Raw genomic sequence first — 53,747 nt, 5'->3', positions numbered from 1 at the left:
TGCGCTGGCGTTGCGGCCGAACAGGGTACCCTGCGGCCCGCGCAGCACTTCGATCCGGTCGACCTCGCCAATGTCATTGAGGCCCGATCCGGTGCGGCTGCGATAGACCCCGTCGATGAACACCGCGACCGAGCTCTCCAGGCCGGGATTGTCGCCGACCGTACCGATGCCGCGAACGCGCGCCGAAGCGTTGGCTTCGCTGCCGGTGGAGGAGACGAGCAGCGACGGCGCGAGCTGCGCCAGCGCGCGGATGTCGGTCGCGCCCGAATTCTGCAGGGCCTGCTGGCTCACCGCCGAGACGGCGATCGGCACGTCGGCCAGGCGCTCGGCACGGCGCGTCGCGGTGACGATGATGTCGGCGCTGCTCTCATCGGCGGTATCCTGCGCGGCGGCAGGCGTCTCGGACTGGGGAGTGGCCGGCACGTCCTGCGCAAAAGCGGGTACGGTGAACGCGATGGCGGCGACAGACAGCAGGTACGCGGATTTACGCATTGCGACATTCTCTCCAGATTTTGTTTTTTGAGTATTGGGTATCCTCATCCGATAGCCCGAAAGGCGTATTCGTCCAAAGCGAGATCGATACGACCTCGATTTTTGAATATCGGTGATGCAGGGACGCCACAAAGGGCCCGGGTCGGTCCTGTTGACCGACGGGCTTACGCTACGGAATGCTGGAGATGGGCAGGGTCGCCCGAAAAGTTCCGCGGCGACGCCGTCGCCGCGGGAAAAAATCGTGTTGCCGGCTCGTTACTTGGGCGCGAGGACCATCAGCATCTGGCGGCCTTCCATGCGCGGATAGGCCTCGACCTTCGCGGTCTCGACCACATCGGCCTGGACGCGCTGAAGCAGCGCCATGCCGAGCTGGCCGTGGCTGAGCTCGCGGCCGCGGAACCGCAGGGTGATCTTGACCTTGTCGCCTTCGCCGATGAACTCGATCACCTTCTTCATCTTGGTGTCATAGTCGTGATCGTCGATGTTCGGACGCATCTTGATCTCCTTGATCTCCTGCGTCTTCTGCGACTTGCGCGCGAGGTTCGCCTTTTTCTGCGCCTCGTACTTGAACTTGCCGACGTCGAGGAACTTCGCGACGGGCGGATCCGCATTGGGCGACACTTCGACGAGGTCGAGCCCGACACTCTGCGCCTGCTCCATCGCTTCGCGGGTGTACATGACACCGAGGTTCTCGCCGTCCTGATCGATCACGCGGACCTTGGGCGAGACAATGAATTCGTTGAAGCGCGGGCCGTTGAGCGGCACGGGCGCCCCTTGCGGGCGCCGGATCATGGGAGGACGGATAGGTACTGCTCCTTGGTGGTTGGACAGGGCGATATAGTGATTTTTGGCGTGTTGGGGAAGATGCCCCCGGCGCTAACCGGGGACAACGCACAGATCGGCTTAAAGATCGGGCGGTGTCGCGCCCTTTTTCAGCATGACGATCGCGTCATCGAGGCTCAATATCTGCTGCCGATCGCTGCCAAGCTGGCGCAGCGCGACCGTACCTTCCTCCGACTCGCGCTTGCCGACGACGAGAAGATTCGGGACCTTGGCCAGGCTGTGCTCGCGCACCTTGTAGTTGATCTTCTCGTTGCGCAGGTCGGTCTCGACGCGCAGGCCGGCCGCGGCGAGCTTGTCCGCCACTACCTTCGCATAGCCGTCCGCGTCCGACACGATCGTCGCGACCACCGCCTGCACCGGCGACAGCCAGAGCGGGAAGCGGCCGGCATGATGCTCGATCAGGATGCCGATGAACCGCTCGAACGTGCCGAGAATGGCGCGGTGGAGCATCACCGGGCGGTGGCGATTGCCGTCCTCGCCGACATAGCTCGCGTCGAGTCGTTCGGGCAGCACGGTGTCCGCCTGGATCGTGCCGACCTGCCAGGTCCGGCCGATCGCGTCGGTCAGGTGGAATTCCAGCTTGGGCGCGTAGAAGGCGCCCTCGCCCGGCAATTCTTCCCAGCCATATTCCTCGGTCGCCCGGCCCGTCGCTTCGACCGCGTCGCGCAGGATCTGCTCGGCCCGGTCCCACATCGCATCGTCGCCGAAGCGATTGTCCGGGCGCAACGCCAGCTTGATCGCATATTTCTCGAAGCCGAGATCGCGATAGACACTGTCGAGCAGGTCGCAGAACGCCTTGATCTCGTCGATCAACTGGTCCTCGCGAGCGAAGATATGCGCATCGTCCTGCGTGAACTGGCGCACGCGCATGATGCCGTGCAGCGCGCCGTGCGGTTCGTTGCGGTGGCAGCAGCCGAATTCCGCCATGCGGATCGGCAGGTCGCGGTACGACTTGATGCCCTGGCGGAAGATCAGGATGTGCGCCGGGCAGTTCATCGGCTTCAGCGCCATCAGGTCGGACTTGCCCGACAGGATCGGCGCGTCGTCGTCGGTCGAGGGAATTTCGTCCGGCACGACGAACATGTTCTCGCGATACTTGCCCCAATGCCCGGACTGCTCCCACTGGCGCGCGTCCATCAGCTGCGGCGTCTTCACCTCGTCATAGCCGGCAGCATCGAGCCGGCGGCGCATATAGGCCTCGAGCTGGCGCCACAGGATGAAACCCTTGGGATGCCAGAACACCGAGCCTTGCGCTTCGGGCTGGAGGTGGAACAGGTCCATCTCCTGGCCGATCTTGCGATGGTCGCGCTTGGCCGCCTCCTCCAGGCGGAACAGATGCTGGTCGAGTTGCTTCTTGTTGAGCCAGCCGGTGCCGTAGATGCGGCTGAGCATCGCGTTGTTCTGGTCGCCGCGCCAATAGGCGCCCGACACCCGCGTCAGCTTGAACGCCTGGGGATCGAGCTTGCCGGTCGAGGCGAGATGCGGGCCACGGCACATGTCGAGCCAGGTGCCGGCACGATAGACCGTCAGCTCCTCATCGCCCGGCAGTTCGGCGGCCCATTCGGCCTTGAACGTCTCGCCCTGCTTGCGCCACAGCGCGATCAGGTCATCGCGCTGCCAGACCTCGCGGACCAGCGGCTCGTTGCGGGCGATGACATCGCGCATCGCCTGCTCGATCGCGGGCAGATCCTCCTCGGTGAACGGCCGGTCCTTCGGCGCGAAGTCGTAATAGAAGCCGTCGTCGGTCGAGGGGCCGAAGGTGATCTGCGTGCCCGGAAACAGGTTCTGCACCGCTTCGGCCAGCACATGCGCATAGTCGTGGCGCGCCAGTTCGAGCGCATCCGCCTCGTCCCGGCTGGTCACCAGCGCAAGGTGCGCGTCACCCTCGAGCGGCCGCATGATGTCGCGCAGGTCGCCGTCGACCCGCGCGGCGATCGCCGCCTTGGCGAGGCCCGGACCGATCGCCGCGGCGATGTCCGCGGGGGTAGTCCCCGGCGCAACCTCACGGACGGAACCGTCGGGCAGCGTTATGCGGAACATCTCGGACATGACGAAATCGGTACTTTCTGTGTCTGCAAGGAGCGCGGGCTTATGCACGCAAGGCCAATATAGGCAAGTCAGTGAGCGATTCTAAGCATCAGCCCTGCCGCCGCGACCAGTTGTTCGCGTTCTTCGTCGGACAAGCGATCGGCCACCGCTTCGGCGAGCCAGTGGCGGCGCTGCTGAATCGCGCGGCGCAGCGACTGGCGGCCAGGCACCGTGATCGCGATGATCAGGTTGCGGCGGTCCTCCGGATCGGGCGCCCGCTCGATCATGCCGCTCGTCTCCAGCGCGGCGAGCAGTCGGGTGAGCGATTGCGGCTTGAGCCCTTCCTTCGCGGCGAGCGCCACGCCCGGCATCGCGCCTTCGCGGTGGAGCGTCGCAAGCAGACCGACCATAGCAGGCGTGAGCTCACCCGGCGACGCGTCCGTGCGCATCCGCCGGCTGAGCTTGAGCACCGCGCGAGCGATGAGGGCGATATCGGAATCCCGGTCCACGACGCTCGACATAATGATACGCATAGCGTATCGATTGCGGGGACTCAACCAGCAGGTTCCTCATGTCCCACATGCATCGTCTGACCGCGATCCTGCCGTGCAACGATCTCGATATCACCGAGGCGTTCTACAACCGGCTCGGCTTCGCCCGGCCGCCCGGGAGCGCGAGCGATTATGAGGAGTATCGCATGCTCACCGACGGCAAGGGCGGCGACATCCATCTCCAGCCCGCGGTTGAGGGGTGGCTGGTGCCGGGCCGAAATCCGTTCGGCCTGTATCTCTACACCGAGCAAGTCGATGCGCTCGCCACGGCGTTCGGCGACGAGATCACCGGGAAAGAGAAGAAACCGACTCACAAGCCCTGGGGCATGTACGAATTCGCGTTGAGCGACCCGGATGAGACGCTGGTCCGCATCGGCTGGCCGAGCAGGCTGGTACGATAGGTCATGCGCGATTTCATCCTGCTGATGCACAATGACGCCGTTGCCCCGCTGACACCGGAAATGTGGTCCAGCTACCTGTCGTCCCTGCGCGAAACCGGCATGTTCGATGGTGGCAGCGCGATCGGCTCGGGCGAGACTTTCCGGAAACAGGGTGTCCCCGCCACCTTGAGTTCCCATCTGGGTGGCTATCTGCGCGTACGAGCCCGGGATTTGACCGCAGCGCGCGCCTTGTTGACCGGCAATCCCGTGTTCGAATGTGGTGGCACGATCGAAATCCGCGAATTACCGCGCGATTGAATCAATCCCTTCCTACCGGATGGAGCCGACCATGCATGTTCCCGATGGTAACGAGATCGCCCGCCCCTTCCTCCCGGCACGGGATTTCGCGCAGAGCAAGGCGTTCTACGAGGCGCTGGGCTTCCCCAAGCTGCTCGATGGCGAGGTCGCCATCTTCGGGATCGGTGCCGGCGGGTTCGTCCTCCAGAATTACTATCAGAAGGAATGGGCGGAAAACTCCATGATGCAGTTGCTGGTCGACGATCTTGATGCGTGGTGGGCGCATCTCCAGTCGCTCGATCTGCCGGCGCGGTTCGGGGTGCAGCCGCCGCGCGCGCCGGCGTTGCAGCCCTGGGGGCTGGTGGTGGCCTATCTGTACGATCCGGCCGGCGTGCTGTGGCACGTCACGCCGCGACAGGCGGATGCGTCGATCGACTAGAAGACGCCGAACGGCACGACCTTGTTGTCGGCGTCGTGGCCGATGTCCGCCCTCCCCAGGAACGGCACGTCCATCTCGCGGCACCAGCGTTCGATCATCTGCGGCGCCTGCTCGGCAAAGGGCGGATCATTGGGGATGACGTCGCTCATCCGCCCGAGCCGCACGCCGGCGATCCCGCGCAACCGGGTTGCGTGTGCCATCTGGAACAGCATGCGGTCGATCCGGTAGAGCGGTTCCGAAATCTCCTCGATCATCAGCACGTGCCCGGTCAGGTCGGGCAGCCAGGTCGTGCCGACCAGCGCGTTCAGGATCGACAGGTTGAAGGCGACGGCCGGCTGCCCGCCCAGGCTCGGCTCGAGCACGCCACGGTCGCGTGCGGTCATCCAGGAGAGAGTCCGGGCAAAGCATGCGTCGCCCCCGACCCGGGCGATGTCGCTGACGAGCGGCGCATGGACCGCATGCCCGATCCTCGCCGCATAAAGCGCACCGAGCAGGAAACCCGCGTCCGAATAGCCGCACCACAGCTTGTTGCCCGCCGCGGCCGACAGGTTCGGCATGACCGCGTGCAGGATTCGGTTGGCGCCATAGCCGCCCCGCGCAAACCACAGGGCATCGAACGCCGCGTCATTGGCGTATTCCAGAAAGGCGGCCGCGCGTACTGAATCCGCGCCGGCGAAATGCCCGCCGTCGCTGTCGAAACATTGCGGATGGAAGACGAGATCGACGCCGGGAAACCAGATCGCCGCGGCCGCGGCGGCACGATCGGCGATCATCCGGTCGATCGGCCTTCCCGGCGCGACGATTCCGATCCGCATCATTCCCTCTCGCTTGCCCCGATGTCGAAATCCCGCGATAGCGCCCAGCCATGCACGACGGCAAATCCTACTTCTTCGTCGGGATCGGCGGCAGCGGCATGATGCCGCTGGCGATGATCCTCGCCGGCCAGGGCGCGAAGGTCGCCGGCTCCGACCGGACCCTCGACCAGGCACGGCTGCCCGCCAAGTTCGAGGACCTGCGCGCCAAGGGCGTCGCGCTGTTCCCGCAGGACGGCAGCGGCATCATCTCGGCCAACCAGACCGTGGTCGCCTCCGCGGCGGTCGAATCGACCGTCGCCGATATCGTCGCCGCGGACGCGGTGGGCGCCCAGCGGATGAGCCGCGCCGAGCTGCTCGCCGAATTGTTCAACGCCGCGCCGCTGCCGATCGGCGTCGCCGGCACCTCGGGCAAATCGACCGTGACGGGCATGATCGGCTGGATCCTGCACGCGACGGGGCGCGACCCGACGGTGATGAACGGCGCGGTGATGAAGAATTTCGCGAGTCCGGACGCGCCCTTCGCCAGCGCGCTGGTCGGCCAGGGCGACGCGTTCGTCAGCGAAGTCGACGAGAGCGACGGATCGATCGCGCTCTATTGGCCGAAGGTCGCAGTGCTCAACAATGTGAGCCTCGACCACAAGTCGCTCGACGAGCTGCGCGCGCTGTTCGGCGCGTTCATCGCACGCGCCGGGACCTCGGTGATCAACCTCGACAATGGCGACGGCGCCGCGCTGGCGATGACCCTGCCGCCGGAACGCCGCCTGACCTTCGGGATCGGGGATGTGGGCGGGCAGGAAGCGGATCTGGTCGCGACCGGGCTGATACAGCAGCCGTTCGGCGTGGATTTCAGCCTGTCCGAACGCGGCGCGGCACCGGTCGCGGTGTCGCTGAAGGTGCCCGGCCGCCACAATGTCTCGAACGCGCTCGCCGCGATCGGCGCGGCGCGGGCGGCGGGCCTGTCGCTGACCGAGGCAGCACGCGCGATCGGCGGCTTCACTGGCCTCAGACGGCGGATGGAGCTGGTCGGCGAAGCGAACGACGTGGCGGTGATCGACGATTTCGGCCACAACCCCGACAAGATCGCCGCGACGCTCGACACGCTCCACGCCTTTCCCGGGCGGCTGCTGGTCCTGTTCCAGCCGCATGGATACGGCCCGTTGAAGGTGATGCGGCGCGAGCTGGTCGCGACCCTGGCGGACAAGCTCGGCGAGGACGACCTGCTCGTCCTGCCCGACCCGGTCTATATGGGCGGCACCGTCAACCGCGAAGTGACCAGCGCCGACATCATCGCCGATGTCGCGACGACCGGGCGCAAGGCGCTGCACATCCCTTCGCGCGAGGCCGCCGCGGCGCATCTCGTCGCCGAAGCGCGGCCGGGCGACCGCGTGGTGGTGATGGGCGCGCGCGACGACACGCTCAGTCAGCTTGCCGCGGATATGCTGGCAAGTATCGCGAACAAGACTGGCAACCGGCCACAGGCATGATATCGCGACAACACGCGCAAATGATGAGGCCCGCCATGTTCCGCCGCCTGTTCCTCGATCACCCGAAATCGGTCGGCGAAAGCTATACCGAGCATTTCGGCGTGGCCTCGCGCTTCGGGATGAAGATGATGTGGGGCGGCCTGCGCTGCTGGCTGCACGCCTTCCTGCCGTTCCTGTTCAAGACCGCCGGCAGCGACACCGTCTCCGCGCTGCACGCCGAGCTGGTGACCAAGCGCAACGCCGCGCGGGCGGCGCAGACTCAGATGGCCACCGTCGAATATGTGATCTGACTGCGGGCGGCCTATTGCGCCCGCGCGATATAGACCGGGTTGCCGATCAGCAGCAGCCGCCCCCTGTCGTCGCGGACTTCGGCGCGAATCCAGTGCGGCCGTCCGTCGCTGCGCCACGAAGCGAGCGAGACGGGCTGGCCTGCCTCGAATGCCGCGCGATAGGCCGGCTCTGCGCGCCCATCGATTACCAGCTGCACCGAACCGCTCGCCACGCCTTTGAGGGCGACGGCAAACTGCACGGCCTGGTCAGCAGCTAGGCGCAGCGTCTCCCCCATCCCGGCATGGAGCTCGCCGGCGGATGCCGTCAGGTCGAGAAAGCGGTCCTTCGTCCCCTCGACATCGATGAACACCCGGCCCGAGCGGATACCGGCAAGGAAGCCATGCACTGACAGGTCTCTCATATAGACCACCGTCGTCGGGCTGCCGATGGCGCCGGGTTCGCTTGCCGGTCGATCGGCCTCGTGACTGTCGCTACCACCGATGCCGGTGACATGCCGGCCCATGTTCAGCAGCTTCGTCCAGTAAGCAAAGCCCTGAAACGGGGTGTCGGCGGCCCGCGTCTCGCGCATCGTGCCGCCATTGACGACCTCGACTGAATCCACCGCGCCGTCCGGCAGGTCGTCGACCTTCCAGCCGCAACCCATGCACAGTTCGCCCGAGGGCGCGCCGGGATGGTTGATCGACACCACCCCGCCTTCGCGATGCACGGCGTCGATCCATGTGCGCGCCTGGTCCCAGCGCGGGCCGTTCATGCGGAAATCCAGGAAATCGGTGGGGCCGAAGACATTGCTGTGGCCCCAGAAGGTGGTGACCTCGCGCGCCGGCACGAGCAGCAGCCGGTCGAACGCGCCCTGCAGCTCGCGCAGCGCGTTATAATGCGCGGTGGTGTTGTGATCGCTAAGCGCGATGAAATCGAGGCCACGCGCGGCCGCTGCCTCGACCGTGCGATAGACCGGACACGGAATGCTCGCACCCGACTGGGCCTTGCACTTCCCGTCGCTGTCGCCGCTGTGCATGTGGAGATCGCCGCGATACCAGCCGGGCCTGGCCGCGATCGGCGCGTCGGCGAACTCGGTGATAGCCGGCTGGCGCTCGATGAAAATCCGCGCCTCATAGGGTGCGTGCGCACCTTCGCGGATATTGGGCGCGCCGAGGATCAGGTTCCAGCGTCCGACGGGCAGCGGGCCGGGGAGATAGCCCGGCGTCGCATCCTCGGTGCTGAGCGTCATATGGTCGCGCGTGCCGCCGCTCCAGCCGCGGAAACGCTGTGGATCGCGCAGGCCCAGGTCGATGACCGAGCGCTGTTCCTTGCCGGCATAGGTGAAGCGGATGGTGATCCGTGTCACCCCGGCCGGCAGATCGAACGGGACGTCGGTATAATGTTCGAAACTGGCGCGGGTCAGTTCGCCCTTGAGCACGCGCCAGGGCACACCCGCGTCTGCCCGCCCGGGTGGCGGCCCCGCCTGGCCGGCCTGCGCAACGGCAGGCCCGGCCAAGGCAAGGGCAAAGAGAAAGGCGGACGCGAGTCGCAGGGTCATGATCAGAAACGATACATCACGGCCGCGCGGAAATTTCGCCCGATCAGCGGACGCGCGATGAAGGTGTTTGCCCCGGCATCGCCATTCTGCAGTTCGCCCGCGCGCGGATTGCCTTCCGTCAGGCCGAGCGAGTTGTTGAGATTGTCGACATAGCCATAAACCGACAGCCGCTGCGAGACGTCGAACCGGGCGCTCAGGTTGATCGTGCCATAGGCGGGCAGCCGCACCGAATTGGCGGTGTCGACATAGCGCGCGCCTTCATATTCCCATGATCCCTGAAGGCGGATGCGGCCGTCGAGCAGGTTGAGACCCGGCACCAGGCGCAGGCTGACGGTCGGCACGCGGATCAGGCGATTGCCGTCGAAGTCGAAGGTCTTGTTCGAGGCATCGACATAAGTGAGGCCCTTGTAGCGCGGATCCTCGAGCGTCGCGGTAGCCGACAGGTCGAACCAGCGGACCGGCCGCAATGTACCCTCCAGCTCGACGCCGAAGGTCCGGGTGTCGGCATAGCGCGTCTCGCTGATCGCCGGGCCATTCAGGTCGAAGCGATAATTGGTGAAGGAGACGTTGTTGTACTTGGTCCAGAAACCGGTCGCATAGATGTCGAGCAGCGGGCTGGTATATTTAAGACCCACCTCGCCCAGGTCCATCGTCTGGACGATCGGCGTCGCGGTCGGGCTGGTGAGGTAGTTGCCGAGGCTCGGCAGCCGATTGGCCGAGGTATAGCGAGCGAACAGGCCGGCATGCTTGCTGAACTGATAGTCGACGCCCAGGGTCCAGGTCGTGTGGCTGAAATCATTGTCGTAATTGGCATAGACGCCACTGCCGGTGATGATCGACGAGGTCGCCGGCGTGCCCAGATTGACTGTCTTCTTCAGCGCGACGGTGCCGCGTGCGCGCATCGTTTCCCAGCGCACGCCGCCATCGACGCGCAGGCTGGGCGTGATCTGCCATTCGTCGGCGAGGTAGAGCGCGTTGGTGGTCTGCTCGCCATGCGCGTCTTCCCATTCATAGCCATATTTGTAGATGCCATGGTCGGTGAAGGTCTTCAGGACGTTGCCGGCGGCGTCGACCGCGACCAGATCGAGCAGGCGGGCATTGTCGCGCACGTCGAGCAGCGCGGTCGAGGAATAGCGGCTGAAATCCTCGTCGATATGCGCGAAATAATAGCCGAAGGTGATGTCGTGGCTGGTCGACCCCATGTCGAACCGGTGCGACAGGCGCGTGTCGCTCATGAACTCCTTCACTGGCATCGTCACGCCGCGCAGGCCGCCCACGATGACCAGGCCGTTGCCGTTCTGGTTTGCGGTATCGAAGACCTGATTGGGCGCGGTAGCGTAGCGGAACTGCAGCTTGGTGGCGCCCGGCGCCTGGCTCAGCAGCCCGGCCTGCGACGTCAGCAGGCTCGCCGCGCTTTGCAGCGTGTTGGGGAATACGCCGTTCCGCTGCGTGCGGGTGTCGTTGTAGCGGGTGGTGTTGGCGATCTTCCAGTCGTCCCACGGCTCGAATTCGAACTTGCCCGTGATCTGGGTGCGTTTCACCTGGGTGCCGACGCTGTTGTCGAAATTATAGGTGCTGCCGTCACCCTGGATCATGCGGACGCGCTCGGTCTCGGGGCCGGCGACGGTGCCGTAATGGCCATCGAAGCCGGGCACCGCACGGATCTTGCCGTCCGGATAGGTGCGCATCGGGATGCCGGTGTAGAAGCCGACGATATCGTCCATGCGCTTGACATCGAGGCTGACCTTGGCCCGTTCCCATTCGCGCGACACGGTGGCGCGGACCTGGCCGCCGCGATTGGCGGTGAAGCCGGGATCACGCACGCCGCCTTCGGAGCGGTAGAAACCGCCCAGCGCGAACTTCCACTCGCCGATCGGCGCGCCGGCCCAGAAGTCGACGCGGTACATGCTGTCGGCACCGATCGACGCCTTGACCAGGCCCTCGGCGTGATCGCTCACCTGGCGCGGGATGAAGTTGACCGCGCCGGCCGGCGCGTTCGAATAGAAGAGCGAGGCGGGGCCGCCGCGCACCACTTCGATCCGGTCGATCGTCTCGTCGAGACGGAATACCTGGTCGGCGTTGAGATAACCGAGCGCGGGATCGTGCTGGACCGGGATGCCATCCTCGAGCAGCTGGATCGAGCCGAAGCCGTCGACCGGCACGCCGCGCGCGCGGACGTTGCCGCTGGCCTCACCGCCCGAAGATTCCACCCAGAAGCCGGGGACTGACTTCAGCGCCTCGGTGACGCTTGTCGGCGCCTGCAGGCGCAGCGCCTCCTCGTCGATGCGTGTGACGGAATAGCTCATCTCGGCCTTGGTGCGCTGGCCGGTGCCGGCGCGACCGGTGACGATGATGTCGTCGCCGTCGTCACCCTGCGCCTGCTGGTCCTGTGCCGCCTGCTGGTCCTGCGCCCCGGATTGCGCTTCCTGCGCCCATGCCGGCGCCGCGCCGGCGCAGAGCAGGGCGAGCAGCGACGTCGTCATCAGATACGGCTTCATGATAGTCCCCTTTGGTTTCCAATCGGGATCGCCCGGACCGCGACGGACGCGGCCGGCCGTTCCGCCGCGCGGGTGCGCGACGGCGATTGGCTTTCGGTTGTGCTTCGCCGCGCAGACGGGGCGGGGAGCGGTTTCCGCTATCGCCGGTCGAAAAAATTTTTTCGCCAAGGGCGAAGGCGGGGCTCGGCGGCTCAGGCGCCGCGCACTGTCAACCATCTGTCATATGCACACACTAGGCGCCGCTCATCCGATACTGCGATGGGGCGCGAAACATGGCCTGGCTGCGTGACATCGACATCTGGTTCGCCGACCGCGTCTTCATCCACCACCAGCAGACGCGCCGCTATGCGATGAGCCTGGTCCGCCAGCTGGAAGAAGCGGAGGAGCTGGTACAGGAAGCCTATGCGCGGCTGTTCGCGCTTGACGACTGGGCCGGCATCGCCAACCCGCACGCCTTTACTATGCGGATCGTCCGCAACCTGGCGATCGAGCGTTTCCGCCGGGCAGACGTGGTCCGGATCGACCGGGGCGCGGTGCTGCATGCACTGGAAATCCCCGACCAGGAGCCGACCCCGGACGTGGTGGCGATGGACCGGTCCGAGCTGCGCCATGTCGTCAAGGTGCTGCAGGACATGCCGCCGCGCATGCGCGAGGCAATGGTCCTCAGAAGAATTGAGGGCTTGCCGCCGGCCCAAGTAGCGGAAAGAATGAACATCTCCGTCTCAACGGTGGAGACACATCTCATCAAGGCCCTTCGCCTGTTGACGCGCACGCTGAATCGGCAAGAAGAACAGGCGAAGACGGAGCAAGCAACTGCATGGGAGATCACGGAAAGGCTGGAGCGGAGCTGAGCGAGCAAGCGATCGACTGGCTGGTGGCGCTTGATGGCGGCACCGCGGACGAACAGGCGTTCAATGCCTGGCGCGATGCAGACCCTCGGCACGCCGCGGCCTTTGCGCAGGTCGCCGCGACGTGGCGGCGAACCGCCGATCCGCGTCTGTCCGCGATGCTCGATGCGCCGGCTGAGCCCAATCCCCCGCCTGAGGCCGACCCGGAGCAGGCGATGCCGCGGACCTTCTCGCGTCGGGCGGTGACCGGCGGCCTGCTTGCCGCGCTGGGCGTTGGCGGCGCGGGCGCGTTGCTCGCCTGGCCGCGCCGGGCCTATGCCTCGACCAATGTCGGCGAGCGCAAGACGATCCGCCTGCCCGATGGCAGCCATGCGACGCTCAACACCGATACGCGCGTCGCCTGGCGCTTTGCCGACGAGCATGAGTTGTGGATCGAGCGCGGCGAGGCCGCCCTGCTCGTCCGCCAGGCAGCGAAACCGTTGCGCGTGTACAGCGACCCGATCGATGCGCGGCTGAGCGGCGGCAGGTTCAACCTCCGGGTCGCGCCGGATGGCGGCGAGCTGCTGGTGCTGGAGGGCCGGGCCGCCGCAGTCTATCGCGGCACGCTCGCCGAGACGATCCATGCCGGCACCGCGCTGACGGTCGATGGCGGCGCGGCGCGCGTCGCACCATGGTCGCCCGACGCGATCGCGGCCGCCACTGCCTGGCAGAATGGCCGGATCGTGTTCAACGGCATGGCGCTCGATCGGGCGGTCGCCGAATTCAACCGCTATCTGCCCGACAAGATCGTACTGCAGGACACAGGTCTCGCCCGGACCCGGCTTGGCGGCGAGTTCCTGATCGACGATCCCGACAGCTTCCTGACGGCGCTGCACGAGAGCTTCGCCATCGACCATCGCCGGCAGGACGGCCGGATCCTGCTGTTCCGCCGAAAGGGCTGACCCGACGCTTCGTCGCGCGGTGACACGAAGCTGTCGCGCAGGGACGCCACTGGAGACTCATGCGTCCGATCCGCGGCATAGGCTTTTTTCTCGGGCCAGTGGCTGGCCATGCCCTGCGCATGGCCGGTGCCATGCTGTGCGGCGCGGCGGTGATGCTCGCGGCACCGGTGCACGCGGCGCCGGCGGAGCGATCGGCCCGGTTCGACATTCCGGCGCAGAACCTCGCCGACGCGCTGGACCGGTTCGCGCGCCAGGCCGGAGTCCAGCTGCTCTATCCCTATGAGGCGGCCGCCACGCGGCGCGGCGCGGGGCTGCGCGGCGAGATGCCGGTGCGCGTGGCGCTCGACCGGCTGCTGCGCGACAGCGGGCTCGAAATCGCGCGCTTCAGCGACCGCGTGGTGACCTTGCGCCGGGCGCCTGCGCCGGCTCGGACGGTCCGGCGGACTCCCGTGCCGAGACCGGCACCCGCGCCGCCCCCACCGCCCGAGCAGGGCGATATCGTGGTGACCGGCCGCGCCGCCGAAGCGCCGCTCGCCGACACCGAGCTGAGCTATGCAGTCACGCAGATCGACGCCGCCACGCTCGCGCGCAAGGGTCCGCTGTCGACCGCCGACCTGTTCAAGCAGATCCCCGGCTTCTGGGTCGAATCGACCGGGGGCGAAGCCAGCAACAATGTCCGGTCGCGCGGCATTCCGACCGACGGCTATTCCTCGGTTGCGCTGCTCGAGGATGGCCTGCCGGTGCAATATGACGGCGGGCTCGGCTATCTGAACACCGACCAGATCTATCGCATCGATTCGACCGTCGAGCGGGTCGAGGCAGTGCGCGGCGGCCCTTCCGCGATCTTCACGCCCAACGCGCCGGGCGGCAGCATCAATTTCGTCACCCGCACCGGGCTGCGCGACGCCGGCTATGCCCTGTCGGCGACCGGCGGCAGCGCCGGCTATGCGCGGATCGACGGATTCGCCGGGACGCGGATCGCCCCGAACCTGGGCGTCTCGATCGGCGGCTTCTACCGCCGCGACGACGGTTTGCGCGATCCCGGCTATCCCGCCGATCGCGGCGGGCAGATCCGCGCGGGGATCGATTATGACGACGGCCATGCCCGGCTGTCGTTCAACGTGAAGCGGCTCGACGACCGCGTCATCCTCTATCTGCCCGTGCCGCTCCGGTTTGACAGCACGGGCCAGGTCCGCGGCATTCCAGGCTTCGACCCGTTGACCGACACGCTGGCCGGCCCGGACAATCTGCATGTGCCGATCCGGACCGCCGCCGGCCCGCGCGATTTCGACCTGTCGCAGGGCACGCACAGCCGGATCACCGTCTATACCATGACGAGCCGGCTCGCGCTCGGCGACCGGGGCGCGCTCGAGGTCAAGGCGCGGCTGCGCACGGGCAGCACCTTGCGCAACGGGCTGTTCCCGGTCGGCCGGCCGATGGCGGGCACGGACTATATCTCCGGCGTCCTTCCGCAACTGGTCTCGGCCTTTCCCGGCACTGCCGCCGCGCGGATCCGCTACGCCGATACCGGCGCGCCGTTCCTGCCCGGCAGCAATGGCAATGGACTGGTGGTCGGCGCCAACCTGCTGTCGGTCTGGATGCCGATGCGGGAATGGGTTGGCGACGCCCGGCTGACGCGCAGCATCGATCGCTGGGGCCATCACGACCTCGCTTTGGGTCTGACCTATGACGACGCCAGACTCGACTTCGACCGGACGATGGGCACCGTGCTGCTCGACGTGCGCGGCCAGGCGCGGCGGCTCGATATGGTGGCGGTCGACCCGAGCGGGCGGGACCTCGGCGCGCTGACGGATAACGGATTCACGCGCTACGGATCGCTGTTCGACGCCGTCACGCTGCGCACCTCCAACGTCGCGCTTTATCTCGCCGACGAGTGGAAAGTGGCGCCGCACTGGCGGATCGACCTGGGCGGACGGTGGGAGCAGGTCCGGATCGGCGGCAGGGTCGAGGATTCGACGCCGGTCGATCTGGGCGATCCGACCACGCTGGCGGACGATGCGGTGCTGACCGGCACTGGTGTGTTCGAGCCGATCCGCCGCCGTTTCTCCGGCCTCAGCTGGACGGCGGGCGTCAATTTCAACCCGGTGCCGAGCACGGGCATGTTCCTGCGCGTGACGCGCATCGCCCGGCTGCCCAGCGCAAGCGAGTTCAACGCAGCGCCGAACCGCACCGACGAAGCCGTCGTGCCGATCACCATGGCGGAGGCCGGGCTGACCCTGCGCCATCGGCACTGGAACCTGTCGGCGGTCGCGTTCCGCACCCACTTCGCGCGACTGCCCTTTACCGATCATCGCTTCGATCCCAACACCAACAGCTATGTCGATCGCACCTCGATCGCCGATACCTCGACCATCGGCCTGGAACTGGCCGGGCATGCCGATCTGGTCGGGCCGCTGAAGCTGGACGTGCAGGCGACGCTGCAGGACCCGCGCTACCGCAATTTCAGCTATGTCGAGCTGGTCTATGGCCAGCCGGTCACGCGCAACGTCACCGGCAACCAGCTGATCCGCGTGCCGGAGCTGTCGCTGCGCGCCACGCCGAGCCTGACACTGTTCCATGGCAGGCTGCGCCTCGACGCCGACGTCGTGCATCATTCCGCGCGCTTTGCCGACATCGCCAATTCGCAGCGCCTGCCGTCCTTCTCGCTGATCAACCTGGACGCAAACGCGACGCTGACGAAGCGGCTGAGCGTCGCGCTCCATGTCACCAACCTCACCAACACGCTCGGCCTGACCGAAGGCAATCCGCGCGCGGGCTCCTTCGACGTGAACGGCATGGGCAGCTATTTCCTCGCCCGGCCGGAATTCGGCCGGACCGTGCGCGCGACGCTCAGCCTGTCCTATTGAGACCTGCCTGCGGCCGGGCGCCGAGCGGACCCTCGAGTAAATCATGGCCCGAAAACTTGCTCGGGTCTCCGTTCTAATTGCTAGTTGCCATAACTGTATGGCTGACGTACATTCTTCTCATAACTGCTCGCGAGTGGCAGAAGGGGAGAATCGATGAAGAATGACGACGCTCGCCTTGGCGAGATCGCCGATCGGACGGGCTATCAGCTCCGCCGCGTCGACATGCTTTCGATGGAAGCGCTGCAGGACGAGATGTCCAAGCTCGGCGTTCCTCCCGGCCGCGCGACCGCGCTGGCCTATATCGGCCTGCACCCCGGCTGCGATCAGACCGAGCTGGGCAATGTCCTCGGCATCAATCGCGCCAGCACGATGGCCGCGGTGAACAATCTTGTCGCGATCGGCGTGGTCGAGCGACGGCCCGGGCGCGACCGGCGCAGCAACGCGCTCCACCTGACCGAGATGGGCCACCAGCTGCGCGCCGAAGTCGTCCAGCTGACCGCGGATCACGAAGAATGGTTCTTCGCGCCGCTCACCGGGGACGAACGGGCCGAGCTCAGGCGCCTGCTGCTCAAGCTCCGCCAAGCACATAGTTCAGTCGAACCACGCCTGCCATCGAGCAAGAGAGCGTTATTGAGGAGGGTGAAATGAGGGGTCTTCTTTCGAGCGGCATCGCGGTCGCGGCGATGCTGGCGAGCGGCGCGGCGCATGCGCAGAATACTGGTCCGACCGACGATCCGTCGGGCAGCGCGGCCAGTGCCGAACAGGACGTGCCGATCGACGGGAACGACATCCTCGTCACGGCCCGGCGCACCTCGGAGCGCCTCCAGGACGTTCCCGTCGCGGTCACTGCGTTCGGCGCCGCCGCGCTGGCCGAGCGCAATGTCGCGACCCTCGACGAAGTGGCCAAGTTCACCCCGAACATCCGCTTCGACGGCGCCGCCGCCCTGTCGGGCGGCAACTACAACGCCACGGTCTTCGTGCGCGGCGTCGGCCAGAACGACTTCGCGATCTTCAGCGACCCCGGCGTCGGCTTCTATGTCGACGATGTCTATTATGCGCGCTCGATCGGCGGCGTGATGGATGCGGTCGACATCGACAGCGTGCAGGTGCTGCGCGGGCCGCAGGGCACCCTGTTCGGCAAGAACACGATCGGCGGCGCGGTGCTGATCAACACTGCCTCGCCAAATGTCGACAAGACGTCGGGACGAATCGAGGCGACCTATGGGCGCTTCGACCGGATCGACGTCAAGGGCGCGGTGAACGTGCCGGTCGTGCCGGGCGTGGTCGGCCTCAGGCTCTCCGGCGCCACGCTCAACCGCGACGGCTATGTGAAGCGGCTGGTCGACGGCGACACCCAGGGCGACCGCTCGGCGCAGATGATCCGCGCCAAGCTGCGCATCCAGCCCGAGGGAAGCGGCCTGACGATCGATATCGGCGCCGACTATACCCGGGCCCGGGAGACATCGGCCCCGTCCGATCTGCTCGCGGTCGGCAACGCGCCCGGCATCACCGGCATCCCCTTCCTCGCCAACTACAACACCTATGTCGCGCCCAGCCGGGGCATCGTCGCCCCGAACGGCGCGAAGACCCTCAACCCGAGCTTCATCACGGCGAGCCCGTTCGAAACCTATGCCGGCGGGCCCAACGACAATGATCTCGACCTGTGGGGCGTCCAGGGCATCGTCTCCTACGATATCGGCGACGCGACGCTGAAGTCGATCACGGCCTATCGCCACATGAAGGCCTATTTCACGCGCGACGGCGACAACACGCCGTTCGTCTTCCGCCAGACCACCAACCGCGACAGGCAGTGGCAGCTCAGCCAGGAGCTGCAGCTGACCGGCAAGGCGCTCGACGGGCGCCTGAGCTATGTGCTGGGCGGCTTCTACTTCAAGGAAAAGGCATCCGACATCGCGACCGCCGATTTGGCGATCGGGCTCCAGGCGCCGGCCGCCCCGCCGCCTTTCACGCCCGCCGTGTTCATCCGGAACTACACCAACAACCGCAGCCTTGCCGCGTACGGCCAGATCGATTTCGAGATCGTGCCGAGACTGAGCGTGACGGTCGGCGGGCGCTACACCAGCGACAAGAAGGAATTCACCTCGATCAACGTGCGCCAGCGCGACCTGGTGCAGTTCACCAACGTGACCAAGGAAGCGACCTTCGAGAAGTTCACGCCGCGCTTCGGCATCAACTACAAGGCGGCCGACGACGTGCTGCTCTACGCCTCCTATTCGAAGGGCTTCAAGCAGGGCGGCTTCAACGGTCGACCGCTGGTGAGTGATGCCGAAGTCACGCAATATGCGCCCGAGGAGCTGACCACCTGGGAGGCCGGGCTGAAGGCACAATGGCTCGATGGCCGGCTGACCACCAACATCGCGGCGTTCCATTCGATCTACAAGGACATCCAGCTCACGGTGAACCAGACGCCGACCAACTTCGTCGCGAACGCGGCGGCGGGCGAAATCAACGGCGCCGAATTCGAGACGGTGATGCGCCCGGCGAAATGGCTCACCTTCAACGCCGGGGTCGGCTATCTCGATGCCAAATACACCTCGATCGGCCAGGGCCTCGGCCCGACCCAGATCCTGCCGATCACGCTCGCCAGCCACTTCGTCAAGGCGCCGGAATGGACCGTCACCACGGGTCTTGATCTCAGCCACGAGTTTTCGGACGGGAGCGAGGCCGGGCTGCGCATCGACTACACCATGTACAGCCGCATCTATCACGATGTCGCCAATTCGCCGATCATCACTGACGACGGCTATGGGCTGCTCAACGCCCGGCTCAGCTACGCGCTGCCGGGCCGCGCCATCACGCTCGCGGTGTTCGGCACGAACCTGACCGACACCTTGTACCTGGTCTCCGGAAACGTCTCCGGCGCGTTCGGCCTGGCCGAGGCGAGCTATGGGCGGCCGCGCGAATGGGGGGTAAGCGCCGCCTTCAAATTCTGACGTCGAGGTCCGGCCAGTATTCGCGATTGCCGGTCACGGATGCCGGAAAATGCGGGTGCTGGCCGCTTCCCCTGACGGCGGGGCGATCGCATCTGAGAGCGCCGTGTTCTCGCATCTGGCCCGGCGAAAAGAAAAGCTGGTTCACGCGAAGACGCGGAGTTGAGGTCGGATCGACATCAAAGATTGGTCCGTCCGCGACACGGTAATGATATCGCGCGGAGGCGCGGAGGCGCGGAGATGATCGGCGCCACGGGTCGTTTGCGACGACCCACCGGTCTGTAATGGCAACAGGCACGCGATGATCCCCAAGACAGAATCTCCGCGCCTCCGCGCCTCCGCGCGAACCCCTTCTTCCGCGCCTTTCCCCTCAAATGCGGTCGCCCCACCTGGACGGGCCGCCTTGCTTTCCACCGAATATCGTCGGAGAGCCACCGGACAGCCGACCATCACTTCCGCCAGTCGGACGGCATCCGCGCATGAGGCGCAGGGTAACGCTGACCCGCAACGTCCCTCATTCGAGCCTGACCATGTCCGACCGCCTCAAGATCCTGCTTCAGCACCTGCTGCCGAAACAACGCCTGACCCGCTTCGCCGGTCATGTTGCGGGGGCGGAGGGAAGCGCGATGACGCTCCCGCTGATCCGCTGGTTCGTCCGGCGGTACGGCGTGGACATGAGCGAGGCCGCGAATCCGGACATCGCCAGCTATGCCAGCTTCAACGCCTTCTTCACCCGCCCGCTCAAGCCAGGCGCCCGGCCCCTGGCCGAGGCCGATTTCACCTGCCCGGTGGACGGCGCGATCAGCCAGTTCGGCGCGATCGACGACCATCACATGCTTCAGGCGAAGGGGCATCGCTTCACCACCATTGATCTGCTCGGCGGCGACAGCGACCTGGCGGCCCGGTTTCGCCATGGCAGCTTTGCCAATCTGTACCTGTCGCCACGGGATTATCACCGCCTGCACATGCCCTGTGACGGCAGGCTGACCCGGATGATCCACGTGCCGGGCGCGCTTTTCTCGGTCAACCCGACCACGGCGCGCGGCGTGCCCAACCTGTTCGCGCGCAACGAGCGCGTGGTGTGCGTGTTCGACTCGCCCGAACACGGCCCGTTCGTCATGGTCCTGGTCGGCGCGACCATCGTCGGCAGCATGGCCACCGTCTGGCACGGCGTGGTCAATGCGACACGCACCGGCAAGATGTCCGACTGGACCTATGACGGCCAGGACATCCTGCTGAAAAAGGGCGAGGAAATGGGCCGCTTCCTGCTTGGCTCGACGATCGTGATGCTGTTCCGTCGCGGCTCCATCGCCTTCAACCGGGACTGGGCACCCGAACGGCCCGTGCGCCTCGGCGAGATGATGGGCAACAGGCCGGGCTGAGACCCTTTCCGACGCGGCATGCACCGCCCGCGCGACGGGCCCCGCTTTATCGCGGCGCGGCGCCCGGGGTTTTCACCCCCGGCTTCGGCGCCGCCAGCTCGAGCCAGTCGTGCGCCGGCAGGCCGTACAGCATGTCGAAGAATTCGAGCTGAAGCCGCGCCGCCTGGCCCCCGCTGCTGTTCCACAGCATCACGATGCCGCTTCTTTCGGCGGGATCGAACAGGATGAGCGAGCCATAGCCGTCGACCGACCCGCGATGCCCGACCAGGGCATGTCCGGCGTACGTGAAGCTGCGCCAGCCCAGCCCATAAGCGGCATTCCCCAGGGCGCGATCCATCGGGCCGCGCGGGCCATGCGGCGGGGTCGGCACCCTGGCGCGGTGCATCGTCTCGAGCGCGCGCGGCGACAAGATCGTCGGCGCCTCGCCCATCTGCGCGCGCATCCACTGCGCGAGATCGCGGATCGACGAGTTGACCCCGCCCGCCGCCGGCACGCGATAATAAATGTCGGTCACGGTGGCCGGGATCTTGTTCCGATGGTGCGGATGCGCCCAGCTCGCCGCGCCTTCCAGGCCGGCACGCCCGATGCTCGCATGAGTCATGCCGAGCGGTTCGAACAGCCTTGCGCGCGCGACGCTGGCATAGTCGCGGCCCGTCACATGCTCGACGATCTCGCTCGCCGTGTCATAGGCGATGTTCTGATACGCATAACAGGTGCCGGGCGGACAAAAGGGCGGCAGCGTGCCGAGTGCCGCGCGCAGCGCCTTCGGATCCTCCCCGGCCTCCAGCCGCTCGTCCCATGCGTTGCGGACGAGACCGACCCGGTGCGACAGGACGTCGGCGACCGTCACCGCCCGGGAATCGCCGGGAAGCGTGAGTGTCGTGCCCATCGACGCCAGCGGCGCGTCGAGCGACAGCTTGCCGTCTTCCGCCAGCTTGGTGACGAGCGCGGACGCCACGGCCTTGGAAAGCGACGCCCAGCGGAACACGGTGTCGGGCGTAACGGGATTGCCCGAGCCCGCGACCGTCTCGCCATAGCCCCGCAGGAACCGCACCCGCCCATGCTCGACCGTGCCGACGGCCAGGYCGACCATGTCGGGCTCCTGCATGAGGCCGGCTATGCGTTTTTCCAGGTGGCTATAATCGACCTTCGACGGCATTTCGGGCGGCGGGATGTCGATCGACAGCACGTGAGAGACCGTCCGCGCGTGTTTGCCGGGCAACAGCCGCGACCAGGTGATGCCCAGCATCGCGGCCCCACCCAGGATGAGGGCAAGCGCGAGGCCCATGACCAGCTTGTTTCCGTACCAACGCTTCCCTGACCCGCTCATCCGTCTCCGACCTTCCCGAAATGGCGTTTCGGGCACGCATTGTTCTGACTGCCGGTCCGCCTAGCCGCCCGGCGCGGGCTTGGCCATAACCGGCGGACGAACGAGCGCTGTCAGGACCGCGATCGCCAGTGTCCTGAATCTGAAGGTCGATCCGTTACAGACCCGCCATTCAACTATTCATCAACGCACGTCAGTTCCACGCTCAGTCCAGGCCGGTCTTGCCGGGCGCCCAATAGGCCTTGGTCAGGAGGCGCGCCGCCGGGATCGCCTGCTGTCTCAGGCCCTGTCGCAGCCGTTGGATCGTGCCGGCCTTTCCGGTCAGCACGAACGACGCGCCGGCTGCGACCAGCGCCGGGAGCGCCGCCTCCATCTCCGCCCAATGGGCGTCATCCGGCTTTCGCGCGAAGAACGCGGCATCATGCAGGCCGAGCTGCGACGCGACCTGTCCGGCCCCCTCCACATCGTCGACTTCGAACAGGCAGGCGACGGATCGCGCACCCTCCCGATGAGTCGCCGCGTAAGCGAGCCCGATCGAGGTCTCGTCACCGATGATGGCGAGCGGACCGGCCAGGCGCCGCAGGTCGAGCGAAGCGCGCGGGCCGAAGATATCGCATGAATCGCCAGGGCTGGCCGCCCGGACCCAGGCGCTTCCCGGGCCGTCCCCATGCGCATAGCCGAGCAGGCAGGTCCGCCCGGTCGCGGCATTCCATTCGATCGGCGTATAGGTTCGGGCAAGGAAGGCCGAGCCCATCGCGATCTGGACCTTTTGCCCCGGCGCCCAGGCGACACCCTCGAGCGCGGGGCCTTCGAGCGTGATCAGCCAGAACCGGTCGGCCAGCCGCTCGCTCGCGACCACCGTCGCGCGCTTCATCAGCAGGCGCATCAACGCCTTGCCGATCCTCCCCGGCTCCCTGGTGCCGGGGCGTTCGGGCGAGTCCGCCGCCAGCATCATGACAGCTTCACCGTGAATTCATTGCCGCGACCTTCGTCCGGCAGCGCCAGCGAGATATAGCCGTTCGCCGGATCGCGGACATAATCCCGATATCCCGGCTCGAACGCGTTTTCCCCGAGGATCACCGCGCCGGCCCTCAGCCGGGGCTCGATCAGCTTGAGCACGGGCAGGTAGAGCGAGAAGGCGCCGTCGACCAGCAACAGGTCGACATCGCCGCCGACGTCCCGCAGCGTCTCTAGCGCGTCGCCCGCGCGGATATCGACCAGATCGCCCAGGCCGGCCGCGTCGAGATGGGCGCGTGCCCGCGCCACCTTGGCCGGCTCCATCTCGCTGCCGATCAGATGCCCGCCGCCATTGTCGCGAAGCGCGGCGGCAAGATAGAGCGTCGAGATACCCATCGACGTGCCGAACTCCACGATCCGCCTCGCCCTGCAGGCGCGCGCGGTCGCATAGAGAAAGCGCCCATAGTCCGGCGAGACGGCGAGGAAATTGTCGGCATAGTTGCGATAGGTCGTTCGATAATCCCTTTCGCTGGCGAGAAGATCGGCGACCAGCTGCTCGATCGACGCGCCCGGCGCGTCGATGGCGGCCCGCATCGCTTCCGCGTGTGCGCGATCCGCCGCTTCGGCATCCCGATGCAAATTGCCCAGAAGCGCCGCGACGCGAGGGCTGCTCAATGTGTCCACGACATGTCCTTTTTTCGATTCCGGGGGCGCCGCCGGCCTCGACGGGCGCATGCGGATCGATTACCGGGAACCGGATTTGGCGTCATTACGAAGGCTGGACAGAATGTTATTCGATCTCGCCACGCACTCCCATTTGCCCGGTGCGCCGTCGTGCCGATCCTGAACGAGCTGCAGGATTTCGAATGGGTCGATCCCGACGACGTGCCCCGCCCGATCGTGGCCTTCGGCGCGATGATGTCGGACGTCGGGGGATTCGAGCTCGAGCCTCATCGCCACCGGAAAGGCCAGATGCTGTACGTGCAGCGCGGCGCGCTCAGTTGCGAGGTGGACGGCGGGCTGTGGATCGTGCCGCCCCGCAGCGCGATCTGGATACCGGGTAATGCGTTGCACGCCATCAGGGCGACCCGCGTGCTCGAAGGCTATAACGCCTTTGTCGATCCCGACGCGGGCACGGGCCTGCCCGACACCTGCTGTGCGGTCTCCGTGACACCGCTGCTCCGCGAGCTTCTGACCCGCGCCGCGCACCTGCCCTATTTCTACGAGGAAGGCGGCGCGACGGCGCGGCTGGTGGCGGTCCTGCTCGACGAGCTCGCGGCGGCGCCGGTCGAGGATCTTCACCTGCCGATGCCGACCGACCGGCGCCTGCGCGGGATCGTCGATGCGATGATGGCGTCCCCGGCGGACCGGGGCACGTTGGACAGTTGGGCGCAGCGCGCGGGCATGAGCGAACGAACCCTGGTGCGGCTGATCAGCCGGGAGACGGGCATGAGCTTCGGCCGCTGGCGCCAGCAACTCAGCGTCGTGCTGGCGGTGAAATGGCTGGCCGGCGGCGCGTCGATCCAGCAGGTCGCCGGCGACCTTGGCTATGAGAGCGTGCCCAGCTTCGTCACCATGTTCCGCAAGGCGCTCGGCACGTCGCCGGGGCGATACATGGCGGAGCGATATTCGGGGTGAGGCCGCCGTTCCCCAGGCCAATCTCCGGCATTGTGTAGCAAATGTACCAAGGTAGTTTCAAAGGCCGCTGCCTTCGATTCAACCGCCATCATTTGCGATGCATGTCGCTCCATAAGGAGCGTTGAGCGTGTCTATTTCTTTTGCGGCCTTGATGGGGCTAGTTGGAGCCGTTGCCGGACCGACAACGTTTGGCCTCGTCTGGCCCCAGAACCTCGCCCCAATGATAGAAGGCGAAGCCTGTCTCCCTAACTATGTCAAAGGCGTCCGTGTAAACGACCCGCCCAAAGTGGACGAGAGCAAGGGTCTTTTCTGCCAGCGCTGGCATATGGGGAGCCAGAAAATCCTCTCTGGCATATGGGTAGATGTATCGCTCGACACCAGGCCCCACCGTGGCATCATCCGATTGGCCAAAGAGCCCTCGGCCGACATCGGCTGGATTGAAGTCGATGGGATCGGGAACCAAGGCGAATCTGGAGAACGTCATCACGGTGTAAGCTGGAGTTTGGCCGGTGTTTTTGATGAGCAAGGGCACTCGGACATGCCCTCCTTCCGGGACGTTCACACCGCCGGGCTCTACCGTTATATAAGCGCGGAGCTGACGCCGCGCGGAACCCTCCGCGATTTCGTTCGCCTTGACCATCTCATTGGTGGCCCGGCCAGTGTCCTCCACGGCATCCAGCGTGGCTTCCAAGGTTCGCTTGACGTAAACGACACCCAGTATCGAGACGAGCAGCGTAACGCCCGCAAAGATCGCCGCGAACAGCGCGCTATCGGCGGCGCGTTGTTGTGCGCGCAAATCTTGTTCGTCGTGGGCAGCTTGTGCGGCGGATTCTACATACTCGCTCACACACTCGAAAACAGCCGAAGGCTCTCGACCGACACAAGCACGCTCCGCGCTCTGCTTAGCAGCGGCCTCATATTGTCGGGGGGCATCGTAATGGCGCTGGCGTTCGGCGCCGTCCAATCCCCCTAGCAACCAAGCAAGCACTATAGCCGCGACGATCCCAACCGCTGGGAATATCGCTTCTACAGACGCAAATTTTCCGCCCCGATTGCCTCCGGACACTGGATCAAGAACACCGCTGTAAATTTACCCGGGCAAGCTTGTTCCTGATGTTCGGCTCTGAGTCCAGTACGCCGATAGCGGCCAGCTATTCGACCAGCTGCGCATAAGTAACGTTCCTCCTCTTCCGCAAATCTCCCGCCCCCGCCTGACAACCTCACCACGCAAATTGACAACCCCGCTTGACAGACAAGCGACCTTGACTGTAAAGCTTCCCTTACTGATTCGAAAGGGAGCTTTACTCATGACCAAAAGCAAAGCGATCGGGCGGTATAATCGCCGGGTCATCATTCTGAGCCTGATCTACGCGGCGGCGCTGATCGGCGCGGTCTATGGCTTCAAGCACCAGCTGCTCAGCGGCCCGGTCGCCTGGATCGTCGCCATCCTGCCCGCGTTGCCGATCATCGGCATGCTGGTCGTTATCGGGCGGTATCTGACCGAAGAGACCGACGAATATCTGCGCGACATGATGGTGCGCCAGGCACTGATCGCGACCGGCTTCGCGCTCAGCATTTCCACCGCCTGGGGGTTTCTCGAGAATTTCGGCCTCGTGCCGCATGTCTATGCCTATTATGCGGTGATCCTGTGGTTCGCCGGGCTGGGCATCGGCGCCTGCGTCAACAAGCTCCAGGCAGCGGGAGGTGAGGCATGACCCGCGATCGCGTCGACCCCGGGGTGGGCAGCTATCTGCGCCGTTTCGGGCCTGTCATCCTCCTCTATGTCGTCCTGGTCTGCGCGACGCCGCTTCTGATCCGGAGGACCAGCGCCCCCGGTGCGCTTCTCTGGGCCATCATCGGCCTTGCGGCCGGCGCGGCCGCCGGCGTGTTGCTCGTCCACCGCGGAGGCCAGGCATGAAGAACCGCCTCAAGGTGCTCCGCGCCGAACGCGACTGGAGCCAGGGCGATCTCGCCGACCGGCTCGACGTCTCGCGCCAGAGCGTCAACGCGATCGAGACCGGCCGCTACGACCCCTCGCTCCCTCTCGCCTTCAGGATCGCCGAGCTGTTCGAGCTCTCGATCGAAGACATTTTCACCAGCCCATCCAAGGAGACCATGCAATGACCCCCGCCAAAATGACTCGGTCCAATCGGGGCCGCCTGATCGCGACCATCGCCCTGCCGCTGCTGTTGCTCAACGTCTTCCCGGCCCATGCCGCGCCGGCCCAGGCGGCCATGGTCGCCGCGCCGGCCGCGACGATGGACCATATCTCGATCGAGGCGACCGGCACCGGCCCCGCGATCTTCCTGATCCCCGGCCTGTCCAGCCCGCGCGCGGTGTGGGACGGCGTGGTGCCCGACCTGGCGAAGACGCATCGGGTCCATGTGGTGCAGATCAATGGCTTCGGCGGCGACGCGCCGGGCGCGAACCTGAAGCCGGGCATTCTCGACGGGGTGGTCGCGGAACTCGACGCCTATATGACCAGCCACAAGATCAAGGACGCAGCGGTGGTCGGCCATTCGCTCGGCGGGCTGGTCGGGCTGATGTTCGCCAAGGCGCATCCCGACCATCTGTCGCGGCTGATGGTGGTCGACGCCCTGCCCTTTTACGGCATGTTGTTCGGCCCGACCGCGACGGTCGCGATGATCGAGCCGCAGGGCAAGGCAATGCGCGACCAGATGACGGCGACCTGGGGCAAGCCGGCCGACCCGGCCCCGGCCGAGGCGATCGCCAACCAGCTGTCGCTCAAGCCCGAGTCCCGCGCGAAGGTGAAGGCCTGGGTGATGGCTGCCGATCCGCGCGTCTCTGGTCAGGCGATGTATGAGGATCTGACGACTGATCTCCGGCCCGATCTGGCCGGCATCAGGACGCCGATCACGCTCGTCTATCCGTGGCGCACCGCCGCAACCAAGCCGATGGCGGACATGCTCTACAAGGGCGCCTATGCCGCCGCGCCCAACATGACCTATGTCGATGTCGGCGACGCGGCGCATTTCGTGATGCTCGACCAGCCGGCCGCCTTTGCCGACGCGCTCAAGGCCTTTGCCGACGCGAAATGACGCCGATCCTGACGCCGCAGGAACAAGCGAGCCTGCGATCGACCTGCCCGGCGGATCCGGATCGGAAAGGGGCGAGCGGGTTCCGGTTCTGAAGCCGTCGGCCGGAACGTGTCGTCGCCCCTTATCGACAACATACTGATATATAACGATAATATTAAATACCCGGGAAAAAGATATGGGACATGCTGGTGTCCCATATCTCCCCGCGGCAACGATGGGTCCGACAGGGCCGGTGCTCGATTCAACGATTTCAGTGCCGGCGCTATGCCCCGACCAAGACTTTCCCTCCACGGCGCAAGGCAGTCGGTATAAGGGGCCTCATGACTGATCCCGCGCCAATCTCCGTCCGCCCCGCCCTCGCCTATCACCTGACCGAGGGCGCGGGCCCGGCGATCGTCTTCCTGCCCGGCTATGCCTCGGACATGACCGGCAGCAAGGCGCTCGCGCTCGAGGCCTGGGCGAAGGAGGAAGGCCGCGCCTTCCTGCGCTTCGATTATGGCGGCTGCGGACAAAGCCAGGGCGCGTTCGAGGATCAGACGCTGGCCGGCTGGCGCGACGACGTGCTGGAGATGATCGACCGGGCCGTCACCGGGCCGGTCGTGCTGGTCGGGTCGTCGATGGGCGGGTGGCTGATGCTGCTCGCCGCGCGCGCCCGGCCGGACCGGGTGGCCGGGCTGGTCGGCATCGCGCCCGCGCCGGATTTCACTGATTGGGGCTTCACCACCGACGAAAAGCTGGCGCTGCTGCAGCATGGCCGAATCGAGCGGCCCTCCATCTATTCGGACCAGCCGACCGTCTATACCGCGCGCTTCTGGCAGTCGGGCGAGGCCAACCGGATCATGTCCGGCACGATCCCGTTCGACGGGCCGGTGCGGCTGATCCAGGGCCAGGCCGATCCCGACGTGCCCTGGCACCGCACCGTCCATCTCGCCGAACTGCTGCGTTCAGCCGATGTGCAGACAATGCTCGTCAAGGACGGCGACCACCGCCTGTCGCGCGATATGGATATCGCGCTGCTCATCGGGGCGGTCGAGGATGTGATTCAGCGCTTATGATCCTGCCCCTGTTGCTGCTTGCCGCGCAAAGCGCTGCCCCCGCCCCCGGCCAGGTCTCCGGCCCGCCCGATCCGGTCGAGCAACGCTTCGACCGGTGCGTCGATCTCGCGGAAAGCGATCCGCGCGCGGCCGAGGACGAGGCGGGGCGCTGGCAGCGCGATGGCGGCGGGTTCCTGTCGCATCAATGCCTCGGCATCGCCTATGCCAACCAGACGCGCTGGACCGCGGCCGCGGCCGAGTTCGAGGCCGCGGCGCGCGGCGGCGAGATCGTGCGGGACAAGCGCGCGGCGAATTACTGGGCACAGGCGGGCAATGCCTGGCTGGCGGGCGGCGAGGCGATGAAGGCCCGCGGCGCGCTCAACGCCGCGCTGGCCTCGGGCACGCTTCAGGGCATGCAGCGCGGCGAGGCCAATCTCGACCGCGCCCGCGCCTTCGTCGCGAGCGGAGACCTGGCCGATGCGCGCACCGATCTCGATCGTGCCCTGGCCGATGCCGCGGCCGATCCGCTCGGCTGGCTATTGTCGGCGACTCTGGCGCGGCGCACGGGCGACATGCCGCGCGCGAAGAAGGATATCGCCGAGGCGATCCGGCTTGCCGGCGACGACCCCTCGGTCCAGCTCGAAGCGGGCAACATCGCCGCCGCCCTGGGCGACGAGGCGGGGGCCAGGACGGCCTGGAATCAGGCCGCGAAGCTCAAGCCGGACAGCGAGGCGGCGCGCAATGCCCGCAACGCGCTGAAGCAGTTCGATACGCCGGTGGCGGCACCGGCAACGACGCCGGCGAAGCAATAGGACACTGGCAAGCCTCGCGCTGCGCGCCTATCTCGCGGGGACCAAGGAGGCATGCCGATGAAGTATCTGCACACGATGATCCGCGTCACCGATCCCGACGCGACGATCCGTTTCTTCAACCTGCTCGGGCTGAACGAGGTGCGGCGCATGGACAGCCAGCAGGGCCGCTTCACCCTGATCTTCATGGCGGCGCCGGGCGAGGAGGGGAAAGCCGAGGTCGAGCTGACGCACAACTGGGACCCCGAGGACTATTCGGGCGGCCGCAATTTCGGGCATCTCGCCTACCGCGTCGACAATATCTACGAGACCTGCCAGCGGCTGATGGACGGCGGCGTGACGATCAACCGCCCGCCGCGCGATGGCCACATGGCGTTCGTGCGCACCCCCGACAATATCTCGGTCGAGCTGCTTCAGGACGGTCACCTGCCGCCGGCCGAGCCCTGGGCGTCGATGCCCAATACGGGCGTCTGGTAGGATGGGCGCGGCGGTCCGCGCGTTCCTGGCCATGACCGGCGCGCGCCTGCCGATCGTGCAGGCGCCGATGGCCAATTTCGCCGGGACCGAGCTGGCGATCGCGGCGATGGCGGCGGGCGGGGTCGGGTCGCTGCCCTGCGCGATGCTCGATGCCGATGCCGTGGTCGCGCAGGCGGCCAATGTGCGCGCGGCGGCAAGTGGGCCGCTCAACCTCAACTTCTTCTGCCACAGCATGGGGCCTCCACCCGACGAGACGGTGTGGCGGGCGAGTCTCGAACCCTTTTATATCGCGGAAGGCGTCGCACCGCCGACCGGCGCGCCGCCGCTGCGCCGGCCGTTCGACGCGGCGATGGCCGAGGCCGTCGACACCGTCCGGCCCGAGATCGTCAGCTTTCATTTCGGCCTGCCCGATCAGGACCTGCTCAAGCGTGTGAAGGCGACCGGCGCGCTGATATTCGGCTGCGCGACCAATGTCGCCGAGGCGCGCTACCTCGAAGAGCGTGGCTGCGACGCGGTGATCGCGCAGGGGTTCGAGGCGGGCGGCCATGCCGGGCATTTCCTGATGGGCCACCGCCCGGTCGGGCTGATCGCGCTGGTGCCGCAGATCGTCGATGCGGTGCATGTGCCGGTGATCGCGGCGGGCGGCATCGCCGATGCGCGCGGCGTCGCCGCGGCGATCGCGCTGGGCGCGGCCGCGGTGCAGGTCGGCACGGCCTATCTGCGCACGCCCGAAGCCCGGCCGAGCGCGGTGCAGCGCCGCGCGATGGAGACGGCGACGGCCGACGACAGCATCTTCACCAATCTGTTCTCGGGCGGCCTCGCGCGCGGGCTGCGCAACAAGCTGATGGAGGCGATTGGCCCGGTCAGCGATGCTGCCCCGCCCTTCCCCTATTCGAGCGCGGCGCTGGCCCCGCTGCGCAGCCATGCCGAGCACGACGGCCGGGGCGATTATTCGCCGCTCTGGGCCGGCCAGGGCGTGGCGCTCGCCCGTACCGACTCGGCCGCTGCCCTTACCGACCGCCTGGGCAGTGCCGCCCTTATCGGGAGCCTCGCATGACTGACCTCGAGATCGTCCGCATTCCGGCGCTGAGCGACAATTATATCTGGCTGGTACACGATCCCGTGTCCGACGAGACCATGGTGGTCGACCCGGCCGAGGCCGCGCCGGTGCTGGCCGAGGCGGACCGGCGCGGCTGGAAGATCGGGCAGATCTGGAACACGCATTGGCACCCCGACCATACCGGCGGCAATGCCGCGATCAAGGAAGCGACCGGAGCGATCGTGTCCGGCCCGGCCGCCGAAGCGGCGCGGATTCCGACGCTCGACGTGGAACTGTCCGAGGGCGGCAAGGTCCGGATCGGCGATCATGTCGCGACCGTGCTGGAAACGCCCGGGCACACCGCCGGGCACATCATTTTCCATCTGCCGGGCGACGCGGTGGTGTTCACCGGCGACACGCTGTTCGCGMTSGGCTGCGGCCGGCTGTTCGAGGGTGACGCGGCGCAGATGTTCGCGAACATGCAGCGCCTCGCCGAGCTGCCGCCCGAGACGATCGTCTATTGCGCGCATGAATATACCCAGTCGAACGGCCGTTTCGCGCTGGCCGCCGAGCCGGACAATGACGCGATACGTCAACGGATGGAGGCGGTCGACGCAGCGCGGGCGCGCGGCGAGGCCACGGTGCCGACGACGATCGCCGGGGAGCTGGCGACCAATCCCTTCCTGCGTGCGGAATCCGCCGAACAGCTCCGTCTTAGACGTGCAGCCAAGGATGATTTTCGCGGCTGAATAGGGTATATCGGCGATGACGGGGGCGTCGGATCGAGGAGCATGCCATGCGTATCCTGTTTCCCCTGCTTGCCGTCGTCCTGAGCGGGTGCGCGGCGTCGGCGACGCCGCAGGCCAAGGTCAGCGACGAGGCCAGGCTGGCCGCCGACCTGGCCGGACTGACCCCGCAAAAGCCGGTGTCCTGCATCAGCGATTCCGGATCGGCCTCGATCAAGGCGTATGGCCCGACGATCCTCTACAAGGTCGGTCGCGACCTGGTCTATCGCACCGAAACCGGCGGCGGATGCGAGAAGATCGGCCGCGGCGACATCCTCGTCACCAAAAGCCCCTCGGGGCGGTTGTGCAGCGGCGATATCGGCCAGACCTATGATCCGACCTCGCGCTTCCCGACCGGCAGCTGCGCGATCGGCGAGTTCACCCCGTACAGGAAGGTAAAGTGATGCGCCGCCGCCTCGCTTTGGGCCTTGCCGCCCTGACGATCGCGGCCTGTGCGACCGCCGCCGACAGCAGCAAGGATCTCGACAAGGCGCTCGCCGGCCGCGCGCCGGGCGTCGCGGTTGACTGTATCGACCGGTCCTTCGCCGGCGGGCCGCAGATCATCGACGACAAGACCCTGCTCTACCGGTCCGGCCGCCACATCTACCGCAACGACCTTGAAGCGAGCTGCCCCTCGCTGCGTCAGACCTCGATCCTGGTGATCGAGGCGCATGGCAGCCAGATGTGCCGCAACGACCTGTTCCGGCCGACCGAGCCGGGCAGCGTCGTGCCCGGCCCGATCTGCCAGCTCGGCAAATTCACGCCCTATGACAAGCCGAAACCCTGAGACTCAGAGCACGAACCGCGACAGATCGGTATTGCGGGCGATCACGGCGAGCTGCTTGTCGACATAGGCGCCGTCCACCACCAGGGTCTCGCCCTTGCGGGCCTCGGCGTCGAAGCTGACTTCCTCGAGCAGCTTCTCCATCACCGTCTGCAGCCGGCGCGCACCGATATTCTCGATCTCGCCATTCACTTCGGCGGCGATCTTGGCGACCGCCCGGATACCGTCCTCGGTGAACTCGACCGTCACGCCCTCGGTGCCGATCAGCGCGACATATTGCTGCGTGAGCGAGGCCTTGGTGTCCGACAGGATCGCGACGAAATCATCCTCGGTCAGCGCCTTCAACTCGACTCGGATCGGCAGTCGCCCCTGAAGCTCGGGCAGCAGGTCACTCGGCTTGGCGACATGGAAAGCGCCGCTCGCGATGAACAGGATATGGTCGGTCTTCATCGGCCCATATTTCGTGGCCACCGTCGTGCCCTCGATCAGCGGCAGCAGGTCACGCTGCACGCCTTCGCGACTGACCGAACCACCCCGCACGTCGCTGACCGCGATCTTGTCGATCTCGTCCAGGAAGACGATGCCGTTCGCCTCGGCATCCGCGAGCGCGATGCGGCTGACCTCGTCCTGGTCGAGCCGCTTGTCGGCCTCCTCCTCGACCAGCTTCTCCCAGGCCGCCGGCACGGTCAGCTTGCGGCGCTTCATCTGGCCGCCGCCGCCAAAGGCCTTGCCCATCATCTCGCCGAGATTGATCATCTGCGCGCCGCCGCCGGGAATCTCGAACGGCATCTGGGCCTGGGCCTCCAGCTCGATCTCGAGTTCGGTCTGGTCGAGATGGCCGTCACGGAAGCGCTGGCGGAACGCCTCGCGCGTCGCCTCGCTGGCGCCCTTGCCGGTCAGCGCATCGAGCAGGCGCGCAAGCGCGGCTTCCTCGGCCTTGTCCTTCACCGCAACGCGGCGGCGTTCCTTTTCCAGCCGGATCGCTTCCTCGACCAGGTCGCGGGCGATCTGCTCGACGTCGCGGCCGACATAGCCGACCTCGGTGAACTTGGTCGCCTCGACCTTGACGAAGGGCGCATCGGCCAGCTTGGCCAGGCGGCGGCTGATCTCGGTCTTGCCGCAGCCGGTCGGGCCGATCATCAGGATGTTCTTGGGGGTGACCTCGTCGCGCAGATCGCTGCCGAGCTGCTGGCGGCGCCAGCGATTGCGCATCGCGACCGCGACCGCCTTCTTGGCGTCCTTCTGGCCGATGATGTGCTCGTCCAGGGCTGCGACGATGGCTTTGGGGGTAAGTGCTTCGTTCATTCTTCTGGGTTCTTCTCAACTCCCCTCCCGCTTGCGGGAGGGGTCGGGGGAGGGCTTGTCAGCCATGAAAGGATCGGGGGAGGACAGGCCCTCCCCCAGCCCCTCCCGCAAGCGGGAGGGGAGTAAGGATCAGGTCGCGCTGTCCAGGCTTTCGACCGTGAGGCGCTCGTTGGTGTACACGCAGACATCCGCCGCGATCTTCATCGCCTTGCGGCAGATCGTCTCGGCATCTTCCTCATAATCGACCAGCGCGCGCGCCGCGGCGAGGGCATAATTGCCGCCCGATCCGATCGCGGCGACGCCGGCCTCGGGCTCGAGCACATCGCCATTGCCGGTGAGGATCAGCGTCACGTCCTTGTCGGCGACGATCATCATCGCCTCCAGGTTGCGCAGATACTTGTCGGTACGCCAGTCCTTGGCGAGCTCGACCGCCGCGCGCAGCAACTGGCCGTGATGCTGTTCGAGCTTGCGTTCCAGCCGCTCGAACAGGGTGAAGGCATCGGCCGTCGCGCCGGCGAAACCGCCGATCACTGATCCGTCACCGAGGCGGCGGACCTTTTTCGCATTGGGCTTCATCACGGTCTGGCCCTGCGTCACCTGGCCGTCTCCGGCGACGACGACGCGTCCATTCTTGCGCACGGAGAGAATTGTCGTGCCGTGCCACGTTGTGTCGTTTCCACTCATGGGGCGCATATGGGATGGCGAAAGCGGGTGCGCAATCCGGGCCTGTTTTTGGCGTTGCGCCGCAGCATGGGCTTGCCCGATAAGAGCGGCACCGACCTGGGGGAAAGCAATGGAGACGAAGCATTCGAGCGGACCCGAGCATGCGCTGGAGCGGCTCGTCTTCTTCTCGGACGCGGTGTTCGCGATCGCGATCACCCTGTTGATCATCGAGATTCATGTCCCGCGTCTCCCTCCGGAATCGACCTCTTACGACTATCTCGTCGCGCTCGAGCATCTGTTGCCGAGCTTTTTCGGGTTCTTCGTCAGCTTCTGGGTGATCGCCGCCTTCTGGGCCGGGCATCACCGCGCCTTCTGCCTCGCCGCGCATTACCGCGACGCGCTGCTTGGACCCAACCTCGCCTTTCTCTGTGCGATCGTCTTCATGCCCTTCGCCACGGCCTTCATGGCGGGCAATCTCGGCACGCTGGTGCCGCATGTCTTCTACGATTTGACCCTGATCGTCTGCGGGCTGCTCAACGTCCGCCTCAACCGGATGGTGACGACCGCGCCCGTGGTCAGCGAGCACGCCGAACCGCTGACCGTCGCGCTGACGCGGGTGCGCGGCTGGTCAGTGATGCTGGGCGCCACCTGCGCGCTGCTGTTGTGCTTCGTCGATCCGCGCTTCAGCCAGATCGCGCTGATCACCATCCCGCTATGGCGTATCCTGCTGCAGCACCGGACCCGACTGCACTTTACCGGCGCCGATCATGCCGGACCGGCGCAGGAGCCGGCAAGCGCCACGAAGCGGTAACGGACGTCCTGCGCGCTGCCGCGGCTGCGGAAACGGGCGCGGTCGATGACGGCCGGCTCGCAGCGATCCGAGTCCGCAGCGTACCACAGCCCATCTGACGCACCGCGCAGCTGGCATTGCGCCCGGTAACTACGCGCGCCGCGATCGGCCAGGGGGCACAATCTGTACCCGGGCGGTACCGCGACCGGAAGCGACCAGCCCCGGTCCGGCAGGCGGACCAGGCCCGGCGGCGGCACGACCTGCGCGGCTTTGGCCACGGCGGCGGCCTGGCGCTGGGCCGCGACACGTTCACCGATCCCGGCGAGCGCCGCGTCGTAATTCTTGCCGATCCAGCCGGTCAGCGTGACCCGGTCGGCCTGGGCGGCGGCGACGATCGCCTCGTCCTCCGGCGTCAGTTTTTCCCCGGCCTCGATCTTCGCGCTGATCGCGCGCAGTTCGGCCGCGCGCTGCTCATTCCTGCGCTTCTCGATCAGGGTCTCGAGCCGCGCCAGCTCCTCGTCCTGGGGCCGATCCGCTCGGAGCCAGGCAGGCACGCCGACGGCCGCCAGCACATGCTGCGGGATCAGCATGTTGGCGGCGGCGAGCAGCAGCGCGCCCAGCGGGATGACGACGAACACCGCCCGCTCCACCTTCGGCGCGACGCGGCCGAACAGCCAGACGACCAGCACCGCCACCGGCGCCAGCACGAGAAAGGTAAGCGAGGTGCCGAGCGAGCGGTCGCCCGGTGCGAGCGCAAAGAACAGCAGGGGCACCAGAAAGGCGAGGATGACCCGGCCGAGCAGCTTCGCGTAACCGATCAGCGCATCGCGCGCGCCGTCGACCCCACGCACCGCGCCGACGCCGCCGCTGACCAGCAGCACGCCGACGACATGGATTGGGTTGAGAAAGGAATAGAGCGCACCGACACCGAAGATCGCGATGAGCAGATAATTGAGCTGCGGCAGCCCAAAGCTGCGGAAGAGGGCGCCCGCTACAAGCAGCGCGATCATGGCGGCGACCACCAGCACGAGGCGGCGATGAACGCTCTCGATCGTGGCACCGGCGGTCTGCAGCCCTTCGGAAAGACCAGTCCGGGTCCTGCCCCAAAGCTCGGCCGAGCGCTGTTTCATCGAGGCGAGCGCGCCGCCCCGGGGTTGCGGCACCATCGCCCGCGGTTCTGCCTTCGCTGGAAGATCGGCCATCGTTCCCCCCGGTAACCGGCCCCGACGATATGGGGCCGGACCGGGACTTGATAGAGGTGCCGCCGATCGCGCGCTAGGAGGAACGCGACGTGGCCGGGCGCGGCACGGCCGCGCCCGGCGCGTCAGTTAACGGCAGCGCGTGTTGTTGGCGTCGATCGAGGCACCGGCGACGCCGCCGCCCGCCGCGCCGAGCAAGGTGCCGAGCGTCTTGGAACCGCCCGGCGCGATGATGTTGCCGAGCAGGCCGCCCACCGCCGCACCGACGAGCAAGCCGGTCGTGCCGTCCGAGCGGCGGCAATAATAACGGCCGTCCTGACCACGATAAACGCGGTCGTTACGCGACAGGCGGCGTTCCCGATAGCGCGGCGAATCGCGATAATACCGGTCGGCATAATAGCCGTTATATTGGGGGTCCGGCCGGTTATAATCATATTGCCGGTATGTACGATAACGGGGATCGACCCCTTCGTCGCCATAGCTTGTACAGCCCGAGACAAGGCCGGCGCTGAGGGTAGCCGCGGCCAGCAGGCCGAGGGTCATGGTACGCATATCACTCTCCCGTTTCGTTATGCCTGCGCAACGCGGCAGGCACGAGGATGGTTGCAATCCTAGTGAGTCGTCATCGACGGGAAACCCGATGGCGGGCGCAGCGCTTCACGTTCGCCGGGTGTGACCGCCGCCGTCGGATCCGGGCGGAAGGCGAGCGGCGCGCGGTCTTGCGGGCCGGGATGAGGCTGGTCGAGCGCAAGATCGGGCGCTGCATGCTCGGCCGATGCGGCATAGCTGCGGCCCCGCGCCAGAAGGGTGACGAGCACCCCGCCGATCGCAACCGCCGCGGCGCCGAGCGAGATGGCGGTGGTGCGCCCGATCGGCGGCTTTGGTTTGGCTTTGCTCGTCGTTCGCGGCGCCATGATCTTTCCCATGCTGGTTGAGGATGTTGCGGCATCAACGGGCGGTCTGGCATCGTGTTCCGACGGTTGCGTACCGGCACGCGGCATGTGATCCTCGCGTCATGGGCGTAGCGGAGATCCTCGGCCTGGCTGCGAGCGTCAGCCTGTTATCGGGCTGGCGGCTCTATCTCTGCATCTTTGCCACCGGCGTCGCGATGCACAGTGGCTGGCTCGCCCTGCCTGCGCACCTCCATCAACTCGACATCCTGGCCAATCCCTGGGTGATCGGCGTCGCGGGGGTGGCGGCGCTGGCCGAGTTCCTGGCGGACAAAGTGATGTGGATCGACAGTGCCTGGGACGCGGTCCACACGCTGATCCGCCCCGTTGGCGGGGCGTTGCTTGCCCTGGCGATCGTCGACCCCGGCGATCCCAAATGGCAGGTGATCGCCCTCATCCTGGGCGGCGGTGCCTCACTGCTGACTCACAGCGCGAAGGCCGGCACGCGCGCGGTGGTCAATGCGAGCCCCGAACCCGTGAGCAATATATTGGTGTCCACGACCGAGGATGTGGCGACGGGCGGCTTGCTGATCCTGGCGCTGGCCAATCCGGTCATCGCGATCGGCGTGGCGCTGCTGCTGCTGGCGGGCGCCACCGCGACGCTGTTGATGCTGCGCCGCGCGCTGCGCTGGGCGATGCGGCGAGGAACGCGGCCGGCGGGATGATCGCGACAGGTCCGGCGGGACGCCAGGCGGTGCGCACAGGGAACAGTGACCTCGCGCATCCGTTTAGCTGGCCCCGTGTACGGAGTTGGATCATGAAAACGAAAAGCATCGCACTGGCGCTTGCCCTGCTGGGCAGCGCCGCCACGGCAACCGCCCAGACCGCGCCGCCCGCCCCTGCCACGTCCGGCGCGGAGAAGGACGTCAACAGCCCGGACGTGGCAGCCGCCAACCAGGATGTCGCGGCGCAGGCCGCCGCCCGCCAGAGCGCCGTCGCCGAGGTCAATGCCGACACGCAGGCGAGTGCCGACACGCAATACGCCGCCGATCTCGCCGCCTATCGCGAAGCCCTGCGCGCGCATCACCGCGAAGTCGCACGCGACGCCCGCATCGCCGATCGCCAGGAACGTGCCTATGCCGACGCGATGCGCGACTGGCGCCGCCAGGTCTATGCCTGCAAGCATGGCAGCAATCGCGCCTGCAAGGCGCCGACGCCAGACCCCGCCAATTACTGGTGAGGCAGCGGAACGCCCGTTGCGCGTACGGACCTAGTGTCGGCAGACGATCGTATAAACGTCCGGATCACCATGGCCGATTAGCCCGAAGGATCGCATGACCGCCGCCACGCCCAACCGCGACTATGCTTACGGCCTGGCGCGGGCCTTTGCCGGGGCGATTCTGTTCGGCCTCCCCCTGCTGATGACGATGGAGATGTGGTCGCTCGGCCTCTACACGCATCCGGCGCGGCTGCTGCTGTTCGCGGCTGCTGCTGTTCATGGTGCTGAACTTCGTCGTGCTGGTCATCCTGTCGCGCTTCGGCGGGTTTGAGCGCACCTCGACCTTGGTGGAGGATATGCTCGACGGGCTGGCGGCGTACGGCGTCGGGATCATCGCATCGGCGGTGGTGCTGGCGCTGTTCGGAGTGCTCAAGCCCGCCATGCCGATCGACGAAATGGCCGGCATGATCGCAATCCAGAGCGTGCCCGGGAGCTTCGGTGCGATGATCGCGCGCAAGCAGCTCGGCGCGGGCGAGAGCGATGAGAATGCGGAGCATGAAGCGCGCTCCGCCGGCTATGCGGGGCAGTTGTTCCTGATGATGGCCGGCGCGCTATTCCTCGCCTTCAACGTCGCGCCGACCGAGGAAATGATCCTGATCGGCTTCAAGATGACGCCGTGGCACAGTCTGGCACTGATCGCCGTGTCGCTGGCGCTGCTGCATGCCCTGGTCTTCTCGGTCGGCTTTGCCGGGCAGGAAGAGGCGCCCAAGGGCTATGGGTTCGACCGGCGCTTCCTGATCTACACCGTACCTGGCTACGCCATCGCGCTGCTGGTCAGCTTCTACACGCTGTGGACCTTCGGGCGGGCAGATGGCGGCGATATCGGCGCGATCGCGGCGACGGTAGTGGTGCTCGGCTTCCCGGCGGCGATCGGCGCGGCCGTGGCCCGGCTGGTCGTATAGGAGTCGGCGATGGCCGGGACGAAGAAGATCGACACGCCCCCGCTCGAGTGGATCGCCGCCGGCATCGGCGCGGTGCTGTTGCTGTTCCTGATCGCGGTGATCGGACGCGAGGCGCTGAACGGCGAGGCGGCGCAGTTGCCGCAGATCGAGGTCGCGGTCACCGACGTGGCGCCGGCGGCATCGGGCTATGTCGTCTCGTTCGAAGCGCGCAACCGCACTGACGGGACTGCCGCTGCGGTGGAGATCGAAGGCGTGCTGAAAGCGGGCGGTGCCGAGATCGAGACGAGCGGCGCGACGATTGATTATGTGCCCGGCAAGGGCAAGGCGACGGGCGGGCTGTTCTTCCACGAAGACCCGCGCAAGGCGGACCTTGAAGTGCGGGCGTTGGGGTTCCAGACCCCCTGACCCGAACGCGGCACGGTTTATTTCGAGCCGCACTGGTTACGCGACCGAAAGCAACTATCTCCTGCGCGATAGTGAGGAGCCCAGCATGACCGATACGCCTGCGTACACGCCCCCCAAGGTCTGGACCTGGAACAAGGAGAATGGCGGCGCCTTTGCCAATATCAACCGGCCGATCGCCGGCGCGACGCATGACAAGGACCTGCCGGTCGGCAAGCACCCCTTCCAGCTCTATTCGCTGGGCACGCCCAATGGCGTGAAGGTGACGATCATGCTCGAGGAGCTGCTTGAGCTGGGCCATAAGGGCGCGGAGTATGACGCCTGGCTGATCCGCATCAACCAGGGCGACCAGTTCGGCAGCGGGTTCGTCGAGGTGAACCCCAATTCCAAGATCCCCGCGCTGATGGACCGCAGCGGACCCGAGCCGATCCGCGTGTTCGAATCCGGCGCGATCCTGATGCATCTCGCCGAGAAGTTCGGGGAATTCCTGCCGACCGAGACGGCGGCCCGCGCGGAGTGCCTGTCCTGGCTGTTCTGGCAGATGGGCAGCGCGCCTTTCCTCGGCGGCGGCTTCGGCCATTTCTTCGCCTATGCACCGATCAAGATCGAATATGCGATCGATCGCTATGCGATGGAAGTGAAGCGCCAGCTCGACGTTCTCGACCGGCGGCTGGCCGAGAACGAATATCTCGGCGGCGACGCCTATACCATCGCCGACATCGCGACCTGGCCCTGGTATGGCGCGCTGGCGAAGGGCCTGGCCTATGATGCGGGCGAATTCCTGCAGGTGCAGGACTATAAGAACCTGCAGCGCTGGACCGACCAGATCGCGGCGCGGCCGGCAGTGGCGCGCGGGCGGATGGTCAACCGCGTGATGGGCGATCCGGCGAGCCAGCTGCACGAGCGGCACGATGCGGCGGATTTCCTGACGAAGACGCAGGACAAGCTCGCGCCGACGGAGTAGTCGGTGCTCTCCGGCCCGGAGACACAGATGATCCTTCCCCTGATCGCGCTGCTTGCCGCGGCGGAGCAACCCCCTGCCCCGAAACCGGCGCCGCTGCGGTTGAACGATGTGAGCGTGGTCGGCACGCACAACAGCTACAAGCTGGCGATGCCGGTCGAGACCATGGCGAAGGTGCGGGCGGTCAGCGTGCCGATCGCCGAGATGCTCGATTATGCGCACCGGCCGCTGGCCGAGCAGCTCGATGCCGGTGCGCGGCAGTTGGAGATCGACGTCAATTACGATCCCAAGGGCGGCTTCTACGCAAAGGGATCGAGCGACCCGAAGCTGTTGCAGCCCGGGTTCAAGGTGCTGCACATTCCGGGCATCGACAATTCGAGCAGCTGCGTGCTGCTGACCGAGTGCCTGCGGATCATCCTGCGCTGGTCCGACAAGCATCCCGGTCATGTGCCGATTATGCTGATGTTCAACGCCAAGGACGAGAAGAACGCGTGGCGCGGCGGGATCGACGCGCTTCCGTTCGATGCGGCGGCGTGGGATGCGCTCGATGCCGAGATCCGTTCGGTGATGCCGGTGACGAAGCTGATCGTGCCGGACGAGGTTCAGGGCAGGTATCCCACGCTGCGCGACGCGGTGCGCGCGGGCAACTGGCCGACGCTGGACAGGGCGCGCGGGCGCTTCCTGTTCACGCTCGACGAGACGCCGGAGAAGGTGGCAGGCTATCGCGGCGCGCGGAAGTCGCTCGAGGGGCGGGTGTTCTTCATCAGCACTGACGAGGACTCGCCAGCGGCGGCCTATCTTACCATCAACGATCCGGTTGCCGAGGGTGATCGCATCCGGCGCGACGTCGCGGCGGGCTATCTGGTGCGGACGCGGGCGGATGCCGATACCAAGGAAGCGCGGGTCAACGACACCAAGCGGCGCGAGGCGGCGTTCGCCAGCGGGGCCCACTATGTCTCGACCGATTATCTGTGGCCCGATGCGCGGTTCGCCGGCGGCTATCAGGTGCGGTTGCCGGGCGGGGTGACGGCGCGGTGCAACCCGGTGCGGCGCGCGGCGGATTGTCCGGCCGGGCGCCTGGAGAAGCGCTGAGTCAGCCGAGCCGGTCGAAATAGACGAAGAAAAAGCCAAGCTGGCCGAGGATCGCGACAGCGACCAGACCGAGCTGGACGCGGCGCGAGACGGTGACCGCGCCGAGCGCGCAGCCCAGAATCGAGAGCAGGGCGCGGGCTGAGTACATCAGCCCGTTCGCCTCGAAATAGGCCACGCCCTTCAGCAGCGTGTCGCCGATATCGAGGAAGAAGGTCAGCGCGATCAGGCCGAACAGCCATTTGCGGCGCGACAGGAAATACTCGTCATACCCGTCATAGCCGTCCAGATCGCCGGGGAAGAGGATCGCGCAGATCAGGAAATAGCAGGACGCATAGGCGAAGATGAAGAGATAGCGGCCGAACGTCCAGTCAGTGATGTGGCTGAGGCGGAATTCCCACCACCAATAGCCGATGACCGACAGCAGCGCCCAGGCAACCCAGCCGAGATGGACGATGCTCAGCTTCCGCCTGCCGGGATGCTCGACAAAGGCGGCGAGGCCGAGGAGCAGCCGGCTGACGCTCAGGCCGAGGATCACCCCGACGATGACGCGAACGTGCAGGAAGAGATCATTGGCCATGAGCGTCCTCGTGCCGGGAAGGTGGCAGATCGCGCGACCGCGGGCAATCGCGCGACCACTGGATTCCGCGCGCGGCCCATACTATGTATGGGTTATTGTATGGATACAGAAAGCATGCACGATGATGCGGTTGGAAAATGACTCGGACAGGTTCCGCTGGATCCTGAAGGCGGGGTGGAAGGGTCTGTGCCCGCGCTGCGGCAAGGGGCATATGTTCACGTCCTGGCTGAAGGTGACGAAGGAATGCGAGGTGTGCGGCCTCGATTACCGGTTCGCCGCGCCGGATGACGGCCCCGCTTTTTTCTCGCTGTGCATCGTCGCCTTTCCGTTGACCTTCCTGCTGGTGTGGATGGAGGTGGTCTATAATCCACCGCTCTGGGTGCATCTGGTGACGTCGATTCCGGTGATGGTGGCCGGGTGCCTGTTGCCGCTCCGGCCGATCAAGGGATGGCTGGTCGCCTCGCAATATGTGAACCGGGCGCAGGAGGCAGGCACCGGCGCCTTGTGGAACAAGCTGCACGGGCGCGCGCCGGAGGAAGGCGCCGGGAATTTCGATGACTGACGCCTGGCTCCCGGATCTCACACGGAGCAGCGGCGCCAAATATCAGGCGATCGCCGATGCGATCGATGCGGCAATCACGCGCGGGGAATTGCGCCGGGGCGACCGGCTGCCGCCGCAGCGCGAGGTCGCCGCCAGGCTGGGCGTAGACCTGACCACGGTGACCAGGGCCTATGACTCGGCCGCGCGGCGCGGGCTGATCGAGGCGCGGGGACGCGCGGGCAGCTTCGTCGCCGCGACGCACGAGCCAATCGTGCCGCCGCCGCTGGTCGATACCGGCATGAACATGCCGCCGGAGATTCCGGGCGGGCTGCTGAGCCGGGCGATCACCGAGACATCGGCCGCGCTGCTCGCCGGATCCGAGATGGCGTGGCTGCAATATGCGCCAGCCGGCGGTGCGGCGCAGGACCGCGCGGCCGGCGCCGCGCTGCTGACCCGGCGCGGCCTGGCGAGTGGCGAAGAGCAGGTAATCGTGACGGCGGGTGGGCAGAATGCGCTGCACGCGATCCTGACCGCCACGCTCGGCGCGGGCGACATGGTGGCGTGCGGGCGGTTCGTCTATCCCGGCTTCAAGGCGCTGGCGGAACGGCTGGGCCTGATCCTGCTGCCGCTCGAAGCAATCGACGCCGCGACGCTCGATGTGGCATGTCGCACGCATCCGGTGCGCGCGCTCTATGTCGTGCCGACCAACGACAATCCGACCACCGCGACCATCGTTGCGGCCGAGCGCGAGGCGATCGCGCAGGTGGCGCGGTGCCATGACCTGCAGGTGATCGAGGACGACGCCTATGGGCTGCTCGCCCGCGATCCCGTCCCGCCGATCGCCGCCTTCGCCCCCGAACATTGCTGGTACGTCGCAAGCCTGTCCAAGATCGTGACGCCGGCGCTGCGCGTCGCCTTTGTCCGCGCGCCGAGCGTCGGCAGCGCGATCCGCCTCGCCACGGACGTGCACGAGACCGCGATCATGGCGCCGCCGCTCAACGCGGCGATGGTGACCCGGTGGATCGGCGACGCGACGTTCGAGCGGCTGGTCGCGGCGATGCGCGGCGAGATCGCGTGGCGGGGGCAGCTGGCCGACGAATTGCTCGGCCTGGCGGGCGGGCGCTCGGGCGAGGGCTATCATCTGTGGTTGCCCCTGCCCGGCCATCTCCGCGCCGATGATCTGGCCGCAGCGATGCGACCGCTCGGTCTGCCGGTGGTGGGTTCGGGCAGCTTCGCGGTGGGGCGCGACGATAGCCAGGCAGTGCGCGTGTCGCTGGGCGGGTTGCTCGACCGGGAGCGGCTGGCGCGGGCGCTGCGCGTCCTGCACGGRCATCTCGGCCAACCGCTCGGCAAGGCGCTCCCGCTGGTCTGACGAACACGATCGGTCACAGCCTGGTTGCATGGAGGCCGGATAGCGCGTGCGGCGGAAGGGTTGAATCAAGGTCGGCAGCGCCCTTGCTGGACGATGAGTCAAATCGCCCGCCGCTCCGGCGTAGCCTAATCGCGAGTCCATGAGGGGAACGCGGACACAAAACAGGCGCGGTGTGTTGGAGCGTTTTGGCACAGCCGATCACGAGCGACGGTTTCGTGGCGGCGCCGGCCGGGTATACTCCCGCTTTGGCGCGGCGGGGGTGGGCCGCAATCTCGCCCATAGGAGTCTTACGGCAATGACGATACGGACAGCATGGATCCTGCCAACGGCACTCGCCGCGGCGTGCGCGGGCATCGCGGCACCGGCAAGCGCGGGCCAGGCGCAGCAGAACAGAACGACCGAGCAAGAGGCGGGGCGGATCGTCTCGCAGCCGGCGCGCGACGTGGGCGTGGCGAAGACCAAAATCCCGCCGCTGCTCGTTCAGGTGAGCGAGGCGCCTTACACGACGCGTGGCGCCGGTACCTGCCGGCAGATCGCCAGCTCGATCTCGGCGCTGACCGGCGTGCTCGGCCCGGATTTCGACGCTGACGGTACGCCGAAGAAGCGCAACCTGGCCAAGGCGGGCGGCGAGGCAGTGGTCAATTCGCTGATCCCGTTCCGCGGGCTCGTGCGCGAAGTGAGCGGGGCGGCGCCGGCCGAGCGGCGGCTGAATGCGGCGTTCGACGCGGGCTTTGCGCGCCGCGGCTTCCTGCGCGGCCTGCAGCGGGCCAAGGGTTGTCGGGGATAAGAGGATCGACGGCGGCGCGGACATGAACCACGCCGCCGCCGAAGGGTCTAGCCGGTGGCTTGGAGCGCGTGCTTGAGATCGCGCATCTCGTCATGGCCGGCGCGAACCGAGCCATAGGCAGTCTGGATCGCCGATTTCGTCCCGGCGGACAGGTCCTGATCGTCGAGGGCGGATTCGAACTTCGCCTTGATATGATCTTCGCCGCGCTCGACCTCGTTGACGATCGCCGCGTCGTCCTGGCCAGTGACGGCGGCCTTCAGGTTCAGGAAGGCGCGGTGCGCACCGGCGAGCACTGTGCCGTCGTCTTCGGGATTGCCGCCGAGGCGCGATACTTCGGCCTGGAGCGCGGAGACGACCTGGCGGCGCTCCGTCGCGCGGGCGGTGAACAGCTGGCCGTAACGGCTGTTCTCGGCGTCCTTCGCTGCCTCGGTATAGCCGTCGACGCTGTCGAGCGTCGTGGCGATCAGGCCGTTGAGCGTGCGGATGTCGTGGCTGGTCTCAGTCATGGAGAGCTCCTGATTGCGTGAGCGGACTGAACGCGCACGCCGGAGAATGGGGCCGTATCAGCGCGGGTTTTTCTCGCTGATCGAGATCAAGCGGGCACGAGCACGCGCCGCAGCAGCGGCAGGAGCTGATCGCCCTGACGCCTGATCTCGGACAGATAGGGCGTGTCCGACAGCACGAAATGCGTGATGCCGAGCGCCTCGTATTTGCGCAGCGAGGCGGCGACATCGGCGGCCGAGCCGACCAGCCAGGTGGTGCCGGCGCCGCCGCCGCCGAACTTGCCGGGCGCGGTGTAGAGATTGTCGTCGAGCACCTCGCCGCGCGCATGGAGATCGAGCAGCCGCTGCTGGCCGGTCGCGACCCAGCTGCGGTGGTCGTTCCAGCCCCTGCCCTCGCCCTTCGCCATCTCGGCGACCTTGGCCTCGGCATCGGCCCAGGCCTGTTCGGTGGTGTCGCGCACGAGGGTGGTGATGCGCAGGCCGAATTCGAGCGGCGGCAGGTTGCGGTCGAGATCGCGGCTCAGCGTCTTCAGCCGATCGATCCGCTCGCGCACGCCGTCGAGCGGCTCACCCCAGAAGAGCTGGACATCGGCCTCGGTCGCGGCGACCCGCTCGGCCGCGGCGGAGGCGCCGCCGAAATAGAAGCGCGGATGGCGCCGGTCGCCACGGGCCTGCAGGCGCGGGGCCACGGTCGAGCGGGTGACGCGGAAATACTCGCCGGCATAGGTCACGTCCTCCTCGGTCCAGAGGCGGCGGGCGAGCTGCATGAATTCCCTGGTGCGGGCGTAGCGCTGCGCCTGATCGCCCTCGCTGTCGCCATAGGCGGCGAGATTGTCCTGGCCCGACACGATGTTGATACGCACCCGGCCGCCGCTCAGATCGTCGAGCGTCGCTGCAGCCGAGGCGAAATTGGCCGGGCGCCAATAGCCGGGGCGGATGGCGATCAGCGGCTCGAAGCTGGTGGTGCGCGCAGTGAGCGCGGTGGCGAGGGTGAAGGTATCGGGCCGCCCCCAGCCGGTGCCGAGCAACGCGCCCTTCCAGCCATGATCCTCGAGCGCTTTGGCGTGCTCGGTCAGCGTGTCCAGGCTGCTGGTGCCCGCCGGCGTGGTGTCGCCGCGATGGCCGGCGCCGATTTGATTGGGGATGTACCAGAGGAATTCGGAATCGCTGCTCATGACGCACCTTGCTGGAGTATTCCTATCGATCTGATAGGAATTAAGCTGCTGGAGCGCAACAGGGTGAATGCGGGGGCGGAAAGAAGGTGTGGATGGGCCGCGGCAATGGCCGCGTGTTACCAGCCCTCGACGATGCGGTTGACCGTCTCACCGGGGTTGCGGTGGCGGTGCCATTTGAGGAAGCGGACGGCGGCGCGGTTCATCGTGCGGCGATCGGCGACGAGCAGGCCGGGATCGTCCATTTTCTCCGCGAGGTCCTCGAGCAGCGGGGTGAATTGCAATTTGCCGATATGCTGGTCGAACAGCGCGGCGAGCAATTCGCCATATTGCGCCTGGGCGTGAAGAGAAATGTGGTAGAGCGCCCAGCTCATCACCAGGGCGAGCAGGGCGAGGCAGAGCAGGGCGGGCGGCGGGGGCAGCACCGTGAGATAGCGCGTGCCCGTCAACCAGCCGGTCGCGGCATAGGCGGCGCAGACCGGCGCGGCCAGCGCCAGGCCGAAACTGGCATAGATGGCGCTGTCGACAATGGCCTGCTGGTCGTCCAGCTCCCCGCGCAGATCCTTGTCGATCGAGACCCAGAGGCGATACCAGGCGAAGACGCCGTCCAGCCCGTATTTCCGGTCGGGATAGGATTCGAAGGCCTTGAGCAGATTGCCCATGCGCGTGGGGTAGAGCGCGCGTTCGACCCCGTCGGGCCCCGCGGGATATTCGCGGATCATCAGGCGCAGCTCGGTGCAGCGCGGATCGGCGCGGTCGAGCGCATCGGCGCGCGTGCGCAGGCGCGCGAGGCGGCGCTGCTGCCAGGCGACGCCCCAGGCGCAGAGCCGGGCGGGCCAGTATCGCCGACCCTCGAACACCATGTAGATCGGCATGTCGAGCAGGAGCGTGAGCCAGCCGAGGCAGAGGATCGCGACCGGGAAGCTGACGCTTTCCGCCACGGTGACCCGGAGCGTGGCCAGCGCGGCGGTGATGAGCGGCCACAATATCGCGGAAAACAGCGCCCCCGGCAGAACGAGACGGAGGATGAGCTTGGTTGCGATGTCGAACGGCAGCTTCATCAATCGTCGGGTGAGGTGCCGGACCCGTGCGGCCCGGCCATCGGCGCGCTATCCGGGGCCCATTCCTGCTGCTGCTGCTGCTGCTGTTGCTGTTGTTGTTGCTGTTGCTGCTGTTGCTGCTGCTGCTGCTGCTGCTGTTGTTTCGGCTTGATGCCGAAAAGGCGCAGCACGCGCCGCACAAGCCCCGCGAAAAAGCCGGTGTCGCCCGAGCCAGTCTTGCTCATCGCCTATTCCCCCACAGATCAGACCTGACCGGCATAGCAGTATTCGGGGGGATTGGGGAGCATGCGGCGAGGCATGGCGAGGCGCCGATCGGCCATGCGCGGAACCGCCCTTGCCTGCGGGTAGATTTTTTGCCGGCGATGAGAAACAGCGCGCGCCCGGCGGGTGCGTATCGGGATTTGTAGGCGAGCCGCCGGTCCAGTTGAATCGAGCGATACGGCTAGAGCAATCGCCGGCTATTTCCTGACCGAAAAGCCATAGGGGATGTACAGGAACAGCTCCGTATTGCTCACCTGCTGCCAGGCGATGGCCTGATCCAGGCCGGTGACGTCGAGACCATAGTCCGCGCCGTAAAAGCTGAGCGCGTGTTGGGCGCCGGCGGCGATGCGGCGATAGATGTCGTCGCGATATTGCTCCGGGTTGATGATGGTGAGGGCGAGCTGGCCCTTTTGTGCGATCTGCGAGCGGCCGGTGGCGGGCACGGATTTGACGAAGCCGTTGATCTTTTGCTGGGCGCTGCCGATCGAGCCTTCCAGCTTCGTCTTCACCTTCAGATGCACGGTCGCGGTGCTGCCGTCATCCTCGAACCCCGGCGGCGGCTTGTCGTCGTCATCGTCGTCATCCTCGTCGTCGGTCGCATCGGCCTTGCCGGCCAGGGCGGGAAACCGGTCCTGCCAGTTGGCGCGTGTGACCTCGACCAGCTCGAACTGACCGGTGACGAGGCTGAACCCGTCGCGTTTCGCGCGGTCGATCGCGTCGAGCAGCATGGCCTGGACCTCGCGCTTGCGCATGTCCGCCTCGCGCGAATCCGACACGATCTCGATCGTGCGCACGGCCGAATCCGCCATGCGCTTCAGCCCGATCACCGGCGGCGGGCGGACGATGGTGCCGGGGGCGGAAATACGCTGGCCGGTGACGACGATCTCACCGCCCCCATCCTGGGCGAACGAGGGGCCGGCGACGAACGCCAGGCAGCCGAGCACCGCACAGGCAAAGGCTTTCATGGCTCTTCTCCCGACCGGAATCATTTGGGAAGGATCATGTAGCGATAGGGCACATAGAGGAACACGTCGGTGCCGCTCACCTGCGACCAGGAAACCTGGCCGTCCACGCCGCTGACCTGGACGGCATAATCGGGGCCGAACATCGCCGCATAATGGCGGGCATTGTCCGCCACCAGTTGCACGATGGCGTCGCGATACTGATCCGGATTGACGATGGTGAGCGCCAGCGCGCCCGACTTGTCCACGGTGCCGCGGCCCGAGCGCGGCACGCTCTTGATGAAGGCATCGAGGCGCTTTTCCGCATCGGCGATCGACCCGGCCAGCCTGACCTTGACCATCAGCGTCGCCTGGCTGGTATCGACGCGCCCGGCCGAGACCAACGGCAGATCCTGATAGGTCGCCCTGGTGACCGGGACCAGCTCGAAGCCGCCCGTGACCAGCTCGACCCCAGCGGCCCCGGCACGATCCAGCGCGGCGAGCACCATGGTGTGGATCTCTCGCTTGCGGGTCGCCTCGTCGCGCGAGTCCGACGCGACCGCGATCTGCAGCACCGCGGCATCCGCCTGCCGGCGGAGGCCGACGACCGGGCGGTCCTGCTGCGCATAGCGGGCGTTGAGCCGGTTGCCGGTAACGACGACTTCGCCCAGCCCGGGGGGCGGTGCAGGCGCATCCTGCGCAAGGGCCGGAACGGCGGTGGCGCCAAGGATCGCGGCCGCCAGAAAAAGTCCTGGTCTCATCCCTGGTCTCATCATCGTCTCTCCCGGGAGGAGGGTCGGTCGATTCGGCGCGGATGGCAAGCGGCAATGCGACGGTGCCCGGGCTTCCGTGCGGGCGGGGCGGCGGGGGCGGCGGTCGTCACGCGCATTAACCGCTTGTTGTCGTGCGACGGCATAGGGCGGTGCGGTGACGCTGCTCGCTGAAATATGGGCCCAGGCGCGGCCGGTCGCCATCGTGAGCGCGTTCAGCCTGTCGCTGATGACGGCGCTCGAACTTCTCTTCCCGCGCGAGAAGCAGTCGCTGCACCAGAGGCTGATGGGACTGGGGATCTGGGCGTTCTACGTGCCGATCAGCATGGTGATCTACAAGCTGTTCCATCATCTGTGGGTCGCGATCGGCATCAGGCCGCTGATAAGCTTGCCCATGTCCTTCGACTGGGCGGGCATCCCGGGGATGGTGGTGGCGCCGATCGCGGCCGCGCTGATCTACGACTTCTTCTTCTACTGGTTTCACCGGGCCCAGCATGCCCTCGCCTGGCGCTTTCATGCGGTGCATCACTCCATCCGGGAGCTGAACGCCGCCAATTCCTATCACCATGTCAGCGAGCCGATCTTCCAGGCGGTGTTCCTGTTGCTGCCGGTAAGCCTGATCGTGACCGATACCGGCCCGACCGTTCCGGCGATGCTGATCATCCTGCATCTCCAGGCATCCTTCCTTCACTCGCCGACCCGCATCAATCTCGGGCCGTTGCGCGTGTTTTTCTGCGACAACCAGTTTCATCGCATCCACCATTCGCTCGAAGAGAAGCATTTCGACCGTAATTTCGGGGCCTTCACCACCCTGTGGGACCGACTGTTCGGCACGGCATGGTTCCCCGCCAGGAACGAATGGCCCGACACGGGGCTGGCGGAGATCGACCAGCCGCGCAGCCTGCGGGCCTGGGTCGACCTGCCGATCAGGTTCCGGCGCGGGCGCCCGGACGAACCGGCCGAGTCCGCGCTGGTCCATTGAGCCACGCCGCCGTGCCGCCGCGGCGGCGGTGACCCGGCCTCACCGCGACGGCCGTGGTGCCTTGTCCTTGTTGCGCTTGTCGGCGACGAAGCTGTGGCCGCCCTCGCCCTTGTAGATGTCGAACAGGCCGATCGCCTCGAACAGCTCGGGGAAATTGCGCATGCCGTAATTGCGCGGGTCGATCGAGGCCTGGCGCTTGGCCGCGCTGCCGGCGGCGGGCATCGAGGCCCAGCCATCGTCCCAGGCGGCCGCCTCGACCGCGCCGCGCAGGATGGTGACGAGGGTGGCGTCCTGGGCGAGGACCTTGCCCGGCGATTTCGGCGGGGACGCCTCGGCCTTGGCCTTTGCGCCGGCGCCGGCGGCCTTGCCCTTCTTTTCGGCGGGCGGCGCGGCGGGGGCCGGTGCGGCGGGATCAGCGAGGCTGTCGAGATAGAGGAAGGTGGTGCAGGCGTTGACGAACGGATCGGGCGTCTTGCGTTCGCCAAAGCCATAGACGTCATGGCCGTTGGCCTTGAGCTGCATGACGAGCGGCGTGAAATCCGCGTCGCTGGAGGCGATGCAGAAGCCGTCGAGCTTCTGGGTGTAGAGCAGTTCCATCGCGTCGATGACGAGGGCGATGTCCGTCGCGTTCTTGCCGGTCGAATAGCTGAACTGCTGGATCGGACGGATGGCGAAGGCGTGCAGCTTCTCTTTCCAGCCCTTCAGGCCGGCGCTGCCCCAGTCGCCATAGGCGCGGCGGATATTGGCGGTGCCGTATTTGGACAGCTCGGCCAGGATCAAGGCGATCTTGGTGTGCGAGACATTGTCGGCGTCGATCAGCAGCGCGATGCGGCGATTGGGGGCCGGGGTGGTGGGTTGATAGTCTTCCATGATGTTCTTTCGTGTCGGGGCCCGATCGTTTGTCGGGGCCCGCTTATGGGGCGCGGCGCGATGTTCCGGCGGCGCTTGGTGGATGGCGTGATGGCGGTGCGTGAGTCGCCGGTGCCGGATGAGGGTAGCATAGGGTGGCGGGGATTGCCGCTTCGTGCGGGATGATCAGCCCGGGACATAGGGCACTTGCCTGTCGGCGACGCGGGCCATGGCCTTGCGCAGGCGCTCGACCAGGCCATCGGACTCGGCGTCGGGCCCGCCGACGCCGGCCCATGTCTTCGGATCGCGGGCCCGCAGCCATTGCAGCCCGGCGCGGACATCTGCCCGCACTTCGCGGGCATAGCGGACGATGACCGGGGCCACGGCGCCGGCGGGCAGGAAGACGCGGACCGCTTCCTCCACATAGCCGATGGCGCGTTCGTAGAGTGCGCGCTCGACGCGTTCGTTTGCCCTGGCCTTGCCGAGCGCGGTGGCCTCGGCGAAGTCGGGATAAGCGGCGCGCCAGCGGACGATGGTGGCGCGCGGGACACCGAATTCGGCAGCGAGCTCGCGATCGGTGAGACCATCGCCGCCCTGCGCGCGGGCGCGGCGGGCAAAGGCGGGTTTATAGGGCGGGCAGGCCTCGGTCATGCGGCGCGGTGTAGCCGGGTGGCGGCGTGGTTTGAATCGAGCGACCGCGCCGTGTCGGGCGGGGTATCGGCCGGAGATGTGGGACACTGGCTGTGTCATATCTCCCGTCGCGGCGGCTGGTGCGAGTCAGTGAGATTTTATACCTATTATTCAACTATTTATACTGACTTTGGTGCGGAACTGGCTCTAATCATTTCCCGGCCGCATCCCTTTTGCCGCGCAGAGCGTTTCGCTGTGCGAACGAACGGGAGGAACGGCATGAGGACTTCGCAACACCGGTACCGGGTCGCCATCGGAATGGCCGTGCTGCTCGCGCTGGGCGCGTGCGACGGCAGCGGAAAAGGCGGGAATGCCGTGACCATGGCGGGCGCGGCTGACTCCGCCCAGGCCAAGCTGAACGCCTATGTGACGGGATATAACAAGCTGATCGGCACGTTCGGCCTGCCCGAGACCGCGGAGAAGTACGAAGCCGCCAAGATTCCGAGCCAGTCCGCGACCGACAGCATCATTGTCAGCGACGGCTGGATCGAACAGGCCACGACCGAGCTCAAGCAGGCGCGCGCCCTGCCCGGCGGGCCGGCCGACCTCGACCAGGCGGGCGACGCGCTGATCGCATCGCTGGACAAGCTGCTTGCCCGCCTGCAGCCGCTCAACGTCTATTATGACAGCAAGGCGTACAAGGACGACAAACTCGCCCGCGGCAAGGCGGAAGATGGGCCCCTGCTCGCCGAGTTCAGGGCAGCGCTCGCCAGCAGCGAGGCATTCAACGCCGTGCTGAAGCGGGAACGCAAGGCCCGCACCGACGCCGAACTCGCCGAGATGAAGAACAAGGGCGACACGCTCGCCTACTCCACCAAGCTCGCGCTGCAAAAGTCGGAAGCGCTGGTCGACCTGTTCCACGGATCAGCCGATCTCCGGAACCCGGCGCTGATCGCGAAGGGCGATGCGCTGGTTGCCGAGATCGAAAAGGCGCTCGACGAGCAACGCGCCGCTTATGCCAAGGCAAAGGCAGCGGCCAAGACGCCGGCCGAGGCGCCCGCCGTCACCTATTGGACGACCGAGAGCAGCCTTACCACGATGCTCGGCTATTATCGCGACCTGAAGCAGAATCCCGAGCCGCGGGCCGCGGAGTCGATGATCAAAGCGTATAATCAGGCGATCGAAAGCGCGAACATGATCAGGTGAAGCGCCGGCGCGGCTACGCCGCCCGGCGGCCGCGCCGCACCCCGGCGGCCGCGCCGCAC

General features: G+C 66.8%; 61 protein-coding genes (1 of these 61 running past the window's edge). 36 read left to right on the top strand and 25 right to left on the bottom strand.

Annotated elements, in window-relative coordinates; translation table 11 throughout:
- The 4 genes from AC1DX5_RS15085 to AC1DX5_RS15070 form a co-directional block, all read right to left on the bottom strand.
- Positions 1-492, bottom strand: the start of a protein-coding gene (locus AC1DX5_RS15085) for a TonB-dependent receptor (protein WP_478016230.1). Its footprint begins 2,256 nt before the window's first position; the window shows 492 of its 2,748 coding nt (coding positions 1-492); it begins with the start codon at positions 490-492; the stop codon falls past the left edge of the window.
- A 255-nt stretch (positions 493-747) separates the two neighbouring features.
- Positions 748-1,284, bottom strand: coding sequence for a translation initiation factor IF-3 (gene infC, locus AC1DX5_RS15080; protein WP_299913759.1), 537 nt, complete (start codon positions 1,282-1,284; stop codon positions 748-750).
- Positions 1,285-1,395: 111 nt separating this feature from the next.
- Positions 1,396-3,384 (bottom strand): threonine--tRNA ligase, encoded by a 1,989-nt coding sequence (gene thrS, locus AC1DX5_RS15075; RefSeq protein WP_478016229.1) that lies wholly within the window; start codon positions 3,382-3,384, stop codon positions 1,396-1,398.
- A gap of 68 nt (positions 3,385-3,452) precedes the next feature.
- Positions 3,453-3,896, bottom strand: coding sequence for a MarR family winged helix-turn-helix transcriptional regulator (locus AC1DX5_RS15070; RefSeq protein ID WP_478016228.1), 444 nt, complete (start codon positions 3,894-3,896; stop codon positions 3,453-3,455).
- Positions 3,897-3,934: 38 nt separating this feature from the next.
- Between AC1DX5_RS15070 and AC1DX5_RS15065 the strand changes: the two genes are divergently transcribed.
- The 3 genes from AC1DX5_RS15065 to AC1DX5_RS15055 are packed head-to-tail and all read left to right on the top strand — an operon-like array spanning position 3,935 to position 5,030.
- On the top strand, positions 3,935-4,315 hold the full coding sequence (locus AC1DX5_RS15065) for a VOC family protein (RefSeq protein WP_478016227.1): 381 nt from the start codon (positions 3,935-3,937) through the stop codon (positions 4,313-4,315).
- A gap of 3 nt (positions 4,316-4,318) precedes the next feature.
- Positions 4,319-4,612, top strand: a complete 294-nt coding sequence (locus AC1DX5_RS15060; RefSeq protein WP_465170144.1) for a YciI family protein — start codon at positions 4,319-4,321, stop codon at positions 4,610-4,612.
- Positions 4,613-4,643: 31 nt separating this feature from the next.
- Entirely contained in the window at positions 4,644-5,030 is a 387-nt protein-coding gene (locus AC1DX5_RS15055) for a VOC family protein (RefSeq protein WP_465174436.1), read from the top strand.
- On the opposite strand, the gene AC1DX5_RS15050 is transcribed toward AC1DX5_RS15055, so the two are convergent.
- Positions 5,027-5,845 carry an LD-carboxypeptidase gene (locus tag AC1DX5_RS15050; RefSeq protein ID WP_478016305.1) on the bottom strand — a complete coding sequence of 273 codons (819 nt, stop codon included), beginning with the start codon at positions 5,843-5,845 and terminating at the stop codon, positions 5,027-5,029. The genes AC1DX5_RS15055 and AC1DX5_RS15050 overlap by 4 nt on opposite strands.
- A gap of 50 nt (positions 5,846-5,895) precedes the next feature.
- Between AC1DX5_RS15050 and AC1DX5_RS15045 the strand changes: the two genes are divergently transcribed.
- Together AC1DX5_RS15045 and AC1DX5_RS15040 are read left to right on the top strand one after the other, a co-directional pair.
- Positions 5,896-7,329: a glutamate ligase domain-containing protein gene (locus AC1DX5_RS15045; protein WP_478016226.1), complete on the top strand. Its 1,434-nt coding sequence runs from the start codon at positions 5,896-5,898 to the stop codon at positions 7,327-7,329.
- Positions 7,330-7,364: 35 nt separating this feature from the next.
- A complete protein-coding gene (locus tag AC1DX5_RS15040; protein ID WP_465170148.1) occupies positions 7,365-7,619 on the top strand; it encodes a DUF6356 family protein in 255 nt (84 codons plus the stop codon).
- 11 nt (positions 7,620-7,630) lie between these two features.
- On the opposite strand, the gene AC1DX5_RS15035 is transcribed toward AC1DX5_RS15040, so the two are convergent.
- The gene (locus AC1DX5_RS15035) at positions 7,631-9,157 is read right to left on the bottom strand and encodes a CehA/McbA family metallohydrolase (RefSeq protein WP_478016225.1); all 1,527 of its coding nucleotides are present in this window, start codon (positions 9,155-9,157) and stop codon (positions 7,631-7,633) included.
- 2 nt (positions 9,158-9,159) lie between these two features.
- On the bottom strand, positions 9,160-11,655 hold the full coding sequence (locus tag AC1DX5_RS15030) for a TonB-dependent receptor (protein ID WP_478016224.1): 2,496 nt from the start codon (positions 11,653-11,655) through the stop codon (positions 9,160-9,162).
- A gap of 272 nt (positions 11,656-11,927) precedes the next feature.
- On the opposite strand from AC1DX5_RS15030, the gene AC1DX5_RS15025 reads away from it, so the two are divergent.
- From AC1DX5_RS15025 to asd, 6 genes are all read left to right on the top strand, one after another.
- The gene (locus AC1DX5_RS15025; protein WP_478016223.1) at positions 11,928-12,506 is read left to right on the top strand and encodes an RNA polymerase sigma factor; all 579 of its coding nucleotides are present in this window, start codon (positions 11,928-11,930) and stop codon (positions 12,504-12,506) included.
- Complete coding sequence (locus AC1DX5_RS15020; protein ID WP_478016222.1) at positions 12,473-13,444, top strand: FecR family protein; 972 nt, start codon at positions 12,473-12,475, stop codon at positions 13,442-13,444. The genes AC1DX5_RS15025 and AC1DX5_RS15020 overlap by 34 nt, the downstream gene beginning before the upstream one ends.
- A 59-nt stretch (positions 13,445-13,503) precedes the next feature.
- Positions 13,504-16,311: a TonB-dependent receptor gene (locus tag AC1DX5_RS15015; RefSeq protein WP_478016221.1), complete on the top strand. Its 2,808-nt coding sequence runs from the start codon at positions 13,504-13,506 to the stop codon at positions 16,309-16,311.
- Positions 16,312-16,464: 153 nt separating this feature from the next.
- Complete coding sequence (locus AC1DX5_RS15010; protein WP_465170154.1) at positions 16,465-16,959, top strand: MarR family winged helix-turn-helix transcriptional regulator; 495 nt, start codon at positions 16,465-16,467, stop codon at positions 16,957-16,959.
- Entirely contained in the window at positions 16,956-19,265 is a 2,310-nt protein-coding gene (locus AC1DX5_RS15005) for a TonB-dependent receptor (RefSeq protein ID WP_478016220.1), read from the top strand. The genes AC1DX5_RS15010 and AC1DX5_RS15005 overlap by 4 nt, the downstream gene beginning before the upstream one ends.
- Before the next feature lie 476 nt (positions 19,266-19,741).
- Entirely contained in the window at positions 19,742-20,644 is a 903-nt protein-coding gene (gene asd, locus AC1DX5_RS15000; protein WP_478016219.1) for an archaetidylserine decarboxylase, read from the top strand.
- Between the two features lie 46 nt (positions 20,645-20,690).
- Here the strand turns inward: asd and AC1DX5_RS14995 are convergent, their stop codons facing one another.
- The 3 genes from AC1DX5_RS14995 to AC1DX5_RS14985 form a co-directional block, all read right to left on the bottom strand.
- Positions 20,691-21,974, bottom strand: a complete 1,284-nt coding sequence (locus AC1DX5_RS14995) for a serine hydrolase domain-containing protein (RefSeq protein ID WP_478016218.1) — start codon at positions 21,972-21,974, stop codon at positions 20,691-20,693.
- Between the two features lie 202 nt (positions 21,975-22,176).
- Positions 22,177-22,926 (bottom strand): siderophore-interacting protein, encoded by a 750-nt coding sequence (locus AC1DX5_RS14990; protein ID WP_478016217.1) that lies wholly within the window; start codon positions 22,924-22,926, stop codon positions 22,177-22,179.
- The gene (locus tag AC1DX5_RS14985) at positions 22,923-23,522 is read right to left on the bottom strand and encodes an O-methyltransferase (protein WP_478016216.1); all 600 of its coding nucleotides are present in this window, start codon (positions 23,520-23,522) and stop codon (positions 22,923-22,925) included. The genes AC1DX5_RS14990 and AC1DX5_RS14985 overlap by 4 nt, the downstream gene beginning before the upstream one ends.
- A gap of 240 nt (positions 23,523-23,762) precedes the next feature.
- On the opposite strand from AC1DX5_RS14985, the gene AC1DX5_RS14980 reads away from it, so the two are divergent.
- A complete protein-coding gene (locus AC1DX5_RS14980) occupies positions 23,763-24,566 on the top strand; it encodes an AraC family transcriptional regulator (RefSeq protein WP_478016215.1) in 804 nt (267 codons plus the stop codon).
- Positions 24,567-24,723: 157 nt separating this feature from the next.
- Here AC1DX5_RS14980 and AC1DX5_RS14975 read toward each other — a convergent pair whose 3' ends face one another.
- Positions 24,724-25,413, bottom strand: coding sequence for a hypothetical protein (locus AC1DX5_RS14975; RefSeq protein WP_478016214.1), 690 nt, complete (start codon positions 25,411-25,413; stop codon positions 24,724-24,726).
- A gap of 460 nt (positions 25,414-25,873) precedes the next feature.
- Here AC1DX5_RS14975 and AC1DX5_RS14970 point away from each other — a divergent pair, with 460 nt between their 5' ends.
- From AC1DX5_RS14970 to AC1DX5_RS14920, 11 genes are all read left to right on the top strand, one after another.
- Positions 25,874-26,281, top strand: coding sequence for a hypothetical protein (locus AC1DX5_RS14970; RefSeq protein ID WP_478016213.1), 408 nt, complete (start codon positions 25,874-25,876; stop codon positions 26,279-26,281).
- Positions 26,278-26,484, top strand: a complete 207-nt coding sequence (locus AC1DX5_RS14965) for a hypothetical protein (RefSeq protein ID WP_465174451.1) — start codon at positions 26,278-26,280, stop codon at positions 26,482-26,484. Before AC1DX5_RS14970 ends, AC1DX5_RS14965 begins: the two co-directional genes overlap by 4 nt.
- Positions 26,481-26,690, top strand: coding sequence for a helix-turn-helix transcriptional regulator (locus tag AC1DX5_RS14960; RefSeq protein ID WP_465174452.1), 210 nt, complete (start codon positions 26,481-26,483; stop codon positions 26,688-26,690). Before AC1DX5_RS14965 ends, AC1DX5_RS14960 begins: the two co-directional genes overlap by 4 nt.
- On the top strand, positions 26,687-27,625 hold the full coding sequence (locus AC1DX5_RS14955) for an alpha/beta fold hydrolase (protein ID WP_478016212.1): 939 nt from the start codon (positions 26,687-26,689) through the stop codon (positions 27,623-27,625). Before AC1DX5_RS14960 ends, AC1DX5_RS14955 begins: the two co-directional genes overlap by 4 nt.
- Positions 27,626-27,945: 320 nt before the next feature.
- On the top strand, positions 27,946-28,680 hold the full coding sequence (locus tag AC1DX5_RS14950; RefSeq protein WP_478016211.1) for an alpha/beta hydrolase: 735 nt from the start codon (positions 27,946-27,948) through the stop codon (positions 28,678-28,680).
- Positions 28,677-29,471, top strand: coding sequence for a tetratricopeptide repeat protein (locus AC1DX5_RS14945; protein ID WP_478016210.1), 795 nt, complete (start codon positions 28,677-28,679; stop codon positions 29,469-29,471). The genes AC1DX5_RS14950 and AC1DX5_RS14945 overlap by 4 nt, the downstream gene beginning before the upstream one ends.
- A gap of 57 nt (positions 29,472-29,528) precedes the next feature.
- Complete coding sequence (locus tag AC1DX5_RS14940) at positions 29,529-29,945, top strand: VOC family protein (protein WP_478016209.1); 417 nt, start codon at positions 29,529-29,531, stop codon at positions 29,943-29,945.
- Between the two features lies 1 nt (position 29,946).
- A complete protein-coding gene (locus AC1DX5_RS14935; protein WP_478016208.1) occupies positions 29,947-31,002 on the top strand; it encodes an NAD(P)H-dependent flavin oxidoreductase in 1,056 nt (351 codons plus the stop codon).
- Complete coding sequence (gene gloB, locus AC1DX5_RS14930) at positions 30,999-31,733, top strand: hydroxyacylglutathione hydrolase (RefSeq protein WP_478016207.1); 735 nt, start codon at positions 30,999-31,001, stop codon at positions 31,731-31,733. The genes AC1DX5_RS14935 and gloB overlap by 4 nt, the downstream gene beginning before the upstream one ends.
- A gap of 47 nt (positions 31,734-31,780) precedes the next feature.
- Entirely contained in the window at positions 31,781-32,173 is a 393-nt protein-coding gene (locus tag AC1DX5_RS14925) for a hypothetical protein (RefSeq protein WP_465170171.1), read from the top strand.
- Positions 32,173-32,556, top strand: coding sequence for a hypothetical protein (locus AC1DX5_RS14920; protein ID WP_478016304.1), 384 nt, complete (start codon positions 32,173-32,175; stop codon positions 32,554-32,556). Before AC1DX5_RS14925 ends, AC1DX5_RS14920 begins: the two co-directional genes overlap by 1 nt.
- Positions 32,557-32,559: 3 nt before the next feature.
- Here AC1DX5_RS14920 and hslU read toward each other — a convergent pair whose 3' ends face one another.
- Positions 32,560-33,858 carry an ATP-dependent protease ATPase subunit HslU gene (gene hslU / locus AC1DX5_RS14915; protein WP_478016206.1) on the bottom strand — a complete coding sequence of 433 codons (1,299 nt, stop codon included), beginning with the start codon at positions 33,856-33,858 and terminating at the stop codon, positions 32,560-32,562.
- Positions 33,859-33,987: 129 nt separating this feature from the next.
- Positions 33,988-34,542, bottom strand: coding sequence for an ATP-dependent protease subunit HslV (hslV, locus tag AC1DX5_RS14910; protein WP_465174459.1), 555 nt, complete (start codon positions 34,540-34,542; stop codon positions 33,988-33,990).
- A gap of 109 nt (positions 34,543-34,651) precedes the next feature.
- Between hslV and AC1DX5_RS14905 the strand changes: the two genes are divergently transcribed.
- The gene (locus tag AC1DX5_RS14905; RefSeq protein WP_478016205.1) at positions 34,652-35,332 is read left to right on the top strand and encodes a TMEM175 family protein; all 681 of its coding nucleotides are present in this window, start codon (positions 34,652-34,654) and stop codon (positions 35,330-35,332) included.
- Here the strand turns inward: AC1DX5_RS14905 and AC1DX5_RS14900 are convergent.
- The 3 genes from AC1DX5_RS14900 to AC1DX5_RS14890 form a co-directional block, all read right to left on the bottom strand.
- A complete protein-coding gene (locus AC1DX5_RS14900; protein ID WP_478016204.1) occupies positions 35,287-36,513 on the bottom strand; it encodes a hypothetical protein in 1,227 nt (408 codons plus the stop codon). The genes AC1DX5_RS14905 and AC1DX5_RS14900 overlap by 46 nt on opposite strands.
- 126 nt (positions 36,514-36,639) lie before the next feature.
- On the bottom strand, positions 36,640-37,062 hold the full coding sequence (locus AC1DX5_RS14895) for a glycine zipper 2TM domain-containing protein (RefSeq protein ID WP_465170177.1): 423 nt from the start codon (positions 37,060-37,062) through the stop codon (positions 36,640-36,642).
- A gap of 59 nt (positions 37,063-37,121) precedes the next feature.
- Positions 37,122-37,424 (bottom strand): hypothetical protein, encoded by a 303-nt coding sequence (locus AC1DX5_RS14890; RefSeq protein WP_465170178.1) that lies wholly within the window; start codon positions 37,422-37,424, stop codon positions 37,122-37,124.
- Positions 37,425-37,525: 101 nt separating this feature from the next.
- On the opposite strand from AC1DX5_RS14890, the gene AC1DX5_RS14885 reads away from it, so the two are divergent.
- From AC1DX5_RS14885 to AC1DX5_RS14855, 7 genes are all read left to right on the top strand, one after another.
- The gene (locus AC1DX5_RS14885; RefSeq protein ID WP_465174462.1) at positions 37,526-38,125 is read left to right on the top strand and encodes a DUF4126 domain-containing protein; all 600 of its coding nucleotides are present in this window, start codon (positions 37,526-37,528) and stop codon (positions 38,123-38,125) included.
- Positions 38,126-38,217: 92 nt separating this feature from the next.
- On the top strand, positions 38,218-38,640 hold the full coding sequence (locus tag AC1DX5_RS14880) for a hypothetical protein (protein WP_465170180.1): 423 nt from the start codon (positions 38,218-38,220) through the stop codon (positions 38,638-38,640).
- Positions 38,641-38,734: 94 nt separating this feature from the next.
- Positions 38,735-38,950, top strand: a complete 216-nt coding sequence (locus tag AC1DX5_RS14875) for a DUF2391 family protein (RefSeq protein WP_478016203.1) — start codon at positions 38,735-38,737, stop codon at positions 38,948-38,950.
- Positions 38,898-39,581: a TIGR02587 family membrane protein gene (locus AC1DX5_RS14870; protein ID WP_478016202.1), complete on the top strand. Its 684-nt coding sequence runs from the start codon at positions 38,898-38,900 to the stop codon at positions 39,579-39,581. Before AC1DX5_RS14875 ends, AC1DX5_RS14870 begins: the two co-directional genes overlap by 53 nt.
- A gap of 9 nt (positions 39,582-39,590) precedes the next feature.
- The gene (locus AC1DX5_RS14865; protein ID WP_465174464.1) at positions 39,591-39,986 is read left to right on the top strand and encodes a hypothetical protein; all 396 of its coding nucleotides are present in this window, start codon (positions 39,591-39,593) and stop codon (positions 39,984-39,986) included.
- Positions 39,987-40,071: 85 nt separating this feature from the next.
- Positions 40,072-40,947, top strand: coding sequence for a glutathione-dependent disulfide-bond oxidoreductase (gene yghU / locus AC1DX5_RS14860; protein WP_478016201.1), 876 nt, complete (start codon positions 40,072-40,074; stop codon positions 40,945-40,947).
- A gap of 27 nt (positions 40,948-40,974) precedes the next feature.
- A complete protein-coding gene (locus AC1DX5_RS14855) occupies positions 40,975-42,036 on the top strand; it encodes a Ca2+-dependent phosphoinositide-specific phospholipase C (protein WP_478016200.1) in 1,062 nt (353 codons plus the stop codon).
- 1 nt (position 42,037) lies between these two features.
- On the opposite strand, the gene AC1DX5_RS14850 is transcribed toward AC1DX5_RS14855, so the two are convergent.
- Entirely contained in the window at positions 42,038-42,613 is a 576-nt protein-coding gene (locus tag AC1DX5_RS14850; RefSeq protein ID WP_478016199.1) for a hypothetical protein, read from the bottom strand.
- A 121-nt stretch (positions 42,614-42,734) separates the two neighbouring features.
- Between AC1DX5_RS14850 and AC1DX5_RS14845 the strand changes: the two genes are divergently transcribed.
- The 3 genes from AC1DX5_RS14845 (at position 42,735) to AC1DX5_RS14835 (ending at position 45,313) form a co-directional block, all read left to right on the top strand.
- On the top strand, positions 42,735-43,175 hold the full coding sequence (locus AC1DX5_RS14845) for a DUF983 domain-containing protein (protein WP_478016198.1): 441 nt from the start codon (positions 42,735-42,737) through the stop codon (positions 43,173-43,175).
- Positions 43,168-44,526 carry an aminotransferase-like domain-containing protein gene (locus AC1DX5_RS14840; RefSeq protein WP_478016197.1) on the top strand — a complete coding sequence of 453 codons (1,359 nt, stop codon included), beginning with the start codon at positions 43,168-43,170 and terminating at the stop codon, positions 44,524-44,526. The genes AC1DX5_RS14845 and AC1DX5_RS14840 overlap by 8 nt, the downstream gene beginning before the upstream one ends.
- Positions 44,527-44,821: 295 nt before the next feature.
- A complete protein-coding gene (locus AC1DX5_RS14835; RefSeq protein WP_478016196.1) occupies positions 44,822-45,313 on the top strand; it encodes a hypothetical protein in 492 nt (163 codons plus the stop codon).
- Between the two features lie 47 nt (positions 45,314-45,360).
- Here the strand turns inward: AC1DX5_RS14835 and AC1DX5_RS14830 are convergent, their stop codons facing one another.
- From AC1DX5_RS14830 to AC1DX5_RS14805, 6 genes are all read right to left on the bottom strand, one after another.
- The gene (locus tag AC1DX5_RS14830; RefSeq protein WP_478016195.1) at positions 45,361-45,819 is read right to left on the bottom strand and encodes a PA2169 family four-helix-bundle protein; all 459 of its coding nucleotides are present in this window, start codon (positions 45,817-45,819) and stop codon (positions 45,361-45,363) included.
- A gap of 86 nt (positions 45,820-45,905) precedes the next feature.
- On the bottom strand, positions 45,906-46,991 hold the full coding sequence (locus AC1DX5_RS14825) for an LLM class flavin-dependent oxidoreductase (protein ID WP_478016194.1): 1,086 nt from the start codon (positions 46,989-46,991) through the stop codon (positions 45,906-45,908).
- Between the two features lie 116 nt (positions 46,992-47,107).
- The gene (locus AC1DX5_RS14820) at positions 47,108-48,049 is read right to left on the bottom strand and encodes a hypothetical protein (protein ID WP_478016193.1); all 942 of its coding nucleotides are present in this window, start codon (positions 48,047-48,049) and stop codon (positions 47,108-47,110) included.
- Positions 48,049-48,273: a hypothetical protein gene (locus AC1DX5_RS14815; protein WP_465170192.1), complete on the bottom strand. Its 225-nt coding sequence runs from the start codon at positions 48,271-48,273 to the stop codon at positions 48,049-48,051. Before AC1DX5_RS14815 ends, AC1DX5_RS14820 begins: the two co-directional genes overlap by 1 nt.
- 234 nt (positions 48,274-48,507) lie before the next feature.
- Positions 48,508-49,275: a hypothetical protein gene (locus AC1DX5_RS14810; protein ID WP_478016192.1), complete on the bottom strand. Its 768-nt coding sequence runs from the start codon at positions 49,273-49,275 to the stop codon at positions 48,508-48,510.
- 20 nt (positions 49,276-49,295) lie between these two features.
- A complete protein-coding gene (locus tag AC1DX5_RS14805; protein ID WP_478016191.1) occupies positions 49,296-50,012 on the bottom strand; it encodes a TonB-dependent receptor in 717 nt (238 codons plus the stop codon).
- 166 nt (positions 50,013-50,178) lie between these two features.
- Between AC1DX5_RS14805 and AC1DX5_RS14800 the strand changes: the two genes are divergently transcribed.
- Complete coding sequence (locus tag AC1DX5_RS14800) at positions 50,179-51,003, top strand: sterol desaturase family protein (protein ID WP_478016190.1); 825 nt, start codon at positions 50,179-50,181, stop codon at positions 51,001-51,003.
- 39 nt (positions 51,004-51,042) lie between these two features.
- On the opposite strand, the gene AC1DX5_RS14795 is transcribed toward AC1DX5_RS14800, so the two are convergent.
- A complete protein-coding gene (locus AC1DX5_RS14795; RefSeq protein WP_478016189.1) occupies positions 51,043-51,873 on the bottom strand; it encodes an NYN domain-containing protein in 831 nt (276 codons plus the stop codon).
- A gap of 165 nt (positions 51,874-52,038) precedes the next feature.
- On the bottom strand, positions 52,039-52,503 hold the full coding sequence (locus AC1DX5_RS14790; protein ID WP_478016188.1) for a hypothetical protein: 465 nt from the start codon (positions 52,501-52,503) through the stop codon (positions 52,039-52,041).
- Positions 52,504-52,761: 258 nt separating this feature from the next.
- Here AC1DX5_RS14790 and AC1DX5_RS14785 point away from each other — a divergent pair, with 258 nt between their 5' ends.
- Complete coding sequence (locus AC1DX5_RS14785) at positions 52,762-53,688, top strand: DUF3829 domain-containing protein (protein WP_478016187.1); 927 nt, start codon at positions 52,762-52,764, stop codon at positions 53,686-53,688.
- Positions 53,689-53,747 lie beyond the last annotated feature (59 nt).

This window comes from Sphingomonas sp. P2_B6, assembly GCF_056404755.1.
The sequence above is the reverse complement of the archived record's forward strand: the minus strand, read 5'-3'. Positions and strand labels throughout refer to the sequence as shown.

Excerpts from the sequence above, each read along its gene's own strand:
- AC1DX5_RS15055 (WP_465174436.1), top strand. The coding sequence starts at position 4,644 with ATGCATGTTCCCGATGGTAACGAGATCGCCCGCCCCTTCCTCCCGGCA.
- AC1DX5_RS14885 (WP_465174462.1), top strand. The coding sequence starts at position 37,526 with ATGGGCGTAGCGGAGATCCTCGGCCTGGCTGCGAGCGTCAGCCTGTTA.
- thrS (WP_478016229.1), bottom strand. The coding sequence starts at position 3,384 with ATGTCCGAGATGTTCCGCATAACGCTGCCCGACGGTTCCGTCCGTGAG.
- AC1DX5_RS14855 (WP_478016200.1), top strand. The coding sequence starts at position 40,975 with ATGATCCTTCCCCTGATCGCGCTGCTTGCCGCGGCGGAGCAACCCCCT.
- AC1DX5_RS14865 (WP_465174464.1), top strand. The coding sequence starts at position 39,591 with ATGGCCGGGACGAAGAAGATCGACACGCCCCCGCTCGAGTGGATCGCC.
- hslV (WP_465174459.1), bottom strand. The coding sequence starts at position 34,542 with ATGAGTGGAAACGACACAACGTGGCACGGCACGACAATTCTCTCCGTG.
- AC1DX5_RS14815 (WP_465170192.1), bottom strand. The coding sequence starts at position 48,273 with ATGAGCAAGACTGGCTCGGGCGACACCGGCTTTTTCGCGGGGCTTGTG.
- AC1DX5_RS15060 (WP_465170144.1), top strand. The coding sequence starts at position 4,319 with ATGCGCGATTTCATCCTGCTGATGCACAATGACGCCGTTGCCCCGCTG.
- AC1DX5_RS14945 (WP_478016210.1), top strand. The coding sequence starts at position 28,677 with ATGATCCTGCCCCTGTTGCTGCTTGCCGCGCAAAGCGCTGCCCCCGCC.
- AC1DX5_RS14870 (WP_478016202.1), top strand. The coding sequence starts at position 38,898 with ATGGTGCTGAACTTCGTCGTGCTGGTCATCCTGTCGCGCTTCGGCGGG.
- AC1DX5_RS15030 (WP_478016224.1), bottom strand. The coding sequence starts at position 11,655 with ATGAAGCCGTATCTGATGACGACGTCGCTGCTCGCCCTGCTCTGCGCC.
- AC1DX5_RS14985 (WP_478016216.1), bottom strand. The coding sequence starts at position 23,522 with ATGCGGGCCGCCATCGACGCGCCGGGCGCGTCGATCGAGCAGCTGGTC.
- AC1DX5_RS14905 (WP_478016205.1), top strand. The coding sequence starts at position 34,652 with ATGGAGACGAAGCATTCGAGCGGACCCGAGCATGCGCTGGAGCGGCTC.
- AC1DX5_RS14880 (WP_465170180.1), top strand. The coding sequence starts at position 38,218 with ATGAAAACGAAAAGCATCGCACTGGCGCTTGCCCTGCTGGGCAGCGCC.
- asd (WP_478016219.1), top strand. The coding sequence starts at position 19,742 with ATGAGGCGCAGGGTAACGCTGACCCGCAACGTCCCTCATTCGAGCCTG.
- AC1DX5_RS14900 (WP_478016204.1), bottom strand. The coding sequence starts at position 36,513 with ATGGCCGATCTTCCAGCGAAGGCAGAACCGCGGGCGATGGTGCCGCAA.
- AC1DX5_RS14810 (WP_478016192.1), bottom strand. The coding sequence starts at position 49,275 with ATGAAAGCCTTTGCCTGTGCGGTGCTCGGCTGCCTGGCGTTCGTCGCC.
- AC1DX5_RS14935 (WP_478016208.1), top strand. The coding sequence starts at position 29,947 with ATGGGCGCGGCGGTCCGCGCGTTCCTGGCCATGACCGGCGCGCGCCTG.
- AC1DX5_RS14850 (WP_478016199.1), bottom strand. The coding sequence starts at position 42,613 with ATGGCCAATGATCTCTTCCTGCACGTTCGCGTCATCGTCGGGGTGATC.
- AC1DX5_RS15005 (WP_478016220.1), top strand. The coding sequence starts at position 16,956 with ATGAGGGGTCTTCTTTCGAGCGGCATCGCGGTCGCGGCGATGCTGGCG.
- AC1DX5_RS15035 (WP_478016225.1), bottom strand. The coding sequence starts at position 9,157 with ATGACCCTGCGACTCGCGTCCGCCTTTCTCTTTGCCCTTGCCTTGGCC.
- AC1DX5_RS14785 (WP_478016187.1), top strand. The coding sequence starts at position 52,762 with ATGAGGACTTCGCAACACCGGTACCGGGTCGCCATCGGAATGGCCGTG.
- AC1DX5_RS15020 (WP_478016222.1), top strand. The coding sequence starts at position 12,473 with ATGGGAGATCACGGAAAGGCTGGAGCGGAGCTGAGCGAGCAAGCGATC.
- AC1DX5_RS14960 (WP_465174452.1), top strand. The coding sequence starts at position 26,481 with ATGAAGAACCGCCTCAAGGTGCTCCGCGCCGAACGCGACTGGAGCCAG.
- AC1DX5_RS15025 (WP_478016223.1), top strand. The coding sequence starts at position 11,928 with ATGGCCTGGCTGCGTGACATCGACATCTGGTTCGCCGACCGCGTCTTC.
- AC1DX5_RS14940 (WP_478016209.1), top strand. The coding sequence starts at position 29,529 with ATGAAGTATCTGCACACGATGATCCGCGTCACCGATCCCGACGCGACG.
- AC1DX5_RS14970 (WP_478016213.1), top strand. The coding sequence starts at position 25,874 with ATGACCAAAAGCAAAGCGATCGGGCGGTATAATCGCCGGGTCATCATT.
- AC1DX5_RS15015 (WP_478016221.1), top strand. The coding sequence starts at position 13,504 with ATGCGTCCGATCCGCGGCATAGGCTTTTTTCTCGGGCCAGTGGCTGGC.
- AC1DX5_RS15065 (WP_478016227.1), top strand. The coding sequence starts at position 3,935 with ATGTCCCACATGCATCGTCTGACCGCGATCCTGCCGTGCAACGATCTC.
- AC1DX5_RS14825 (WP_478016194.1), bottom strand. The coding sequence starts at position 46,991 with ATGAGCAGCGATTCCGAATTCCTCTGGTACATCCCCAATCAAATCGGC.
- infC (WP_299913759.1), bottom strand. The coding sequence starts at position 1,284 with ATGATCCGGCGCCCGCAAGGGGCGCCCGTGCCGCTCAACGGCCCGCGC.
- AC1DX5_RS15070 (WP_478016228.1), bottom strand. The coding sequence starts at position 3,896 with ATGCGTATCATTATGTCGAGCGTCGTGGACCGGGATTCCGATATCGCC.
- AC1DX5_RS14955 (WP_478016212.1), top strand. The coding sequence starts at position 26,687 with ATGACCCCCGCCAAAATGACTCGGTCCAATCGGGGCCGCCTGATCGCG.
- AC1DX5_RS14965 (WP_465174451.1), top strand. The coding sequence starts at position 26,278 with ATGACCCGCGATCGCGTCGACCCCGGGGTGGGCAGCTATCTGCGCCGT.
- AC1DX5_RS15010 (WP_465170154.1), top strand. The coding sequence starts at position 16,465 with ATGAAGAATGACGACGCTCGCCTTGGCGAGATCGCCGATCGGACGGGC.
- AC1DX5_RS15050 (WP_478016305.1), bottom strand. The coding sequence starts at position 5,845 with ATGCGGATCGGAATCGTCGCGCCGGGAAGGCCGATCGACCGGATGATC.
- yghU (WP_478016201.1), top strand. The coding sequence starts at position 40,072 with ATGACCGATACGCCTGCGTACACGCCCCCCAAGGTCTGGACCTGGAAC.
- AC1DX5_RS14950 (WP_478016211.1), top strand. The coding sequence starts at position 27,946 with ATGACTGATCCCGCGCCAATCTCCGTCCGCCCCGCCCTCGCCTATCAC.
- hslU (WP_478016206.1), bottom strand. The coding sequence starts at position 33,858 with ATGAACGAAGCACTTACCCCCAAAGCCATCGTCGCAGCCCTGGACGAG.
- AC1DX5_RS14890 (WP_465170178.1), bottom strand. The coding sequence starts at position 37,424 with ATGGCGCCGCGAACGACGAGCAAAGCCAAACCAAAGCCGCCGATCGGG.
- AC1DX5_RS14830 (WP_478016195.1), bottom strand. The coding sequence starts at position 45,819 with ATGACTGAGACCAGCCACGACATCCGCACGCTCAACGGCCTGATCGCC.
- AC1DX5_RS14845 (WP_478016198.1), top strand. The coding sequence starts at position 42,735 with ATGATGCGGTTGGAAAATGACTCGGACAGGTTCCGCTGGATCCTGAAG.
- AC1DX5_RS14835 (WP_478016196.1), top strand. The coding sequence starts at position 44,822 with ATGACGATACGGACAGCATGGATCCTGCCAACGGCACTCGCCGCGGCG.
- AC1DX5_RS14795 (WP_478016189.1), bottom strand. The coding sequence starts at position 51,873 with ATGGAAGACTATCAACCCACCACCCCGGCCCCCAATCGCCGCATCGCG.
- AC1DX5_RS14895 (WP_465170177.1), bottom strand. The coding sequence starts at position 37,062 with ATGCGTACCATGACCCTCGGCCTGCTGGCCGCGGCTACCCTCAGCGCC.
- AC1DX5_RS15040 (WP_465170148.1), top strand. The coding sequence starts at position 7,365 with ATGTTCCGCCGCCTGTTCCTCGATCACCCGAAATCGGTCGGCGAAAGC.
- AC1DX5_RS14875 (WP_478016203.1), top strand. The coding sequence starts at position 38,735 with ATGACCGCCGCCACGCCCAACCGCGACTATGCTTACGGCCTGGCGCGG.
- AC1DX5_RS14805 (WP_478016191.1), bottom strand. The coding sequence starts at position 50,012 with ATGAGACCAGGACTTTTTCTGGCGGCCGCGATCCTTGGCGCCACCGCC.
- AC1DX5_RS14920 (WP_478016304.1), top strand. The coding sequence starts at position 32,173 with ATGCGCCGCCGCCTCGCTTTGGGCCTTGCCGCCCTGACGATCGCGGCC.
- AC1DX5_RS14925 (WP_465170171.1), top strand. The coding sequence starts at position 31,781 with ATGCGTATCCTGTTTCCCCTGCTTGCCGTCGTCCTGAGCGGGTGCGCG.
- AC1DX5_RS14790 (WP_478016188.1), bottom strand. The coding sequence starts at position 52,503 with ATGACCGAGGCCTGCCCGCCCTATAAACCCGCCTTTGCCCGCCGCGCC.
- AC1DX5_RS14990 (WP_478016217.1), bottom strand. The coding sequence starts at position 22,926 with ATGATGCTGGCGGCGGACTCGCCCGAACGCCCCGGCACCAGGGAGCCG.
- AC1DX5_RS14820 (WP_478016193.1), bottom strand. The coding sequence starts at position 48,049 with ATGAAGCTGCCGTTCGACATCGCAACCAAGCTCATCCTCCGTCTCGTT.
- AC1DX5_RS15045 (WP_478016226.1), top strand. The coding sequence starts at position 5,896 with ATGCACGACGGCAAATCCTACTTCTTCGTCGGGATCGGCGGCAGCGGC.